At 65.7% G+C, this 43,880-nt stretch carries 47 protein-coding genes and 1 riboswitch; of the genes, 19 read left to right on the top strand and 28 right to left on the bottom strand.

Annotated features, from left to right (window positions below; all coding sequences use genetic code 11):
- Window positions 1–89 precede the first annotated feature (89 nt).
- From polA to ABWP09_RS00705, 4 genes are all read right to left on the bottom strand, one after another.
- Window positions 90–2,870 (bottom strand): DNA polymerase I, encoded by a 2,781-nt coding sequence (polA, locus tag ABWP09_RS00720; RefSeq protein ID WP_353203250.1) that lies wholly within the window; start codon window positions 2,868–2,870, stop codon window positions 90–92.
- Window positions 2,871–3,074: 204 nt separating this feature from the next.
- Window positions 3,075–4,175, bottom strand: coding sequence for a serine hydrolase (locus tag ABWP09_RS00715; RefSeq protein ID WP_353203249.1), 1,101 nt, complete (start codon window positions 4,173–4,175; stop codon window positions 3,075–3,077).
- Window positions 4,176–4,331: 156 nt separating this feature from the next.
- Window positions 4,332–5,912 (bottom strand): L-aspartate oxidase, encoded by a 1,581-nt coding sequence (gene nadB / locus ABWP09_RS00710; protein ID WP_353203248.1) that lies wholly within the window; start codon window positions 5,910–5,912, stop codon window positions 4,332–4,334.
- Between the two features lie 114 nt (window positions 5,913–6,026).
- On the bottom strand, window positions 6,027–6,950 hold the full coding sequence (locus ABWP09_RS00705) for an ABC transporter ATP-binding protein (protein ID WP_353203247.1): 924 nt from the start codon (window positions 6,948–6,950) through the stop codon (window positions 6,027–6,029).
- Window positions 6,951–7,052: 102 nt separating this feature from the next.
- Here ABWP09_RS00705 and ABWP09_RS00700 point away from each other — a divergent pair, with 102 nt between their 5' ends.
- The 7 genes from ABWP09_RS00700 (at window position 7,053) to ABWP09_RS00670 (ending at window position 12,331) form a co-directional block, all read left to right on the top strand.
- Window positions 7,053–7,286, top strand: coding sequence for a zinc-finger domain-containing protein (locus tag ABWP09_RS00700; RefSeq protein WP_353203246.1), 234 nt, complete (start codon window positions 7,053–7,055; stop codon window positions 7,284–7,286).
- Entirely contained in the window at window positions 7,283–7,774 is a 492-nt protein-coding gene (locus ABWP09_RS00695) for a DUF3224 domain-containing protein (protein ID WP_353203245.1), read from the top strand. Before ABWP09_RS00700 ends, ABWP09_RS00695 begins: the two co-directional genes overlap by 4 nt.
- A gap of 191 nt (window positions 7,775–7,965) precedes the next feature.
- Window positions 7,966–9,396, top strand: coding sequence for a metalloprotease TldD (gene tldD / locus ABWP09_RS00690; RefSeq protein ID WP_353203244.1), 1,431 nt, complete (start codon window positions 7,966–7,968; stop codon window positions 9,394–9,396).
- A gap of 238 nt (window positions 9,397–9,634) precedes the next feature.
- Window positions 9,635–10,186, top strand: coding sequence for a pyridoxamine 5'-phosphate oxidase family protein (locus tag ABWP09_RS00685; RefSeq protein ID WP_353203243.1), 552 nt, complete (start codon window positions 9,635–9,637; stop codon window positions 10,184–10,186).
- On the top strand, window positions 10,183–10,392 hold the full coding sequence (locus tag ABWP09_RS00680) for a putative signal transducing protein (protein ID WP_353203242.1): 210 nt from the start codon (window positions 10,183–10,185) through the stop codon (window positions 10,390–10,392). Before ABWP09_RS00685 ends, ABWP09_RS00680 begins: the two co-directional genes overlap by 4 nt.
- A 134-nt stretch (window positions 10,393–10,526) precedes the next feature.
- Entirely contained in the window at window positions 10,527–10,865 is a 339-nt protein-coding gene (locus tag ABWP09_RS00675) for a P-II family nitrogen regulator (RefSeq protein ID WP_353203241.1), read from the top strand.
- Window positions 10,866–10,891: 26 nt separating this feature from the next.
- Window positions 10,892–12,331: an ammonium transporter gene (locus tag ABWP09_RS00670; RefSeq protein ID WP_353203268.1), complete on the top strand. Its 1,440-nt coding sequence runs from the start codon at window positions 10,892–10,894 to the stop codon at window positions 12,329–12,331.
- Window positions 12,332–12,441: 110 nt separating this feature from the next.
- Here ABWP09_RS00670 and ABWP09_RS00665 read toward each other — a convergent pair whose 3' ends face one another.
- The 7 genes from ABWP09_RS00665 to recQ all read right to left on the bottom strand — a co-directional run bounded on the left by ABWP09_RS00665 (window position 12,442) and on the right by recQ (window position 18,643).
- On the bottom strand, window positions 12,442–12,915 hold the full coding sequence (locus ABWP09_RS00665; protein WP_353203240.1) for a protein tyrosine phosphatase family protein: 474 nt from the start codon (window positions 12,913–12,915) through the stop codon (window positions 12,442–12,444).
- Window positions 12,916–12,933: 18 nt separating this feature from the next.
- A riboswitch (ZMP/ZTP riboswitch) is annotated at window positions 12,934–13,014 on the bottom strand.
- 27 nt (window positions 13,015–13,041) lie between these two features.
- Window positions 13,042–13,218 (bottom strand): hypothetical protein, encoded by a 177-nt coding sequence (locus tag ABWP09_RS00660; RefSeq protein ID WP_353203239.1) that lies wholly within the window; start codon window positions 13,216–13,218, stop codon window positions 13,042–13,044.
- A complete protein-coding gene (locus tag ABWP09_RS00655; RefSeq protein ID WP_353203238.1) occupies window positions 13,215–14,801 on the bottom strand; it encodes a GMC family oxidoreductase in 1,587 nt (528 codons plus the stop codon). The genes ABWP09_RS00660 and ABWP09_RS00655 overlap by 4 nt, the downstream gene beginning before the upstream one ends.
- The gene (locus tag ABWP09_RS00650; protein ID WP_353203237.1) at window positions 14,735–15,721 is read right to left on the bottom strand and encodes a sterol desaturase family protein; all 987 of its coding nucleotides are present in this window, start codon (window positions 15,719–15,721) and stop codon (window positions 14,735–14,737) included. Before ABWP09_RS00650 ends, ABWP09_RS00655 begins: the two co-directional genes overlap by 67 nt.
- Before the next feature lie 50 nt (window positions 15,722–15,771).
- Window positions 15,772–16,185: a hypothetical protein gene (locus ABWP09_RS00645; protein WP_353203236.1), complete on the bottom strand. Its 414-nt coding sequence runs from the start codon at window positions 16,183–16,185 to the stop codon at window positions 15,772–15,774.
- On the bottom strand, window positions 16,182–16,616 hold the full coding sequence (locus ABWP09_RS00640; RefSeq protein ID WP_353203235.1) for a protein tyrosine phosphatase family protein: 435 nt from the start codon (window positions 16,614–16,616) through the stop codon (window positions 16,182–16,184). The genes ABWP09_RS00645 and ABWP09_RS00640 overlap by 4 nt, the downstream gene beginning before the upstream one ends.
- A 266-nt stretch (window positions 16,617–16,882) precedes the next feature.
- On the bottom strand, window positions 16,883–18,643 hold the full coding sequence (gene recQ, locus ABWP09_RS00635) for a DNA helicase RecQ (protein ID WP_353203234.1): 1,761 nt from the start codon (window positions 18,641–18,643) through the stop codon (window positions 16,883–16,885).
- A gap of 44 nt (window positions 18,644–18,687) precedes the next feature.
- Between recQ and ABWP09_RS00630 the strand changes: the two genes are divergently transcribed.
- Complete coding sequence (locus tag ABWP09_RS00630) at window positions 18,688–18,960, top strand: GNAT family N-acetyltransferase (RefSeq protein WP_353203233.1); 273 nt, start codon at window positions 18,688–18,690, stop codon at window positions 18,958–18,960.
- A gap of 26 nt (window positions 18,961–18,986) precedes the next feature.
- Here ABWP09_RS00630 and ABWP09_RS00625 read toward each other — a convergent pair whose 3' ends face one another.
- Together ABWP09_RS00625 and ABWP09_RS00620 are read right to left on the bottom strand one after the other, a co-directional pair.
- Window positions 18,987–19,817 carry an APH(3')-I family aminoglycoside O-phosphotransferase gene (locus ABWP09_RS00625; RefSeq protein ID WP_353203232.1) on the bottom strand — a complete coding sequence of 277 codons (831 nt, stop codon included), beginning with the start codon at window positions 19,815–19,817 and terminating at the stop codon, window positions 18,987–18,989.
- A 10-nt stretch (window positions 19,818–19,827) separates the two neighbouring features.
- Entirely contained in the window at window positions 19,828–21,651 is a 1,824-nt protein-coding gene (locus ABWP09_RS00620) for an ABCB family ABC transporter ATP-binding protein/permease (RefSeq protein ID WP_353203231.1), read from the bottom strand.
- Between the two features lie 91 nt (window positions 21,652–21,742).
- Between ABWP09_RS00620 and ABWP09_RS00615 the strand changes: the two genes are divergently transcribed.
- From ABWP09_RS00615 to ABWP09_RS00590, 6 genes are all read left to right on the top strand, one after another.
- Window positions 21,743–21,982 (top strand): hypothetical protein, encoded by a 240-nt coding sequence (locus ABWP09_RS00615; protein ID WP_502959735.1) that lies wholly within the window; start codon window positions 21,743–21,745, stop codon window positions 21,980–21,982.
- A 49-nt stretch (window positions 21,983–22,031) separates the two neighbouring features.
- Entirely contained in the window at window positions 22,032–22,442 is a 411-nt protein-coding gene (locus ABWP09_RS00610; protein ID WP_353203230.1) for a hypothetical protein, read from the top strand.
- 83 nt (window positions 22,443–22,525) lie between these two features.
- Window positions 22,526–23,416 carry a glutathione-dependent disulfide-bond oxidoreductase gene (gene yghU / locus ABWP09_RS00605; RefSeq protein ID WP_353203229.1) on the top strand — a complete coding sequence of 297 codons (891 nt, stop codon included), beginning with the start codon at window positions 22,526–22,528 and terminating at the stop codon, window positions 23,414–23,416.
- Window positions 23,417–23,528: 112 nt separating this feature from the next.
- Window positions 23,529–26,699, top strand: coding sequence for an intermembrane phospholipid transport YdbH family protein (locus ABWP09_RS00600; RefSeq protein WP_353203228.1), 3,171 nt, complete (start codon window positions 23,529–23,531; stop codon window positions 26,697–26,699).
- The gene (locus ABWP09_RS00595; RefSeq protein WP_353203227.1) at window positions 26,696–26,929 is read left to right on the top strand and encodes a YnbE family lipoprotein; all 234 of its coding nucleotides are present in this window, start codon (window positions 26,696–26,698) and stop codon (window positions 26,927–26,929) included. Before ABWP09_RS00600 ends, ABWP09_RS00595 begins: the two co-directional genes overlap by 4 nt.
- Window positions 26,929–27,306: a YdbL family probable chaperone protein gene (locus ABWP09_RS00590; RefSeq protein ID WP_353203226.1), complete on the top strand. Its 378-nt coding sequence runs from the start codon at window positions 26,929–26,931 to the stop codon at window positions 27,304–27,306. The genes ABWP09_RS00595 and ABWP09_RS00590 overlap by 1 nt, the downstream gene beginning before the upstream one ends.
- 133 nt (window positions 27,307–27,439) lie before the next feature.
- Here ABWP09_RS00590 and ABWP09_RS00585 read toward each other — a convergent pair whose 3' ends face one another.
- Genes ABWP09_RS00585 through ABWP09_RS00575 form a run of 3 tightly spaced genes read right to left on the bottom strand, consistent with a single transcriptional unit; the run spans window position 27,440 to window position 29,912 of the window.
- Window positions 27,440–28,456: an LLM class flavin-dependent oxidoreductase gene (locus tag ABWP09_RS00585; RefSeq protein ID WP_353203225.1), complete on the bottom strand. Its 1,017-nt coding sequence runs from the start codon at window positions 28,454–28,456 to the stop codon at window positions 27,440–27,442.
- Window positions 28,456–29,361: an ATP-grasp domain-containing protein gene (locus tag ABWP09_RS00580; RefSeq protein WP_353203224.1), complete on the bottom strand. Its 906-nt coding sequence runs from the start codon at window positions 29,359–29,361 to the stop codon at window positions 28,456–28,458. Before ABWP09_RS00580 ends, ABWP09_RS00585 begins: the two co-directional genes overlap by 1 nt.
- Window positions 29,358–29,912 (bottom strand): TlpA family protein disulfide reductase, encoded by a 555-nt coding sequence (locus tag ABWP09_RS00575; protein WP_353203223.1) that lies wholly within the window; start codon window positions 29,910–29,912, stop codon window positions 29,358–29,360. Before ABWP09_RS00575 ends, ABWP09_RS00580 begins: the two co-directional genes overlap by 4 nt.
- Before the next feature lie 19 nt (window positions 29,913–29,931).
- Between ABWP09_RS00575 and argH the strand changes: the two genes are divergently transcribed.
- From argH to ABWP09_RS00550, 5 genes are read left to right on the top strand one after another with little or no spacing between them, the layout of a single operon-like run.
- Window positions 29,932–31,299 carry an argininosuccinate lyase gene (gene argH / locus ABWP09_RS00570; protein WP_353203222.1) on the top strand — a complete coding sequence of 456 codons (1,368 nt, stop codon included), beginning with the start codon at window positions 29,932–29,934 and terminating at the stop codon, window positions 31,297–31,299.
- The gene (locus ABWP09_RS00565; protein ID WP_502959734.1) at window positions 31,296–31,538 is read left to right on the top strand and encodes a hypothetical protein; all 243 of its coding nucleotides are present in this window, start codon (window positions 31,296–31,298) and stop codon (window positions 31,536–31,538) included. The genes argH and ABWP09_RS00565 overlap by 4 nt, the downstream gene beginning before the upstream one ends.
- Window positions 31,539–31,567: 29 nt before the next feature.
- Window positions 31,568–32,830 (top strand): diaminopimelate decarboxylase, encoded by a 1,263-nt coding sequence (gene lysA, locus ABWP09_RS00560; protein WP_353203220.1) that lies wholly within the window; start codon window positions 31,568–31,570, stop codon window positions 32,828–32,830.
- Window positions 32,831–32,874: 44 nt separating this feature from the next.
- Window positions 32,875–33,609: a precorrin-2 dehydrogenase/sirohydrochlorin ferrochelatase family protein gene (locus tag ABWP09_RS00555; protein ID WP_353203266.1), complete on the top strand. Its 735-nt coding sequence runs from the start codon at window positions 32,875–32,877 to the stop codon at window positions 33,607–33,609.
- Window positions 33,606–34,556, top strand: a complete 951-nt coding sequence (locus tag ABWP09_RS00550; protein WP_353203219.1) for a zinc transporter ZntB — start codon at window positions 33,606–33,608, stop codon at window positions 34,554–34,556. Before ABWP09_RS00555 ends, ABWP09_RS00550 begins: the two co-directional genes overlap by 4 nt.
- 153 nt (window positions 34,557–34,709) lie before the next feature.
- Here ABWP09_RS00550 and ABWP09_RS00545 read toward each other — a convergent pair whose 3' ends face one another.
- The 12 genes from ABWP09_RS00545 to ABWP09_RS00490 form a co-directional block, all read right to left on the bottom strand.
- A complete protein-coding gene (locus tag ABWP09_RS00545; RefSeq protein WP_353203218.1) occupies window positions 34,710–35,294 on the bottom strand; it encodes a response regulator transcription factor in 585 nt (194 codons plus the stop codon).
- A gap of 55 nt (window positions 35,295–35,349) precedes the next feature.
- The gene (locus tag ABWP09_RS00540; protein WP_353203217.1) at window positions 35,350–35,754 is read right to left on the bottom strand and encodes a flagellar export chaperone FliS; all 405 of its coding nucleotides are present in this window, start codon (window positions 35,752–35,754) and stop codon (window positions 35,350–35,352) included.
- A complete protein-coding gene (fliD, locus tag ABWP09_RS00535) occupies window positions 35,751–37,235 on the bottom strand; it encodes a flagellar filament capping protein FliD (protein ID WP_353203216.1) in 1,485 nt (494 codons plus the stop codon). The genes ABWP09_RS00540 and fliD overlap by 4 nt, the downstream gene beginning before the upstream one ends.
- A gap of 55 nt (window positions 37,236–37,290) precedes the next feature.
- Complete coding sequence (gene flhB, locus ABWP09_RS00530) at window positions 37,291–38,430, bottom strand: flagellar type III secretion system protein FlhB (RefSeq protein ID WP_353203215.1); 1,140 nt, start codon at window positions 38,428–38,430, stop codon at window positions 37,291–37,293.
- Complete coding sequence (fliR, locus tag ABWP09_RS00525) at window positions 38,430–39,221, bottom strand: flagellar biosynthetic protein FliR (protein ID WP_353203214.1); 792 nt, start codon at window positions 39,219–39,221, stop codon at window positions 38,430–38,432. Before fliR ends, flhB begins: the two co-directional genes overlap by 1 nt.
- A gap of 1 nt (window position 39,222) precedes the next feature.
- Window positions 39,223–39,492 carry a flagellar biosynthesis protein FliQ gene (gene fliQ, locus ABWP09_RS00520; protein ID WP_353203213.1) on the bottom strand — a complete coding sequence of 90 codons (270 nt, stop codon included), beginning with the start codon at window positions 39,490–39,492 and terminating at the stop codon, window positions 39,223–39,225.
- Window positions 39,493–39,610: 118 nt separating this feature from the next.
- On the bottom strand, window positions 39,611–40,477 hold the full coding sequence (gene fliP, locus ABWP09_RS00515; RefSeq protein WP_353203212.1) for a flagellar type III secretion system pore protein FliP: 867 nt from the start codon (window positions 40,475–40,477) through the stop codon (window positions 39,611–39,613).
- Window positions 40,474–40,734 (bottom strand): flagellar biosynthetic protein FliO, encoded by a 261-nt coding sequence (locus ABWP09_RS00510; RefSeq protein ID WP_353203211.1) that lies wholly within the window; start codon window positions 40,732–40,734, stop codon window positions 40,474–40,476. The genes fliP and ABWP09_RS00510 overlap by 4 nt, the downstream gene beginning before the upstream one ends.
- A gap of 5 nt (window positions 40,735–40,739) precedes the next feature.
- Window positions 40,740–41,030: a flagellar motor switch protein FliN gene (gene fliN, locus ABWP09_RS00505; protein ID WP_353203210.1), complete on the bottom strand. Its 291-nt coding sequence runs from the start codon at window positions 41,028–41,030 to the stop codon at window positions 40,740–40,742.
- Complete coding sequence (locus ABWP09_RS00500; RefSeq protein WP_353203209.1) at window positions 41,027–42,010, bottom strand: flagellar motor switch protein FliM; 984 nt, start codon at window positions 42,008–42,010, stop codon at window positions 41,027–41,029. Before ABWP09_RS00500 ends, fliN begins: the two co-directional genes overlap by 4 nt.
- A 3-nt stretch (window positions 42,011–42,013) precedes the next feature.
- Window positions 42,014–42,619 (bottom strand): flagellar basal body-associated FliL family protein, encoded by a 606-nt coding sequence (locus tag ABWP09_RS00495; protein WP_353203208.1) that lies wholly within the window; start codon window positions 42,617–42,619, stop codon window positions 42,014–42,016.
- Window positions 42,620–42,636: 17 nt separating this feature from the next.
- On the bottom strand, window positions 42,637–43,880 hold a 1,244-nt coding region (locus ABWP09_RS00490; protein WP_353203207.1), incomplete at its 5' end, for a flagellar hook-length control protein FliK.

The raw sequence follows: 43,880 nt of genomic DNA, 5'->3' as shown, positions 1-43,880 counted from the left end.
ATTGGTCCGCCCACCCTTGGCGAGTGCGTCGATTTCCTCCGTCGTCCGTCCGTCGATGGCCCCCGCCCCCGCTTTTGTCTCAGCGCTGCTCAATGCGCCGCGCCCCAGCTTACACCCGTGCCGATCTCGATCCCCAGCGGCACGTCGAGCACGATTGCCGGTTCGGCCGCGGTCGCCATCACACGTTCGATCACCGGGCCTGCCGCCGCCACATCCCCTCCGGGCAGCTCGAACACCAATTCGTCATGCACTTGCAGCAGCATCCGCACATGGCCAAGGTCCGCCTCGGCCAGCGCCGGACCCATCCGCACCATCGCGCGCTTGATGATGTCGGCGGATGTCCCCTGGATCGGCGCGTTGATCGCGGCGCGTTCGGCACCCTGTCGCTCGTGCTGCAGCTTGGAATTGATCCGCGGGAAATGGCATTTGCGCCCGAACAATGTGGTGGTGAAACCACTCTCGCGCACTTCCTCGGTCGTCCGCGCAATGTAATTGCGGATGCCGGGGAAGCGTTCGAAATAGCGGTCGATCATCGCCTGCGCTTCATCCGCCGTCACATCGAGCCGCCCGGCCAGGCCCCAGCGGCTGATCCCATACAGGATCGCGAAGTTGATCGTCTTGGCGCGCCCGCGCGTGTCGCGATTGACCTCGCCGAACAATTCCTGCGCGGTCAGGCTGTGAATGTCCGCCCCGTCGGCAAACGCCTGTTTGAGCGCGGGCACGTCGGCCATATGCGCCGCGAGCCGGAGTTCGATCTGGCTGTAATCAGCGGCGAGCAGGACATTGCCCGGCTCCGCCACAAAGGCATCGCGGATCTGACGGCCGATCTCGGTGCGGATCGGGATGTTCTGCAGATTCGGGTCGGTCGAGGACAACCGCCCGGTCTGCGCGCCGGTCAGACTGTACGAAGTGTGCACGCGCCCCGTTGCGGGGTTGATCTGCGCTTGCAGCGCATCGGTATAGGTCGATTTCAGTTTCGACAATTGCCGCCAGTCAAGCACTTTCGCGGCGATGTCCTTGCCCGGCGAATCCTTGTCGGCGGCGATCCGTTCGAGCTCGGTCACATCGGTCGAATAGACCCCCGATTTGCCCTTGCGCCCACCCTTGATCCCCATCCGCTCGAACAGCACATCGCCCAATTGCTTGGGGCTGCCGATCGTGAAAGCACCGCCTGCCAGCGCGTGAATCTCGACCTCGAGCCCGCCCATCTGGTGCGCGAATTCGGTCGATAGCCGGGCGAGCTGCGCCGCATCGACCTTGATCCCGTGCATCTCCATTTGCGCGATGACGGCAGCCAACGGGCGATCGACCATTTCATAGACGCGCGTGGCCTGCTCGGCCGCGAGCCGTGGCTTGAAGCGCCGCCACAGCCGGAGCGTCACATCGGCATCCTCGGCGGCATAGCGCGTTGCGGCCACCAGATCGATTTCGTTGAAAGTCCGCTGCGCCTTGCCGGTGCCGACCACGTCCTTGAACGCGATGCAGCTGTGCGACAAATGCGTCGCCGCGAGTTCGTCCATGCCGTGTCCGTGGAGTCCTGCGTCGAGATCGAAGCTCATCAGGATCGTGTCGTCGATCGGCGCGATCTGCACGCCGCCGCTTGCGGCATAAGCGCGCGCGAGCACGATCATGTCATATTTCAGATTGTGCCCGATCTTGAGCACCGCCGCCTCCTCGAGCAGCGGCTTGAGCTTGGCCAGCGCCACCGCCCGGTCGAGCTGCGGCGGGGTTTCCGCAAACAAGCCCGATCCACCATGCCCGAGCGGCACATAGCAAGCGTGATTGGGATGCAGCGCCATACTCACGCCGACCAGTTCCGCGCGCGTCGCGTCGATCCCGGTCGTCTCGGTATCGATCGCGATCCAGCCCTGGTGTCGCGCGCCAGCGATCCAGCGATCGAGCGCGGCTTCGTCGATGACCGTCTCATAGCCATCATGGTCGCACGGCGGGTCCTCGACCACGGGCGTGATCTTGGTCGGCGCGTGCGGCGTGACCGGCGCATCGGCGACCGCCGACAATTTGGCGAGCAGCGACTTGAAGCCGTGATGTTCGAGGAAGGCGCGCAAGGGGGCATCGGGAATGCCCTTCAACTCGAAATCCTCGAGCGGCTCGGGCAGCGGCTCATCGCCTTTGAGCGTGACCAGCACCTTGGACAGCCGCGCATTGTCGGCTTGCGCGATCAGATTGTCGCGCAATTTGCCGGGCTTCATCGCCGGGGCGGCAGCCAGCACGCTTTCGAGATCGCCATGTTCGAGGATCAGCTTGGCCGCGGTCTTTGGGCCAACGCCGGTGACGCCCGGCACATTATCGGCCGTATCACCCATCAGCGCGAGGACATCGCCCAATTGCGTCGGCGCGATGCCGAAAAATTTCTCGGCGACATGCTCCGCGCCCAGCCGCCGGTTGTTCATCGTGTCGTACAGGTCGAGTCCGGGCTCGATCAACTGCATCAAATCCTTGTCCGCCGACACGATCGTCACCGCCCACCCCTGCGCCAACGCGGCCTTGGCATAGCACGCGATAATATCGTCGGCCTCCAGGCCCTCGGTCTCGATGCACGGCAGCGAAAAGGCGCGCGTCGCATCGCGGATCATCGGGAATTGCGGGATCAAATCTTCGGGCGCGGGCGGGCGGTGCGCCTTATACTGGTCGTAGAGATCGTTGCGGAAGGTCTTCGACGCTTTGTCGAGGATCACCGCCATATGCGTCGGCCCGTCGGCCTTGTGGAGTTCGTCGGCGAGCTTCCACAGCATCGTGGTATAGCCGTAAACGGCCCCGACCGGCTCGCCATGCACGTTGGTCAGCGGGGGGAGGCGGTGATAGGCGCGGAAGATATAACCCGAGCCATCGACAAGATAGAGATGCGGCATTGGCGGGAGATAGCAGCGCGGGGCGCATTGCCCAAGCCCGAGTTGCGCGCGTCCTAAAGCGCGCTGCGCCTGAACCTCGGCACCGTTCGGGCTGAGCCTGTCGAAGCCCCGCGTGCCACAATCGGTGCAGGACCTGTGGCACGCTGCCCTTCGACAAGCTCAGGGCGAACGGGTTAGGGTATCCGCTATCAAACGGACGATACTCTAACCGTGATTCGCCACCACGCTCGCCACCACCGCCTGCATCAGCGCCTGGCGGGCGGGAATGGATTTGGGTGTGTCGCCGATCATCACCGCGATCGCGTAAGATTTTCCGTCGGGTGCGATCAGCAGGCCGACATCGTTATAGCCCGCGGTACGCCCGCCCAGATCTTGGCCCGTGCCGGTCTTGTGCCCGAAGCTCCAGCCCGGCGGCACCGCGCCGCGCATCCGCTGCTTGCCAGTATGTGAGGATTCCATCGTCCCGATCAGATAGTCGCTCGAGACTTTCGACAACAGATCGCCTCGCTTCAACCGCGCCAGCGCATTGGCGATCGCGATCGGGGCCGCGCCGTCGGGCGGATCGGACACATAGCGTTCGAACGCCGCGATCCGATCGAGCGTCGGCAGCTTCGCGCGGGCACGGGTAAAGGCGTTGCCGAGCGCAAAATCGGGCTTCCAGATGAGGCCCGCCGTCTGCGCCTGCAACAGCCGTTCGCCCGGGCCGAAGCGGATATTGTCCAGCGCTTTACGCTGCAGGAAATCACGCACCGCGCCCGGGCCGCCGACAAAGCGCAGCAGCCGGTCATTGGCGGTATTGTCGCTCATCGTCAGCGCGCGTTGCAGCAATTCGCCGACCGTCGTCTGATAGCCATCCTCGCCCTTGACCAAAGCCGCGATCGGCTGGTGGAACAGCGTCAGATCCTCGCGTCGCACCGTCACTGGGTCATCGAGCCGCAACCGCCCGGCGTCACGCAGATCGAGCACGGTCATCGCGACCCACAATTTGCTGACGCTTTGCTGCGGCAAGCGCTGCGCGCCATTGCTGTCGACGCACCAGCCCTGATCGATGCTGCGCACCGCGACGCCGACGCGCCCGTCAAAGTCGCGCACCAGCGTCGCGACATTGGCGGCGAGCGCCGAGGGCGCGCTGACGACCCGCGGCGCGGGGGGTGGAGGCGCGCGGACCGGTAGCGGGACGCTCGGCGGCGGCGGGGCAGTCGCGACGGGCACATGCGCATCGCGAACACAGGAGGCGAGCGTAATGCTCAGCAGCAGCGCGGCGAGCCGCTTGGGAAATCGATCGGGAAAAATCTGCGCCACCATTGCTTGCCCCGTGCCTGAACCCCCGTATCTCCTGACAGGAGCATAAGAGGGTTGAGAAGTCCCGCACGTGCAAGCATGAGATGAGGCGAAGGTGACACAGGATGGGACGATCGTTCGCGCCCGATTTGCTATGGCATTGATCTCAAGTGGGCTTTTTTACGGCACCAAAATGGTATCGCGCGCCTCGGGCAGCAAATCGGGATAGTCGAGCGTGTAATGCAGCCCGCGGGATTCATGCCGCGCCAGCGCCGAGCGCACGATCAGCTCGGCGGTCTGGAGCAAATTGCGCAGCTCGATCAGATCGGGCGTCACGCGGAAATGGCCGTAATAATCGTTCACTTCCTCGGTCAGCAGGCGGATGCGGTGCTGCGCGCGTTCGAGTCGCTTGGTGGTGCGCACGATCCCGACATAATTCCACATGAAGCGGCGGATTTCGGTCCAGTTCTGCTTGATCACGACCTCTTCGTCCGAATCGCTCACGCGGCTTTCATCCCACGGGCGGATCGGCGGGGGCGCGGGCAAATCATCCCAATGCGCGGCGATATGCGCCGCGCAGGCTTCGCCGAACACGAAACATTCGAGCAGCGAATTGGACGCCAGCCGGTTCGCGCCGTGCAGCCCGCTCTCGCTGCATTCGCCCGCGGCATAGAGGCCCGGCAAATCGGTGCGGCCGTCGAGGTCGATCACCACCCCGCCGCAGGTGTAATGCTGCGCCGGCACGACCGGGATCGGGTCCTTGGTCATGTCGATCCCCAGGCCCATCAGCTTTTCGTAAATGTTGGGGAAATGCTCGCGGATGAACGCCTCGCCTTTATGGCTGATGTCGAGATGGACGTAATCGAGCCCGAGGCGCTTGATCTCATGGTCGATCGCGCGCGCCACCACGTCGCGCGGCGCGAGTTCGAGCCGGGGATCGAAATCGGGCATGAAGCGATAGCCCGTTTCGGGGATGAGCAAATGCCCGCCCTCGCCGCGCACCGCCTCGGTGATCAGGAAATTCTTGACGTCGAGATTGTAGAGGCAGGTCGGGTGGAATTGCATCATCTCCATGTTCGAGACGCGCGCGCCCGCGCGCCATGCCATCGCGATGCCGTCGCCGGTCGCACCACGCGGTGCGGTCGAGAAGAGATAGGTGCGGCCAGCGCCGCCGGTGGCGAGGATCGTCGCGCGCGCGGTGTACAGCTCGACCCGGCCGGTCGCGCGGTTGACGGCATAGACGCCCCAGACATTGCCCGCGCCCGAATAGCGTTCCTCGTGGCGGCTGGTGGCGAGGTCGATCGCGACCATGTCGGGGACGAGCGTGATGTTCGGGTGATCGGTCGCGGCGCGCTGTAGCGCCTCCTGCACCGCCCAGCCGGTCGCATCGGCGACGTGCACGATCCGGCGGTGTGAATGGCCGCCTTCGCGGGTAAGGTGGAGCGCATTCCCCTCTGTGGCGAAGGGCACGCCCAATTCTTCAAGCCGCGCGATCGCGGCGGGGGCCTGGCTCACCACGAACTCCACGGTCGCACGGTCGTTGAGGCCCGCGCCCGCGATCATCGTGTCTTCGATATGGCTCTCGAACGTATCGCCTTCCTCAAGCACGGCGGCGATCCCGCCTTGCGCCCAGGCGGTCGAGCCTTCGTTCATCGCACCCTTGGCGAGCACGGTGACCTTGAAGCGATCGGCGAGGTTGAGCGCGGCGGTCAGCCCGGCCGCGCCGGAGCCGATGATGAGGACGTCGGAGATGTGGGTCATCGTGCTCCGCTCCCTGGAAGGGCGGGGCTGGGGGTGGGTTGGTTTGGGGCGGGCGTTGGGTCACCACTCGGGCCGACCCACCCCCGGCCCCTCCCTGTCAGGGAGGGGAGAAAATCACGCATTCGAAGCCCTCGTCAAATTGAGGAACACATCCTCCAGATCGGCCTCGCGCGTCGATACGTCCACAATGCCGTAGCCATCGGCCTGCACCGCGGCGAGCACCTGGCCCGCATTCACCTTGTCCTTGGCATAAGTGATGGCGAGCGTCCGCGTGCCCTTGAGCTCGATCTTCTGGAAACACGCCGCAACCGGCGGCGCGACCACATCACGGTCGACCGTCACCTCGACCAGTTTCTCGGTCGCCATGCCGACCAGCTCGCGCGTCGGCTTGTTGGCGATCACCTTGCCGTGGTTGATGATCGCGATCCGGTCGCACAATTGCTCGGCTTCCTCGAGATAATGCGTCGTCAGCACCACCGTCACGCCCGCCGCATTGAGCGCGCGGACATAGGCCCAAAGCTGCTGGCGCAGCTCGATATCGACGCCCGCCGTCGGCTCATCGAGCACCAGCACTGGCGGCGTATGCACCATCGCTTTCGCCACCATCAACCGCCGCTTCATCCCGCCCGAGAGCGTGCGGGCATAGGCATCGGCCTTGTCCTCGAGATGCACCGCGCGCAGCAATTCCATCGTCCGGCGCTTGGCCTTGGGCACGCCGTACAGCCCGGCCTGGATCTCCAGCGTCTCGGCCGGCGAGAAGAACGGGTCGAACAGGATTTCCTGATTGACGATGCCGATCGACACTTTGGCATTGCGCGGGTGCTTGTCGATGTCGAAGCCCCAGATCGACGCCGACCCGCTCGTTTTGTTGACGAGGCCGGCCAGAATATTGATCAGCGTCGACTTGCCTGCGCCATTCGGCCCGAGCAGCCCGAAGATTTGCCCGCGCGGCACATCGAACGACACATCGTCGAGCGCACGCTTGCCACCCTGATAGGTCTTGCACAGATTGGCGATCGAAATGGCGGCGTCGGTCATGCGAATCGCCTTACGTCGATTGAACGCGCGCCGCCAACCCTAAGCGACACAAACCGCGTGGGACGATTGCTCGGACGGGGCAGCCTTGCTATCGCGGTCGCCATGATCGCCCCGCCCGAAATCCTCCGCGTCACCCATGCCCGCAACCTTTGCGACGGCGCGACCGACATTCCCGGCGGCGCAAGCCTCGGCCATCCGCGCGTCTTTCTTGAGATTGACGAGAGCGGCTATGTCGATTGCGGCTATTGCGACCGGCGCTTCGTGCTGGTCGGCGGCCCGGCCGACGGGGCCGATCAAGCGACGCTCCACGATCATGGCGACGGCGCAGGCCGGTGACCGTGCGGTGGCGGCTGCTGGCGCAGCTTGCGCTGCCCATCACGCTGATCGCCGCCGCCCAATCGCCTGAAAGGACCCCGATGCACCACGCGACCGGTACGTTCGAGGTCAAGATGACCCCTGAAGCGCAGACCGACGCGCCGACAGGCGGCTTGCCGACCAGCCGGATGGGGATCGCCAAGAGCTTCAGCGGCGGCATGACCGGCACCGCCACCGGCACAATGCTCGCGGCGGGCACGCCCAAGCCGGGGCAACCGGCGGGCTATGTCGCGATCGATCAGTTCAGCGGGAGCGTCGATGGCAAGGCGGGGGGCTTTCTGCTTTTGCATCGCGGCACGATCGACAAGGCGGGCGGCGCCGATCTTTCGGTGATGATCGCGCCCGACAGCGGCACCGGCGCGCTGGAGGGAATTGCAGGGAGCTTCGAGATCAAGATGGACGGCGGCGCGCACCATTACGATCTGGCCTATACGCTGCCGACCAAATAGCTCTCCCGTCACCCCGGCCTCGTGCCGGGGCCCACCGTGCATCCAGCGGGATTGTTCGAGCACCGAGCGCCGAATTCGCGGCGAGGTGGACCCCGGCACAAGGCCGGGGTGACGGTAAAGGGTGACGGTATCACCACGGTCACGACCTCGACACCATTTACCCGGGCGCACCGCGTCCCTATCTCTGTCGCATGACCAGCCCGACAGACCCCCGCGCCTTCCTGTATCATGACGGTCAGCTCGACCCGCACGAGGCGCAGGCGCTCACCGCCGCAGCACTCGGCAAGGCCGATGATGGCGAGCTTTACCTGCAGTATCGCAAGTCCGAAGCGTTCGGCTTTGACGATGGGCGGCTGAAGACCGCGAGTTACGACACGCATTCGGGCTTTGGCTTGCGCGCGGTATCGGGCGAGATGACCGCGTTCGCGCACGCCAATGAACTGAGCGCCGCCGCGATCCGCCGCGCGAGTGAGACGATGGCGCTGATCGATCCCTCCGCCACGCCAAAGGCCGCGCCACCGCGCGCGACCAACCGCCACCTCTATACTGATGCCGATCCGCTCGACCTGATCCCGTTCGCCGACAAGGTGAACCTCTGCCAGACGATCGACGCCGCCGCCCGCGCACGCGATCCGCGTGTCGCACAAGTCTCGGTTTCGCTGATGGGCAGCTGGAACGTGATCGAGATCGTCCGCGCCGACGGCTTCATCGCGACCGACGTGCGTCCGCTGGTGCGCTTGAACGTCAGCATCGTGGTCGAGCAAAATGGCCGCCGCGAGACGGGCAGCTTCGGGATTGGCGGGCGCTATCTCTACAATGACCTGATGGAGCCGACGACCTGGAACCGCGCGATCGATGAGGCGCTGGCGCAAGGTCTCGTCAATCTCGACGCGGTCGATGCGCCCGCAGGCGAGATGACCGTATTGCTCGGACCGGGCTGGCCCGGCATCCTGCTGCACGAGGCGATCGGCCACGGGCTCGAAGGCGATTTCAACCGCAAGGGCACCAGCGCCTTTTCGGGGCGGATCGGTGAGCGCGTCGCGGCCCCCGGCGTCACCGTGGTCGATGACGGCTCGATCGTCGACCGGCGCGGCTCACTCTCGATCGACGATGAAGGTACGCCGACACAGGAGAATGTGCTGATCGAGGACGGGATCCTCAAGGGCTATATTCAGGACCGCCTCAACGCCCGCCTGATGGGCGTCGCGCCGACCGGCAATGGCCGCCGCGAAAGCTTCGCGCACGCCCCGATGCCCCGCATGACCAACACTTTCATGCGCGGTGGCAAGGATGATCCCGCCGAATTGCTCAGCCGGATGAAGAACGGCATCTTCGCCAAATCGTTCGGCGGCGGGCAAGTCGACATCGTATCCGGAAAATTCGTGTTCAGCTGCACCGAGGCGTACCGCGTCGAAAACGGCAAGATCGGCGCGCCGATCAAGGGCGCGACGCTGATCGGCGACGGGCCGAGCTGCCTGACCCGCGTGGAGGGGATCGGCAACGATTTCGCTTTGGATGAAGGCGTCGGCATGTGCGGCAAGGGCGGGCAGAGCGTTCCGGCCGGTGTCGGGCAACCGACCTTGCTGGTGGCAGGGCTGACGGTTGGCGGGACGGCGATGTGACGTTGCGGTAAGGAGATAGCGTGATGCGGAGAGTGGATCTGGAATCCCTGATCTTGGGGCGCAACCCGGCGATTCGTGCCATCCTCGCGCGCAACCTTCGGCCATCCAATCGCAAGCGCCCGCCCGGTCCCATCAAAGACGGCGCTCCGACTGACCCGCGTCGGCCAAGCACGCTTTCAGGCGGAGCGGCCGCCGCGTTGCACTTCGAGGATTGATCGTCTGCTCGCGATAGGAGGCTATGATGGAATTCTTCAAGGCATTGAATGACGATCATCGCGCCTTCATCGCCAAGCAACCCGTCTTCTTCGTCGCCACCGCAGCGGAGGGCGCGCGGATCAACCTCAGCCCCAAGGGCATGGACAGCTTCCGGGTGCTCAGTGACACGACCGTCGGCTATCTCGACGTCGGCGGCTCGGGCAATGAGACCAACGCGCATCTCGCTGCGGATGGGCGGATCACGGTCATGTTCTGCGCCTTCGATCGGCCCGCCTTGATCCTGCGCTTGTACGGACACGGCACCGCGATCCTGCCGCAGGACGATCGCTGGGCCGAGCGCAGCGCCCACTTCACCTTGCTGCCAGGCACACGCCAGATTTTCGAAATCGCGCTCGACGAGATCCAGACGAGCTGTGGCTGGAGCGTGCCGTTCATGACACTGGAGCGCGAGCGCGATACTTTGTCGAAATTCCATGCGCAGCAAAGCGAGACCGCCCAACTCGAACGCTATGCCACGGGAAAGCGCAGCATCGATGGCTTACCCGTCCGGACGCCCGATCGCGTCGTCGCGTGAGCCTCGTCGAGATCGGGCGGTACGCGCGCAATGAAGCGCATATGGTGATCGGCCTGCTGCAATCGGCCGACATTCCCGCCGTCGCGCTCGACGGCAATGCCAGCATCGCCGACGGCAGCCAGTTCTTCATCCCCGTGCGCGTGATGGTCGATGAAGACGATGCGGCCGCCGCGCGCGACATCCTCGCCGGCGTGCCTGATTCTTAGGCATTCGTTCGCAACTGCACAAAAATTTGCACTTTTGTAACGCAATCGGTCGCGCATCGCCCCGGAATCGCGCGCTTTCGACTCTGGCACGCAGATTGCGAGGAAGGCCCCAGGACCAAACAGGGGGGTCGCGCGTGAAGCTCGTCATAGCCATCATCAAACCATTCAAGCTCGACGAGGTGCGCGAGGCGCTGACCGAGATCGGCGTCGCGGGCATGACCGTGACCGAGGTCAAGGGCTTCGGCCGCCAGAAGGGCCAGACCGAAATTTATCGCGGTGCCGAATACAGCACCAACATGGTCCCCAAGATCAAGATCGAGGTCGTGTGCGGCAACGATCTGGTCGGCAAGGTGGTCGAGTCGATCCAGGCTTCGGCCAATACCGGCGCGATCGGCGACGGGAAGATCTTCGTGCTCGATGTCGGACAGGCCGTCCGCATCCGCACCGGCGAAACCGACGAGACAGCACTGTGAGCGCGTCCGTCCTCAAGGGGGTATCGATGAAGCAATCGACCAAATTCGGGCTTGCCGCAGGTTTTGCCGGTGCGGCGCTGTTCGCAGCGCTTCCGGCCTGGGCGCAGGCCCCGGCGGCAGCGGCAGCGCCCGCCGCACCGTTCGTGCCGACGGCGGCGATGGTCAATAAGGGCGATACCGCCTGGATGCTGGTATCCTCGGCGCTGGTGCTGATGATGTCGGTGCCGGGGCTCGCCTTATTCTATGGCGGGCTGGTTCGCACCAAGAACATGCTGTCGGTGCTGATGCAGGTGTTCATGATCGTCTGCATTGCCGCATTGGTCTGGGTCAGCTGGGGCTATACGATGGCGTTCACCGGCGGCTCGGGCGCGCTCGCGCCCTATGTCGGCGGTTTCGGCAAGCTGTTCCTCAAGGGCGTCGACGCAAGCACGCTCTCGGCGACCTTCTCGAACGGGGTCTACATCCCCGAATATGCCTATGTCGTGTTCCAGATGACCTTTGCGTGCATCACCCCCGCCTTGATCGTCGGGGCCTTTGCGGAACGCGTGAAGTTCACGCCGCTGATGCTCTTCATGGTGGCGTGGATGACGATCGTCTATTTCCCGATCGCGCACATGGTCTGGTATTGGGCTGGCCCCGACTTCCTGCCCACTGCGCCGGCCGATTTCGGCTTCCTTTACGGCAAGGGCGCGCTGGATTTCGCGGGCGGCACTGTCGTCCACATCAATGCCGGGATCGCCGGCCTCGTTGGCTGCATCGTGATCGGCAAGCGCGTCGGGTATGGCAAGGAGCCGATGCCGCCGCACTCGCTGACCATGACGATGATCGGTGCCAGCCTGTTGTGGGTCGGCTGGTTCGGCTTCAACGCCGGCTCCAACCTCGAATCGAACGGCTTGGCCGCACTTGCCTTCATCAACACCTTCGTGGCAACCGCCGCGGCCGCGGTATCGTGGGCGGTGATCGATCAAGTGAAGCACGGCAAGCCGTCGCTGCTCGGCGCGGTGACCGGTGCGGTCGCCGGGTTGGTGGCGATCACGCCCGCTTCGGGCTTCGCTTCGCCAATGACCTCGATCGTGCTCGGCCTGCTGGTTTCGCCACTTTGCTTTTTCTTCGTCACCACGGTGAAGAAGCTCGGCAAATATGACGACTCGCTCGACGTGTTCGGGGTGCATTGCATCGGTGGCATCTTCGGCGCGCTCGGCACCGGCATCGTCGCCGATCCCAAGCTCGGCGGCCAGGGCTGGATCGATTACACCGCCCCCGTCGCCAAGGCGGGCGTGTACGACATGGCGACCCAGTTGTGGACTCAGGTCGAAGCGGTCGGGATTACCCTGGGCTGGTCGGGCGGGGTTTCGCTGATCCTGTTCCTCGCGCTGAAATACACCGTCGGCATCCGCCCCTCGGAAGAGGTCGAGCATGAAGGCCTCGACATTAACGAGCATGGCGAGCGCGCCTACAATTATTGACGAGATTGGGGGGCGCCGTTCGGGGGAGCGGCGTCGCCCAAACCAGGTTCCTCCTGCGGACACCCTTAGGCCGGTGCGGCGACGCACCGGCCCTTTTTGTCTGGACGAGGTCAGGCGCGCGCGAGACGGTGCGGCACGGCGATGCTGGCGGTATCCCCGATAAACGCCGCCCACACGCCGCCGGGCTGCCACAATGCCTCCATTGGTGCGCGCGCCGCTGCATCCTCCCACCCCAGCACGTCGCGGCGATAGCGGTAGAAGAATGCCGACACGCGCCAATTCATAATGCAGTGGACGTGGACCGGCGCTGCGCCGATCCCGGCCAACACCGCGCAGAAACGCGCGAAATCGGCTTGGGTCGGCGCATCGAAGGCGACCGGGATGTGGGTGTAGGTCATCCCGGCTGCGCCGACACTGGCGGCTTCATCGGGCAGAGCGCGCTCATGGCTGTGCAGCCCCAGATTGATGACGTGGCAGACGCCCAACGCCGCGATCTCGGCCAGTTCGCCCTCACTCGGCTGGCCCGAGGTCGTGATCAACGCGTCGAGACGCTGCCAGTTCTGGATATGGATTGGGTCGGACATACGGGCTCCTGCGCGGGTAGAGGATGCCCGGGCGAGCGGCGTTCCGGGATCGCGCTCCACGGTGGTACCCCACCTGCTTCGCCAGTCACGCGACTTGTGCAGGATACAAGGTCCGCGCCAGTGCTGCTAGACCTTGTCGTTCGGAGCGGCCTCCCCCGCGGGCACCTCCGCCTCCGCCCTCGCCTGCATCCGCCGCATCGCCAGTGCCGCGCCCAGCAGAAACCCGCCCGGCACCAGCGTAACCGCGGCGATCAGCCCGATCCGCCGCCAGTCGGTCGCTGGCTTTGGACCCTGCTCGCTCATCCCAGATCAGCCGTCACAAAATCGGCACAGCGCTCGCCGATCATGATTGAGGGCGCATTGGTGTTGCCCGAAACGAGCTTGGGCATGACCGAGGCGTCGGCGACATACAGCCCCTCGACCCCGCGCACGCGCAGCCGCGGATCGCACACTGCCGCCTCGTCCGATCCCATCCGCGCCGTGCCGACCGGGTGATAGACGGTATCGGCGCGCGCGCGGATCAGCCGATCGAGCGCATCGTCATCGTCGAGGTCGATCGGATAGCGATCGACGCCCTGATGGTTGCTGAGTGGCGGCTGTTCGAGGATGCGGTACATTGCGCGCACACCGCGCTTCATCACCTCCATGTCGCGCGCATCCCTGAAGAAGGCCGGATCGATCACCGGTGCCGCCCGCGCATCGCCCGAGGCGAGCCGCACGGTGCCGGTGCTTTCGGGCCGCAGCACGCAGACATGGCAGGAAAAGCCATGCCCCGGCACTTTGGTCCGGCCGTGATCCTCCAGCGCGGCGATCACGAAATGGAGCTGCACGTCGGGCGCTGGCGCATCGGGCATGACGGTGAGGAAGCCGCCGGCTTCGGCGAAGGGCGTCGTCATCATCCCCTCGCGCTTGCGCAGCCAGCTGATCAGCGCCCCGCCCATGGCGAGCGTGCCCTTCAGCGAATTGCCGACGAAATTCTTGCCCGGCGTTTCGAACGCCGCGACATAATCGATATGGTCTTGCAGATTGGACCCGACCGCAGGCCGGTCGATCCGCACGGCAATGCCCTGTTCGCGCAAATGCGCGCCGGGTCCGATGCCCGACAGCTGAAGCAATTGCGCGGTGCCGAACACCCCGCCCGCCAAAATCACGCCGCGCCGCGCGCGAATCACCTTGGATTGCCCGTCCTGCAGATACGCCACGCCCCACGCGCGGCCTTCATCGAACAGGACGCGCTCGGCGGTCACGCCGGTCAGGATGTGGAGATTGGGATTGGCCGGCTTGTCCCCCAGAAACGCCCGCGCCGACGTCCAGCGTTCGCCGTTTTTCTGCGTGACTTGATACAGGCCAATGCCGTCCTGCCGCGCGCCATTGAAATCGTCGTTGCGCGGGATTTGCAGGCTGGCGCCGGCTTCGATGAAATCCATACTGCCGGAATTGGCGAAGCGCTGTTCGCTGACCCATAACGGGCCATCGGCGCCGTGAAAGTCATCGCCGCCCCGCGTGTTATGCTCGGCGCGTTTGAACCATGGCAGGACCTCATCATACGACCAGCCGGGGCAGCCGAGCGCCGCCCAATTGTCGTAATCCCATTTGTTGCCGCGGATATAGATCATCGCGTTGATCGCGCTCGATCCACCCAGCCCCTTGCCGCGCGGCTGATGCCCGCGCCGCCCGTTCAGCCCGGCTTGTGGAACCGTCTCGTAATTCCAGTTGGTCTTGTCGGTCTGAAACGCGAGGAAAGCCGGGATGCGCGTGCGCAGCCCGGTGTTGCGACCGCCGGCTTCGAGCAAGGCGACGGACACCTTACCCCCGTCACTCAGGCGTCCGGCAGCAGCCGCTCCGCCGGATCCACCCCCGACGACAACGATATCGGCTTCTTCCATTCAATCTCTCCAGACCCGCCGGCGTTTGCCGGTCGATGTATCCACGTCGCGCGCCACTGCGCCTTGATGCTTTCGGACGTATCGCGGCTGCCGTCGTGGCTCCACCCCGGCGGCATCACCACATAGCCCAATTTGGCACGAAGCCCCGGCGCGCGCCACACATCGCGCGCAATGCCGATCCATTCGTGGAACGCCGCCCAGAACAGGTTGAAGCTGCCGAGATTCTTGACGATGCCATAGCGCGGACGATCATCGTCGCGCTCCGCCACGAAGGTGCCGAACATCCTGTCCCACACGATGAACACGCCGGCATAATTGCTGTCGAGATAGCGCGGGTTGGTCGCGTGATGCGCGCGGTGGTGCGACGGGGTGTTCATCACCGCCTCAAACCAGCGCGGCATCCGGTCGATCACTTCGGTGTGGATCCAGAATTGGTAGATCAAATTGATCCCCGCGACGAAGAACACCAGCGCCGGGGGAAAGCCGATCAGGAACAACGGCAAGCGGAACAGGAAACCGATGCTGAAGAAACCGGTCCAGGTCTGCCGCAGCGCTGTCGACAAATTATAATGCTGGCTCGAATGGTGGATGACATGGCTCGCCCAGAACCACCGCACGCGGTGCGCCGAGCGGTGGAACGCGTAATACGCCAGATCGTCGATCACGAAGGCGATGACGAACCAATACCATTGATATCCAATGTCGAACGCGCGGAATTGCCACACCCACAGCGCCAGCGCGAACACCGCTGCCCCCGACAGCGCGCCCGCCACCGTACTGCCAAGCCCCAGCATCAGCGAGGTCAGCGTATCGCGCGGCTCATAGCGGCTCCGGTCCTTCGCGCGCGCGACCACCATCTCGGCGAGCACGAGCAGGATGAAGCCGGGCACGGCATATTGGACGGGATCGGGCAAAGCCATCGTCGTTACTTACACAACTGTCAGTGCCCCAATGTCAATGGGCGCAGTGGTCAGTGGAGCGTGACAACCACGCCCGATGCGCGCCCGACCGACGCCTCAAGCGCACGCACCTCGTCCGCCACGACGCCGAATAGCAAGACCCCGCCGAACAGCCGCTCGCCGGTTTCGACTCGCACCCCCTCAATCGCCTGAGTCAGGCCGAGCGGCGCGACCAGCCGCCGCGCCGCGATCTTCGCGCCGTGACGCTTCAGGATCGCGATCGCGCCATTGCCGGCAACCAACGCGGCATTGCCATCGGTGCCGAGCAAAGCGCCGTGCGCAACAAAGCCCGCAAGCATTTGCTCGGCCGTCTCGCGCGCCTGCGCCTCGCTCGAAATCCGGCTTTCGCCGAGCCGCAGCCAGCGTGCCACCAGCGCAAGGCCGAGTACACCCGCCAGACTATAACCGAGAACGATCCAGTTCATGCCGGCGAGGATAGGGCGTCGAGCAACGGCCGCAAGCCGGTGAGATCGTATCCCGCCGCCGCGGCCTTCGCCATCGCGGCATCGGGATGCGCCCCCGCCTTGACCGCCGCCAATGCCCACAAATTGCACGAGCGCGTGCCCGAGCGGCAATAGGCGAGCACCGGCCCCTTGGCCTCGGCGAGCACGGCCGCCATCGCATCGATCTGCGGATGCGAGAAACCGGCATGCGTGATCGGGATCGCGGTGTAGTCGAGGCCAGCCGCTTGCGCAGCGGCGGCGATCTCGTCGCCGCTCGGCTGGCCGAAATCCTCGCCATCGGGGCGATTGTTGACGATCGCGGTGAAGCCCGACGCGGCGATCTCCGCCATGTCGTCGGGGTCGATCTGCGGGGCGACCGAAAGGGTCGCATCGATGGTGCGGAGAATGGTCATGGCCTGCCTTTAGCCCGAGCGCCGCGCCCGCGAAAGCGGCAGATTTGTTCACGCAGAGGCGCGGAGAAGAAAGACGCGCCAATGCGCTTGAACGAAGTAGCCGCGGGTTCGCGCGGGCCCCTCGCCCCCGGACGAAACACCTCCGCGCCTCCGCGCGAACAATAACCTCACACAAAGACACGAAGGCGCAAAGCAAGAAGGATGAAGGGCTGCGCCGCTCTTTCTTTTTCTTCGTGTCTTCGCGGCTTTGCGTGAGAAAACCCTTCTTAAAACCGCCGAACCACCGCCAGAAACGCCTCGCCATAGGCCTCGAGCTTCCGTGCCCCCACCCCTGTGATCCGCCCCAGCGCCGCGAGCGAAGACGGCCGCAGCGCCGCCATTTCGCGCAGCACCGAATCGTGGAAGATCACGTACGGCGGCACGCTCGCCTCCAGCGCCAGTTCGCGGCGCCTGGCGCGCAGCGCCTCGAACAGCGGGTCGCCGCTCGGGTTGGACACGGCTTCCCCGCGCCGCCGGCGCGCGCGCTTGGGCGGGACGATCAGGTCGACGCGCTCGTTTTCCTTAAGGATCGCGCGCGCGCCAGGGCCGAATTCCAGCCCGCCGAAATCGTTCGCCCGCAACGCATCGCGCAGCAGCAATGCGCGGCCCACCGGCTTGATCAGCGCCGCTTCTTCCGGCGACGACGCGATCCCGAACACGCCGAGCGCCTCATGCCCGTTCATCAGGCTGCGCTCGCTCGACTGGCCCATCAGGACTTGTTCGATATAGCCCGCACCAAAGCTTTGCCCCGTGCGAAACACGGCGGAGAGGAATTTCCGCGCCACCTCGGTCGCATCGACGCTGGCGGGCGGGTTGAGGCAATTGTCGCAATTCCCGCAATTTTCTGGCGAATCATCGCCAAAATGCTTGAGCAAGATCCGCCGCCGGCACCCCGCCGTCTCGGCCAGCGCCCCCAGCGCCTGAAGCCGCTGCCGCTCGCCCGGCTGCCGCGCGGGTTCGACCTCGCCGATACGTTGCCGCGCGCGCGCGAAATCCTCGGCGCCCCAGAACAGATGCGCCACCGCCGGATCGCCATCGCGTCCCGCGCGGCCGGTTTCCTGATAATAGCTCTCGATCGATTTCGGCAGCCCTGCATGCGCGACGAAACGCACGTCGGGTTTGTCGATCCCCATGCCGAACGCGACCGTCGCGCACATCACCATATCTTCGGACGCCACGAAATCGGCTTGGTTGCGCGCGCGCACCGCCGGATCGAGCCCGGCATGATAGGCGCGCGTCGGCCGTCCGGTCTTGGCGAGCGCCTCGGCCAGCTTTTCGGTGCCCATCCGGCTCTGGACATAGACGATCCCGGCACCGGGTGTCTCGGCGATCAGATCGGCGATCTGGCGCGTGGCATTATCTTTGGGGCTGATGCGATACTGGATATTGGGCCGGTCGAACCCCGCGACGATCATCCCTTCCTGCGGGATGCCGAGTTGATCGAGAATGTCCGCGCGCGTGACGGCATCGGCGGTCGCGGTCAACGCGAGCCGGGGGATGTGCGGAAACGCATCGAGCAGCGGTCGAAGCAGCCGATAATCGGGCCGGAAATCATGCCCCCATTCACTGACGCAATGCGCCTCATCGATCGCGAAGAGCGCGAGCGGGGCCTGCCGCAGCAAATCGCGAAAACTCGCGCCCGAGGCACGTTCGGGTGCCACATAAAGCAAATCGAGCTCGCCGCGCCGGAAGCGCGCAATCGTCTCGGCCTGATCGGTATCGACCGAAGTGAGCGTGGCGGCGCTGATCCCGATCGCCAGCGCCGCGCGCAGCTGATCGTGCATCAGCGCGATCAGGGGCGACACCACGACGCATGTGCCGGGCAGCAATACCGCGGGCAATTGGTAGCATAGCGACTTGCCCGCGCCGGTCGGCATCACCGCAAGCGTGTTCGCGCCGGCCAGCACGCGGTCGACGACCTGCTGCTGCACCCCGCGAAACGCCGGAAAGCCGAAGGTCGATTGCAAAATAGGAAGCGGGTCGATCACGCGCCCTCTTGCGCGAAGCCGCCTGCCCGATGCAAGCGCGGCCGATGGAACGCGTCACCCACAACAAGGCCGAGGCCGAATTCGAACTCGCCATCGGCCGCCACCGCGCCGTCGCCGCGTATCAGATGGAAGGCAACACGATCGTCTTCACCCAGACGATCGTGCCGGAGGCGATCGCCGCGCGCGGCGTTGGCGCGAAGCTGATCCGCGCCGCGCTCGATTCGGCGCGCGACCGGGGGTTGACGGTGATCCCGCAATGCCCGTCCGTCGCGGCGTTCATCGACAAACATCCGGAATATCGGGCGCTGCGGCGATAGCGACCGGGCTGCGCCGTCATTGCGCGTCAAAACAGCTCGTCGAGCAACAGATGAAAGTGCAGCTTGCCGCGATCGGGATCGGCGATGCCGTAGCGCGCGAGAAACCGCTCTTGCAGGCACGGGTCGAATTCCCCGAGACTGTGCCACAGGATCGCGAGATCCTGGTAACGATCGGCGATCCCAACGCGTCCGGCATCGATGCACCCGACGACCGCGCCATCGCGCAACAGGATATTATCGAGCGAGAAATCGCCATGCGTGACGACGGGATCGGGCGCGAGCGGCATCAGCGTCTGCAAAGCATCCCAGACCTGTTCGGCGCTCCAGCCTTCGCGCTCGGCGTCGAAATCGTCTTCCTCGACCAAACCCGCATCGATCCGCTCCCGCGCGCGCGCGCGGCGGTAGGCATGATCGCTGGTGAAGGGGCAGTCTCCGAGCGGGATGGCATGGAGCTGCCGCAGAAAGGAGGCCAGCGCATCGACGATGGCGATCTGTTCGGCAGGCTGCGCCTCCAGCAGCTGATAGGCGGTCTGGCCGGGCAAGGCCGTCATCAACAGCCATGCTTCATCCGCGGCGCCGACAAAATGCGTGACGGCGGGCACCGATATGTACCCGGCCAGCCAGCGCAGCCGGACCATTTCGCTCGTGATCTCCTCGGCAAGCGCATCCCGCCCGTGCTTCAGGAACAGATCGGGTGCGTCCGGCTTGCCGTCGAGCCGATACACGGCACCGCCGGATTGCCCGACAAGGTCGCGCGCCCACTGATATCCGGCGACAAGGGAGGACAGGCTCGCTGGCACCAAAACGGCCGGACAGGCTTTTTGCCGATCTGCGCCTATCACAGGATCGTCGCCCATCTCCCCCCGCTTATTCCGCTGCAACCGCTTCCTCCGCGCGCTCCTGCGCCTGTCGGTTCCACATCTCGGCGTACAGGCCGTTCTTGCGCAACAGCGCGGCGTGGCTGCCGCGCTCCACGACCTGGCCCGCCTCGAGCACGACAATCTCGTCGGCATGGACCACGGTCGAGAGGCGATGCGCAATCACGATCGTGGTGCGGCCGCGCTCGATCGCTTGGAGCGTGTCGAGGATTTCGCCCTCGGTGCGGCTGTCGAGCGCGCTGGTCGCCTCGTCGAGGATCAGCACCGGCGGGTTCTTGAGCAAGGTCCGCGCGATCGCGACGCGCTGCTTCTCGCCGCCCGACAGCTTCAGCCCGCGTTCTCCGACGCGCGTGTCATAGCCGTGCGGCTGCCGCTCGATGAACCCGGCGATCGCCGCCCCGCGCGCGGCATTCTCAACTTCTGCGCGGCCCGCGCCCTCACGGCCATACGCGATGTTGTAACCGATCGTATCGTTGAACAGCACGGTATCCTGCGGCACGATGCCGATCGCCGCGCGCAAGCTCGCTTGCGTCACCTGCGCGATATCCTGCCCGTCAACGGTGATCCGCCCGCCGGTCAGATCGTAGAAACGATACAGCAGCCGCGCGAGCGTCGATTTGCCCGCGCCCGACGGCCCGACCACGGCAAGCGTCTTGCCCGCCGGAATATCGAGATCGATTCCTTTCAGGATCGGCATGCCCGGATCATAGCCGAAGCGCACATTTTCGAAGCGGACATGCCCATTGGGCACGGTGAGCGCGGGAGCGCCGGGCACGTCGATCACCTCCGACGGCGTATCGATCAGGTCGAACATCGCGCCCATATCGATCACGCCCTGCCGGATCGTGCGATACACCATCCCGAGCAGATCGAGCGGGCGGAACAATTGGCTGAGCAAAGTGGACACGAACACCACGTCACCCGCCGAAAATTGCCCGCGGCCCCAGCCATAAGCAACAAACGCCATCCCGCCGCCGAGCATCAGATTGGTGATCAGCGCTTGCCCGACGTTGAGCCAGGCGAGCGAGTTTTCGGAGGTCACGGCGGCATTGGCATAGGCCGCCATCGCCGCATCGTAGCGCTTCCCCTCGCGCTCCTCCGCGCCGAAATACTTCACCGTCTCGAAATTAAGCAGCGAATCAACCGCATGGCTGACCGCGCCGGTGTCGAGATCGTTCATGCGCGTGCGCAACGCGGCGCGCCAGTCGGTCACCATCCGCGTGAACCAGATATAGATCGCAACCATCACGACGGTCGCCGCAACCAGCCCCCAGCCGAAGCTGGAGCGGAAGATGTTGAGCACCAGCCCGAGTTCCAACACCGTCGGCGCGATGTTGAACAGCATGAAATAGAGCATCGTGTCGATGCTCTTGGTGCCACGCTCGACCACTTTGGTAACGGCGCCGGTGCGACGTTCGAGATGGAAGCGCAGCGACAATTGGTGCAGGTGGCGGAACACGCTCGCCGCCAGCCGCCGCGTCGCATCCTGCCCAACGCGTTCGAACACGGCATTGCGCAGATTGTCGAACAAGGTCGTCGAGAAACGCGCACCGGCATAGCCCAGCACCAGCGCCATTACGATCCACATCGCCGATCGTTCGCCCTGCGCCATCCGGTCGACCGCCCATTTCAGCGTATAGGCGCTGGCATAGACTTGCGTGACCTTGGACAGCACGACCAGCGTCATCGCGCCGACGATCCGCAACCGCAGGATCGGGGCATCGGCCGGCCACAGATAGGGCAGGAAGCGCTTGAGCGTCGGCAACATGGGCCGTTCGGGCGCGGTCGCGGTGGTGGCGGTATCGGGTGGCATCTGGCCCCCATGTAGGCACAGTCAAGCGCCCCTGAAAGCGCTTCGTGGAACAAGCGCCCCGGCCCATCGTTTTTACAGTCGGAAGGACGAGATGATGGAACCGCTTTTCTACGTCATGGCGATCATGGGGTGCGGCGACGGGAACAGCGCGTGCCAGCAGGCGCGCGTCGAATCGGCCCAATACTCCTCGATCCGCGCATGTCAGCAAGCGATGCCCGCTGCCTTGGTGCGCAACAGCGACATCGATTATCCCGTGGTAACGGCATCATGCCGTGCGACCGGCCTGCGGCTTGTCCAGACGCGAGCGCCGGGTCGTCCCGCGCACGGTTGATGTGCCCGCGCGTTCGATTGTGCTAAATCGCCCCTGACGGGGGAATTTGATGAAAAAAGTCTTTGGCGTGATCGTGGGGATCATCGTTGCCTTCCTGCTGGTCGCGGCCAGCGACGGGATCAGCAGCGCGCTGTTCCCGCTCGGCGATGTGGATACCGCCGACCCGAGCGTGCTCGCCGCCTATATCGCCGAGATGCCAATCGCGGCCAAGCTGATCGTCGCAGCCGGCTGGCTGATCGCGCCGCTCGCCGGGGCGTGGCTCGCGTTGCGGATCGCGGATTGGCTGCCCGGCGGCTGGATCGTGGCCGTCATGTTCCTCGCGGCAGGCCTATTGAACCAAGTCGCGCTGCCGCACCCGCTCTGGATGCAAGTCTGCGCGGTTGTGCTACCGCTGCTCGGGGGCTGGGTGGCGGCGCGCATCCACCGCAAGCCCTATCCGGGCGAGCCGTTGCTCGGCTAGCCTTCGCGACGCCGCCGCGCCCCTTGTGCGTTGCGGCACAACACGCCATTTCCCCGGCAGCAGCGCCGCACCGGAGAGTCCGCATGACCGACACTAACAGCTACACGCCACCCGCAATCTGGACGTGGAACAAGGAAAGTGGCGGCCGCTTCGCCAGCATCAACCGCCCCATCGCCGGCGCAACGCACGACAAGGAGTTGCCGGTCGGCAAGCACCCGCTGCAGCTCTATTCGCTGGCGACGCCCAATGGCGTCAAGGTCACGGTAATGCTCGAGGAATTGCTCGCCGCAGGACATACCGGCGCGGAATATGACGCGTGGCTGATCAAGATCATGGACGGCGATCAGTTCGGCAGCGGCTTCGTTGCCGCCAACCCCAATTCGAAAATCCCGGCCTTGGTCGATCATAGCGGTCCAGCGCCGGTGCGGGTGTTCGAATCGGGATCGATCCTGCTTTATCTCGCCGAAAAATTCGGTGCGTTGGTGCCGACCGACCCGGCCAAGCGCGCCGAAGTGCTGTCGTGGCTGTTCTGGCAAATGGGCGCAGGCCCAATGCTCGGCGGCGGGTTCGGGCATTTCTATGCCTACGCACCGACCAAGATCGAATATGCGATCGACCGCTTCGCAATGGAGGTGAAACGCCAGCTCGATGTGCTCGACCGGCGGCTGGCCGAGAGCGAATATCTCGGCGGCGGCGACTATTCGATCGCGGATATCGCGGTGTGGCCGTGGTACGGCGCGCTGGTCAAGGGTCTGGTCTATGAAGCGGCCGAATTCCTGCAAGTGCAGGAGTATAAGAACGTCGTGCGCTGGACCGACACGATCGCCGCGCGTCCGGCGGTCCAGCGCGGGCGGATGGTCAACCGCGTGATGGGCGATCCTGCCAGCCAGCTCCACGAACGCCACGATGCGCGCGACTTCGACACACAAACGCAGGACAAGCTTGCCCCCACCCCCGCCGTCGCCGACGCCTGACGCCCGCACGATCCCTCCTCCTCCGCCCCCGCACGCAACGATCTTGCGCGTCTCTGGTTGATGCACCGAAATGCGGGCATGGTCGGCATCGACCAGGATGACGGGAGCGTGCGTGACCGAGGGCAAGGCGGCAGAAGCGGAAGCGGGCGGGATGCCGCGCCGCGCGCGCTGGCGCTGGGCTGTCGGCCTGGTCGGGTTGATCCTCGTGGCGTTGCTCGGCGGGCTGGCGCTGCTACGCAAGCCGGTGGCGGCGCATTTCATCGACGAGGCTTTGCGCGCGCGCGGTGTCGCGGCGCGCTATGAGATCGCGCAGATCGGGCTGCGCACGCAGCGGCTGACCAATGTCCGGATCGGTGATCCGGCGCGGCCTGACGTGCTCGCCGATTGGATCGAGGTCGATACCAGCCTGTGGGTTTCGGGCGCATCGGTCACTGCGATGCGCGTCGGGAAGGTACAACTTCGCGCGCGCCTGGCCGCTGGGAAAGTGTCTTTCGGCGCGATCGATCGCTTGCTCCCCGCTCCCTCGGGCAAGCCTTTCGCCTTGCCGGCGCTCCATGCCGAGATCGGCGATGCGCGCATTGCGTTGGCGACGCCGTACGGGGATGTCGCGCTGCACGTGACGGGCGCAGGGCGGCTCGATAACGGCTTTGTCGGCACGCTCAACGCGCGCGCAGCGCGAATGGAATACGCCAGATGCCGGATCGAATCCGCGGCCGCCGCCTTGGCGATTCGGATCGTGCAGGCACGCCCGAGCGTGGTTGGCCCGGTATCGGTGGCGCAGGCGGCTTGCAACGACGTGAACGCGGCCGATGCGCGCGCCGACCTTTCGGTCGCGCTAAACGGCGCGCTGGACCATTGGAAAGGCACCGCGCGGCTGGCGGTCGCGGCAGTCGATAGTGCTGCGGCGCGTGTCCGCCGTATCGCCGGACCGGTCGCCTTTGTCGGATCGACGCAGGATGTCTCGGGAACGGTCGATCTGCAATCGGGCGCGTTTGCGGCGTCGGGAACCACCGGCAGTAGCGCGGCGCTGGCCGGGAAATATCGCTTTGCGAGCGCGCTCGCGTTCGACGGGACCGCCCGCGCGCGCCGTGTCGTCTTGCCGCCGGGACTGTTTGCCGGACTCGATCGCTACCGATCGATCGGGTCGGGAACGCCGGTCGCGCCGCTGGCCGCGAAGTTCGTCGCGGCGGCGCAAGCGGCGGTCCGGTCGGTCGATGCGGATGTGCAGCTTTCGGCGATCGTCGAAGGTTCGCGCGGCCAAGTCAGCGTGTCACGCCTTGCGCTCGCCTCCCCCTCCGGCGCGCGCGCGACGATCGCGGGCGGTGGCGGGATCCGCTATCGCTGGCCCGACGGGGCGGTGTGGATCGACAGCACGGCGCAGCTCGCCGGTGGCGGGCTGCCCGATGCACGCGTCCAGCTGACGCAGGCGACACCCGGCGCGGCGCTGATCGGCCGGGCGATGGTCGCGCCCTATGCTGCGGGCACTTCGCGCCTCACGCTGTCACCGGTCGATTTCAGCGCGAGTCCCAATGGCGCGACACGGATCAAGACTCTAGCCGCGCTAACCGGGGCGCTCGGCGATGGCCGGGTCGACGCGCTGAGCGTGCCGATCGTGGCGAGCTGGGACGGCGTGTCGCGGCTGGTGGTCAATGCGGCCTGCGCGCCGCTGGCGTTCAACCGGCTGCGCACGGCAGGGCTCGATCTGCGGCGTTCGGTCGTGACCCTATGCCCGCTCGATGGCGGGTTGGTGCGGCTGGACCGCAGCACAGTACTCGGTGGCGGGATGATCGGTCCGGTGCAGCTCGGCGGCACGCTCGGCAGCGCGCCGGTGGCCCTCACCACCCGCCGCGCCGAATGGCGGCTGGGCGACCGGCAGTTCGCCGTCACCGGCCTCGGCGTGCAACTTGGTTCGGCGGAGCGGATCACCCGGCTGGACGTGGCGACGCTGCGCGGCAGCTTTGGCAGCGATGGCTTGAACGGCAGCTTTGCCGGTGCAGGCGGGCACATCGGGAATGTGCCGCTGCTGCTGTCCGGGGCTGATGGCACCTGGCGCTTTGCCGCGAGCAAGCTCACGCTCGACGGCGCGCTCGCGGTCGCCGATGCCGCACCCGACCCGCGCTTCAAGCCGCTCGCCGCGCGGAGCGTCGCGCTCACGCTGATCGACAACCGGATCGCCGCCACGGGCACGCTGTTCGAACCGACGCACACCGTGAAGGTCGCCGAGGTCAGCATCGCGCACGATCTGGGCACCGGGACCGGCCGCGCCGATCTCACTGTGCCCGGCATCACCTTTAGCGAGCGCTTCCAGCCCGATCAGCTCACGCGGCTGACGTTCGGCGTCATCGCCAATGTCGCCGGAACGGTGACGGGCGCAGGGCAGATCCGCTGGACACCGCAAGGCGTGACCAGCGACGGGGTGTTCCGCACCCCCGGAACCGATCTCGCCGCCGCTTTTGGCCCGGTGACCGGGATTGCGGGAGAAATTCGCTTCACCGATCTGCTCGCGCTCGAAACCGCACCGGGGCAGACGCTGACCGTCAAGACGATCAACCCCGGCGTGCCGGTCAATGACGGGACGGTGCGCTTTCAGCTGTTGCCGAACACGCGAATCGCGATCGAGGAGGGGCGCTGGCCCTTTGCCGGCGGCACGCTGACGCTCGCGCCGACCGTCCTCGATTTCGCCGAGGCGCAGGAACGCCGCATGACCTTCCGCGTCGCAGGCGTGGCGGCAGCACAGTTCCTCCAGCAATTCGACTTCAAGAACCTCGACGCGACCGGCGTGTTCGACGGGACCTTGCCGATGGTATTCGATGCGACCGGCGGGCGAGTCGAGCGCGGGCATCTGGTCGCGCGCGCGGGTGGCGGGACGATCGCCTATATCGGCGAAGTGACCCAGAAAGATGTTGGTTTCTGGGGTAATTTCGCGTTTCAGGCACTGAAATCGCTGCGCTATCGCGATCTCGACGTGGTGATGAACGGGCCGCTGGCGGGCGAGATCATCACCGAAGTGCGTTTTGCCGGAATCGCGCAAGGCGCAGGGGCAAAGCGCAACTTCCTGTTCGACCGGCTGCAGAAATTGCCGATCGTGTTCAATTTGCGGATCAAGGCGCCGTTTCGCCAGCTGATCGATTCGGCGCAGAGCTTCTACGACCCGAAACGGCTGATCGAGCGCAACCTGCCCGCCTTGCTTGAGGAGCAGAACAAGCGGGTGCCGCCTCCGCCGCCGCCGCCGCTTACCCCGCCCATTCTTATTCAGCCCTCCGAAAGCAGGAAGATGCCATGACGCAAACAGCATTGACGAAGGCGACGGATCGACCGACCAAGACCGCGATGAAGAGACTGATGCTGCTGGCCGTATTGGCACCGCTGGGCATAACGACCGCGTGCGTCACCGTGACCGCGCCCGACAAGCCGATCGTCATCAACCTCAACATCAGCGTTACACAGGAGGTCGTCTACCGTCTCGACGGTCAGGCCAAGAGTTTGATCCAAGCGCAACCGGGGATTTTCTGATGACACGTCTGTTCAAGATTTCGATCGCCGCGCTCGCCATGATCGGCACATCGACCGCCGCCTTCGCGCAGCGCGATCCGGCCTATCAGGCGGCGCGCACCGCAGGGCAGATCGGCGAGCAGCCCGATGGCTATCTCGGTATCGTGGGCGCGGGCAGCGCGGAATTGCGCGCGCTGGTCAACAACATCAACATCCAGCGCAAGGCCGCTTATACCCAGCAAAGCGCGCAATCGGGATCGACGGTCGACCAGTTCGCGGTCACCAGCGGCTGCAATCTGATCGCGCGCACGGTGCCGGGCGAGAAGTACAAGGCGCCCGACGGCATCTGGAAGACGCGGACCAGCGCCCCGCCCGAGCGGATCGCCAGCTGCATCTGAGCGCGGTAGCGTGTCGTGGCTTCCTCACTGCGTTCGGGCTGAGCCTGTCGAAGCCTTGCGTTCCACAAAAGGTCCCGGACGCGTGGCACGCAACCCTTCGACAGGCTCAGCAACCATTATCGCGCGTTAATCCTCACGCCGTCCCCATCACCTGCGCGGCAAAGCGTTCCATTTCCTCTTCCTGCGGGCTCATCTGGAGGAGGAGCAAGTCCAGCCCCGCCGCCTCATATTCGGCGATGCGCTCGCGCAATTGTTCGGGCGTGCCGACCAGATTGGGGCGGAGACCACGGTTCGAGACCGAATATTCGGCGATCTTCATTTCGCGCTCCAACTGCGTGCCTGACAGCCATTGGTCGAAATTGTCATAACCGGCGGGTAGCTCGGTCACGGACGTGATGCGCTCGAGTTCGCGCTTCGCCTCGGCCTCGCTGTCGCGGACGATGGCATAGGCGGCCATGCCGTAGTGCATCGGCGTGCCCCCCGCCGCTTCGCGCCGCGCCGCCATATCGGCGATTTTGGGCGCGACCGCCGCGACCGGGTCGCCGTGCATGACATAGGCATCGCAGCGCGCGGCGATCATCGCCTTGGCCTTTTCGCTTTCCCCACCGGCATAGACCACGGGTTTACGCGCCGGTTTGGGCGAGCAGATCGCGCCCTCGGTGCGATAAAAGTCGCCTGCGAAATCGAACCGCTCTTCGCTCCACAGGCCATCCACCACCTGCAGCCATTCGTCGGTGCGGGCATAGCGATCGTCATGCTGATCGAATTGCAGGCCATATTGCTTCGCTTCGTCGGCCCACCAGGACGAAACGACGTTGAGCGCGAGGCGGCCGCCCGCGATCCGGTCGATATTCGCCGCCGCTTTGGCGAACAGCGCCGGATGGTGAAAATTCGGACGGACCGCGACCATCAGCTCGATGCTCTCGGTCACCGCGGCAAGCGCAGCGGCGGTCGACCAGGCGTCGAGCGTCGGTTGCTCGATCCCTTTGATATCGTTGAGGTTCAATTCGGCGATCAGCGTCAGGTCATAGCCGATCTTCTCGGCGCGCTGCGTCAGACGTTTCGAATAGGCCCAGCTCGCGTCCATCGCCTCGTCGGGCACGTTGCGCAGCCAGCCCCCAAACACCGGCATCCAGAAACCGTAGCGCATCAGCGTGCTTCCCCGATCCGAGCGATGAGATAGTCGACCAGCGCGTCGTGCGGGTCATAGCCGAGCACATCGACCGGCTTGGCGACGAAATTGGAGAGCGCGTTGATGTCGTAGAAGCGCGGGGTCCCGTTGCGATCATCGATCAGCACTTCGATCCCGCCGACGTCGAGATTGGCCGCGCGCGCGATCGCTTCGGCGGCATCGCGCAGCGCGGGGCCGGGGTCGGTCGCGACCATTTCGATCGGCGCGCTTGCATCGACGCACGCATCGGCGGGGCACAGATCGAACGCACCGCCCCCCTGGATATCGAGCGCATAGAGGAATGTGCGGTCGAGCGTCTCGATCCGGGTGACCGTGCCGCCGCGCGCCGGGACATAGTCCTGCACCAGCAAAACGCCATCGACACTGCTCGGCAATTCGCCTTCGCGCACCGCATAAGCCAGTTCGGAGAGATTATCGAAGCGGGTGATGCCCGCGCCCGATCCGCCAATATTGGCCTTCAGCACCAGCGGAAAGCCGATCGCCCGCGCCGCCGCGATGATATCCTCTGCACGGTGCACCACGCGCGTCGCCGGGATGGCGAGGCCGAGCGCGGCGATCAGCGAGAGTTGCCGCGCCTTGGACGAATCGATCGCCAGCACTTCGGGTCCGTTGATGATCGTCGCGCCGCCGCGCCGCCAATGATCGAGCAAGGCGGTGGCATAGAAGATCGGATGCTCGGCCGACCGCAAGAAGCTCGACATGGCGATGCGGTTGAACACCACGCGCGCCGGGGGCATCGGATCGGCGGGATCGAAATCGCCGCCGGGCGTCAGCGCGACATAGTCCACACCGCGCCGGTCGAGCGCTGCGAACAGCGGGACGAACCAGGCGGGATGTTCGTACAGGATCGCGAGATCGGTCACTTTGCCTCGGCCAGCGCCGCCTTTGCCGCCGCACTCGTCCAGTCCATCCCACCCGTCGTGCGCCAGACCTCCTTGCCGCTCGAATCGAACAGGATGCTCATCGGCAGACTGGCTTCATAGGCGATGCTGAAGCCAATTTTCTGATCGAGATAGGGCTGCAACCGCGCGAATTTCTGCTTGGCGAAGAACGCCGCAACGGTCGCGCGGTCCTTGTCCTGACTGATCGGCACGACGGCGATGGTCGCTGCAGCGGCATCGAGCGTCGGCATTTCCTTGACGCACGGGCCGCACCACGTTGCCCACAGATTGACCAGCAGCGGCTTGCCCTTGAACGCCGTAAGCGTCGTCGGCTTGCCGTCGGGCGCTTCGAACGACAGCGTCGGCGCGGCCTCGCCCTTATGGCTGCGGTCGATCTTGCTTTCCTCGGTCGAAGCCGACGGCGCAGGCGGCGCGGCGGGGGCTGCGGCTTGCTCGTTCGACGAGACTTGCCTATCGCACCCGGCAACCAAGCCGAGCAACAGGACCGAAGCGATTACCGAACGGAAAGACATCACGGGCGCATCCAATGCGATGTGGGGTGGCCGCTTCGCCGAAGGGCCGGCGGCGGTGATGCGTGCGATAAATGCCTCGATCCCGTTCGACAAGCGTCTCTGGCGGCAGGACATCGCCGGATCGAAGGCGCATGTCGCGATGCTCGGCGCGACCGGGATCGTCTCTCCGCAGGACGCCGCGACGATTTCGGCCGGGCTCGACACCGTTGCCGCGCACTATGCAGCGCATGGCGTGGCCGAGGACATGGCGCTCGAAGACATTCATATGCAGTCCGAAGCGCGGCTGGCCGAGGCGATCGGCCCGGTCGCCGGGCGGCTGCACACCGCGCGCTCGCGTAATGATCAGGTCGCAACCGATTTCAAGCTGTGGGTGCGCGATGCAATCGACGAGGTCGATGCGGCGCTTGCAGCTTTCCAGGCGGCGCTGCTGAACCGCGCCGAGGAACATGCCGACAGTGTGATGCCCGGCTTTACGCATTTGCAAAGCGCGCAGCCGGTCACGCTCGGCCATCATTTGATGGCGTATCACGAAATGATAGCGCGGGATCGCAGCCGCTTCGCCGATGCGCGGGCGCGGATGAACCTGTGCCCGCTCGGTTCCGCCGCGCTCGCTGGCACGGGCTTCCCGATCAATCGGGACATGACCGCCACGGCCCTCGGCTTTGACGGGCCGACGCGCAATTCGCTCGACGGCGTGTCCGACCGCGATTTCGCGATCGAGTATCTGACCGCCGCGACGCAATGTTCGCTGCATCTCAGCCGCCTGGCCGAGGAATTCGTGCTGTGGGCATCGCAGCCGTTCGGCTTCGTGGCGCTCTCCGACCAATGGTCGACCGGCAGCTCGATCATGCCGCAGAAGCGCAATCCCGATGCCGCCGAGCTGGTGCGCGGCCATGCCGGCCGCATCCTCGGCTGCATGACCGCGTTGATGGTGACGATGAAGGGCCTGCCGCTCGCGTATTCCAAGGACATGCAGGACGACAAGCCGCCGGTGTTCGAAGCGCACGATCTGCTTGGCCTGAGCATCGCAGCGATGACCGGGATGGTCGAAAGCGCGACCTTCCGCACCGATCGGATGCGCGGCCTCGCCGAGGCCGGGTTCGCCACCGCGACCGATCTTGCCGACTGGCTGGTGCGCGAAGCGGGCGTGCCGTTCCGCGAGGCGCATCATATGACCGGGCGCGCGGTTGCCTGCGCCGAGGCGCTGGGCGTACCGCTCGATGCGGTGCCGCTCGCCGATTTGCAGGCGATCGATCCGCGAATCGACGCGCGGGTTTACGGCGTGCTGTCGGTCGATGCCTCGGTCGCCAGCCGCACGAGCTTCGGCGGCACGGCACCGGTGCGGGTGCGCGCGGCCATCGCCGCTGCACGCGGAGGAGAAGAATGATGCGGCCTGTGCTCCTGGTGGGATCGTTCCTGCTGCTCGCCAGCTGTGGCGCCGCGAAAAATTTGAAACCGGCCAAGGGCGAATCGTTGCCGGTCGCACCCTATGGCGCGAAGGCCACGCCGACCCCGGCGGACCTGCTCAAACCGAGCGGTCAGGCCCGCCCCGCCCGCAGCGACGAATTGCTTCAATCGTCGCAAGAGCGGCGCGGTGACGAGTTCAACCTGCCGCCGCCCAATTGACCTTCCCATCCGATTTTTAGGCTGACATCATGGACCACTTCTCGCTGATCGACGGCGTGATGCACTGCGAAGGCGTGCCGCTGTCGGTGATTGCCGAGCAAGTCGGGACTCCGGTCTATATCTATTCGACCGCGATGTTCGAACGCCATGCCCGCGCCTTTCGCGACGGGCTGGCCGCGGCGGGCGACGTGCATCTCGCTTATGCAATCAAGGCCAACCCCAATCTCGCGGTGCTCCGCCTCCTTGCCAAGGCCGGCTATGGCGCGGACGTCGTATCGGGGGGTGAGCTCGCGCGCGCGCTGGCGGCGGGGATCCCGGCGGCGGATGTGGTGTTTTCGGGCGTCGGCAAGACCGACATCGAATTGACGACCGCGCTCGATGTCGGACTCGGGCAGTTCAACCTTGAGCTTGAGGAAGAAGGCGTCGTGCTGGCGGGACTCGCCGCCGCGAAGGGCATGGTTGCCAATGCCGTGCTGCGCGTGAACCCTGATGTCGATGCCGGCACGCACGCCAAAATCTCGACCGGCAAGCGTGAGAACAAATTCGGTGTTCCGATCGATCATGCCCCGGCAATTTTCGCACGGCTCGCCGCGCTCCCCGGCCTGGCGATGCGCGGCGTCGCGATCCATATCGGTAGCCAGCTGAGCGACCTCGCCCCGCTCGAAGCGGCCTATACGCGCGTGGGCGAACTGGTCGCGGAGATTCGCGGCCTGGGGCTGCCGGTCGATCGCGTCGATCTCGGCGGTGGCCTCGGCGTGCCGTACCGCGCGGGCGAGGTCTTCCCCAGTCCGGCCGAACTCGGCGCGATGGTCGCGCGTGTCACGCGCGAATGGGGCGTGCGCTTGATGTTCGAACCCGGCCGCGTGATTGCGGGCAATGCCGGGGTGCTGCTGACCAAGGTGATCTGGGTCAAGCCCGGGGTTACCAACCCCTATGTCATCGTCGATGCTGCGATGAACGATCTCGCGCGCCCCGCGCTCTACGATGCGTGGCACGATTTCGCGGCGGTGCGCCCGACGGGCGCGCGGATGACCGCCAACATCGCCGGACCCGTGTGCGAAAGCGGCGACACCTTTGCGATGGGCCGCGACATGGATGCCGTGGCGCGCGGCGACCTTGCCGTTTTCCGCACCGCCGGCGCTTACGGCGCGACGATGGCCTCGACCTATAACAGCCGCGCTTTGGTGCCCGAAGTCCTGGTCGATGGCGACCGTTTCGCCGTGGTCGCCGACCGCATTCTGCCCGAGACAATCCTTGCCGCTGAACGCATCCCCGAGTGGCTCAAGGCGTGAGCCTGCCCCACGCTGCGCTCCACAGCCTGCCACTGTTCGTGCGCATGGCGGGGCGCGCGGTGATCCTGCTCGGCGAGGGCGAACCGGCGGCGGCCAAACGGCGCTTGCTCGAACGCGCCGGGGCGTCGATCGTCGGCGAGGAGGCAGCGGCGGCGCTCGCCATCGTCGCGATCGAGGATGACGCCGAAGCGCTGGCGGCGATCGCGCGGCTCAAGGCGCGCGGCGTGCTGGTCAATGCGGTCGACCGGCCTGAACAGTGCGATTTCACGCTGCCCGCGATTATCGACCGCAGCCCGGTGATCGTCGCGATCGGAACGGGTGGCGCATCGGCGGGACTCGCAGCGGCGCTGCGACAACGGCTGGAGGCGCTGCTGCCCGCCACGCTCGGGCCGCTGGCCGAGCGGTTGCACGCGCTGCGCGCTGCGATCCGACTCGCCTATCCCGCGCTCGACGACCGTCGCCGCGCGTTGGGCGCTGCCTTTGCCGAGGGCGGTGCGCTCGATCCGCTTCGCGCGACGCCAGAGGCGGTCGGGGGGTGGCTGGCAACCCCCGATCGACCCTCCGACCGGTTCGTCACGCTGCGGCTGCGTTCGGCCGATCCTGACGATCTGACGCTCGGCGAGGCGCGCGCGCTCGCGCTCGCCGACCGCATCTATCACCTCGCCAGCATCCCCGCGGCGATCCTCGACCGCGCGCGCGCCGATGCGGTACGGATTGCTGCGGATGCACCGCCGGCGGTCCGCGAAGCGGGGCTGACGGTCTGGATGGAGTGGGCATGAACGGCTTTGCGTATCGGGTGGCGGACGGCAAAGCCGAACGGCGCGACATCGCGCACGCGCTTGACGCGCCGGGCGATTTGATTTGGGTCCATCTGACATCGAATAATGAGCATGCGCAGCAATGGCTCACGCAAACCGCCAAGGCGCCTGACTATGTCGTCGATGCGCTGACCACGACCGAATCACGCCCGCGCTGCGATGCGCTGGGCGACGGCGCGTTCCTCAATTTGCGCGGACGCTCCAATGAAGAAATGACGATGTCCGACCCGCTCGCCTCGCTGCGGATCTGGGCGACGGCGGGGCGCGTCATTTCGGTCGCCCGGCGCTCGGTCACCGCGATCGACGATGTCGTGAAACTGGTCGAGGGTGGGATGGTGCGTGACCCCGGCGATCTGATCGCCGAATTCGCCAGCGCCATCACCGAAGAACTCGACCCCGAGGTCGCCAACCTTGGTGACAGCCTCGACGATTGCGAGGCCGAACTCGCCGCCGACAAGGTATTCGAACTGCGCCGCGGCGTAACCAAGGTGCGCGTTGCCGCGATCGGCTATCGCCGCTTCCTCCAGCCACAGCGCGCCGCCCTCGAAAAGCTGGCGTCGCTGCCATGTGCCTGGCTGCATGACGACGACCGGCTCCACCTCAATTCCGCCGCCGACCGCGCCGCGCGCATGGCCGAGGAGCTGGAAGCAATCCGCGAACGTTCGGCGCTGATGCATGAAGCGCTGACCGATTTGCGCGCCGAACAGATCGATTCGCGCTCGCTGCTGATCTCGATCGTCGCGCTGATCTTCCTGCCGCTCACCTTCCTGACCGGGCTGTACGGCATGAACGTCGAAGGCCTGCCCTTCGCGAAGGAACCCTGGGCGTTCGACGTGATCGGCGGTATCTGCATCGCGGTATCGGTGGGAATCATCGGCTATTTCAGCGCGCGGCGCTGGTTCGGTTGACGCTCGCGCAGCGTGCCTTGGATCTGGCCTAACCCCGTTCGGGCTGGGCCTGTCGAAGCCCGGTTCGCCACAAGCGGTGTCGAACAGGCGGCAGGCCCATCGACAAACTCAGGGCGAACGGGATGGGGCGCGCGAAATCCGTCGGATGCGATACTATCGGCTCAGCCGCTCGACCTGATCGTTGAGCGCCTGGATCGACGCGACGAGCCGCTGCCGGTCGGCCCGCGTGGCGGCCAATTGCGTCTTGGTCTCCCCCAGTTCGACCGCGCGCGCGGCGATCCGCGCATCGAGATTGGCATTGGAGCGTTTGAGCTCGGCGATACGGCGCGCGCGCGCCAAGGTCCGCGCGATGCGCGCGGCGAGGACATCGAAATCGAACGGCTTGGCAACGTGATCGTCCGCGCCCGCCTCCAAAGCCTCGACCGCGGCCGCGGGGTCGCTGCGTCCAGTCAGCATGATGACGGGCAGGTCGGCCGTATCGCGGCTGCCACGGATTTCGCGCAGCACTTGCATCCCCGACAGGCGCGGCATCACCATGTCGAGCAAGACCAGATCGAATCCGCGCGCCGCAATCAGGTCTAGCGCCTCCGCACCGGTGTCGCTGAGGACGGTGAGATAGCCGAGATGACCAAGCCGCCGTCCGAGGACGGTAAGATTGGAGCGACTGTCATCGATCACGAGGATCGTGCCGATCGCGCGGCGGGTTGTGGTCGGATCGGGAGGAGGGAGATCGATCATGGAGGAAAGCCTAGCCACGCTGGGTCACGATTTGGTTAACGATGCGGCAACCGCATTACCCCGCGCGGACGGTGCGCCACGCCTGGCCGATCTCATCGAGCGTCTCGGCCACGTCGCGAAACGGGCGCGGGTCGCTCCCGATGCTCGCGCGGACCACCGTCTGGCGCGCCCCGGCATAAAGGGAGGCGAGCGCGGGCGCGACGCTGCCGCCCGCGTCGAAATCGAGCCCCGCCTCGAGCGCGAAAAGGATCGCGGTCGCGCGGGTGACCTTGTCGCTCTTCATCGCATAATTGCCGTTTTCGGCGGCCCAAGCGGCACCGCGCAACGCGCGGATTGCCTCGTCATACAGCAATTGTACCAAAGCCGGGCCATCGGCCTCAGCGGTCTGACCCGCGAGTTCGATCTGGCGATAGGTCGCTTCGGGGTTGCGGCCGAACGCCGTGGCATAAGCGGCGCTCAATTGCCGCTCTTGTTCCACTGAGCGATCTGGTTCGTCAGCGCGGTCTGGGTCGCTTTATAGGCCGCGACGCGCGCATCGGAGGCGGCATATTGCTTGGTCAGGCGCTCCTGATACGCCGTCGTATCGGTCGCGACCTTGGCCTCGGCATCGGTCACGCGCGTCTTGGCCGCCGTATAGAGCGCAGCACTGCCGACCAGGCCGATACGTTCGATCTTGCCATTGACCGTCACCGCCTTGTCGACCGCCGCGGTCGAGATCGCATCGAGCGCCGCCGCGATCCCCCCGCCGCTCGCACCGGTGCCATCGGCGAACAGCGCCTCGACGCCATCGGGATTGCTCGCGATCACTGCCGCGAGTTTCGCCGAATCGACGCTCAGCGTGCCGTCGCGATTGGTCGATACGCCGATCGCCGACAGCGTGGTGGGCGCGCCCGCCGCCGCACCGGTTGTCAGCGTGGTCAGCGTCAGCCCGCGCAGCGCGCGCGACAGGCTGGTCGCGTTGTAATCGTTGCGCAACGGGCCGGTGGCCGAATCGGTTTCGCTCTTCAGCACCGCTTGCAGCTGGTTATAGGTATCGACGAAATCGGTGACCGCCTGCGAAAGTCCGGCGGTGGGCGTACTGCTGCCAAGCGTCACCGGCTTGCCGACTGCGGTACTCGCCAGGTTGAGCTTCACGCCGTCGATCAGGTCGGTCAAGGTATTGGTGGTGCGCTCGACGGCGACACCGTCGAGCTTCAATTGCGCATTGAGCGCGGCGCTGCCGATTGTCGTACTGCTCTGCCCGACGCCGACGTTCAATTGCGCGAGGCCGGGGCTGTCGCCGCTCAGCGTGAAGGCTTGCGCGCTGCCGGTCGCGCCCTTCAGCGTGAGGCGCGCCGTGCCGTCGGCATCGGTGACGATGCTCGCGGTCACGCCCGCCGCCTTGGCGTTGATTGCCTTGGCGACGCCTTCCAGCGTCTGATGATCGCTGTCGATCGGAATTTGGATGGCGGACGCGGTTCCGGCAGTGAAACCGGTGAGCGCGCCATTGCTGACCGTGCCGGTGCCGAAGGTCAGCGTCAGCGTGCCGGTACCGACGGTCGCCGTCCGGCTGGCAAAGGGCGTCGCGCTGGTCGCGATTTGTGGGCTCGCCAGGCGCGTAACCTCGACCGAGGCGGACAGGCCCGTCAGCTTTGCACCGGGCAAGGCGCTCGCGGTCAGCACAGCGGCGTCCGAACTGGTCGGCTGCGTCACCAGGCTGCCGCCCTTGACGAGGCTCTTCAAGCCCGAAGCAAAACCGGTAATCCCGCTCTGTACCTTGGCGACCGAGGAAATCTGCGCGGTGAGCGCATTTTCCTGTTTGGTCAGCGCGGCATTTTTGGCGGCGAACTGCGCCTGGACCAGCGATGAGACGAGCGACGCGGTGTCCACGCCCGATCCGGCATTCTGCGCGGTCAGGATCGATTGGCCCAAAGTGGTCGACGTCGCGCTGGTCGTCACCATGACTGTGATCCCGTTACAAAACTCAACGGATAGAACGACCGAAACCCGTGCATGTTTAGGATTCCTTCACGCCATTTTCGTCGAAGCGCGCGGTCGTCGGCACCAGCACGGCGGGCGGCGTGGTGGCAGGCGTACCGCCTGCTTCGGCGTTGAGCCCGAAGACGAAGGCGAGGATCGTCGCGAGCGCGACGTAAAGGTCGTCGCGCACCTCCTGCCCCTCGCGGCTGGTGTAATAGACCGCGCGCGCCAGCGAAGGGTATTCAAGCACGGGGACGCGGTTTTCGGCACCCAGTTCGCGGATCGCCAGCGCGATCACGCCGCGCCCCTTGGCGACCACCACCGGCACCTGATCGGTTGCGCGGTCATAGCGCAAGGCGACCGCGAAATGCGTCGGGTTGGTGAGGATGACATGCGCTTCGCTGACCGCCTTGCGCATGTTGCGCGTCGCCATCTCGCGCTGGCGCTGCCGCATCGCGCCCTTGGCCTCGGGCGATCCCTCGGTTTCCTTATTCTCGTCCTTGGTCGCCTGTTTCGACATGCGCAATTTGCGCAGCAATTGCAGGATCTGGATCGGCACATCGATCCCGGCGATGATCACCAGCCCGAACGCCATCGTGAACAGCACATTCATGAAGGTGCCGCCCAGCGCGCCGACCGCCGTGCCGATATTGGTCGAGGCAAGGCCGATCGTGGTGTGCGCGACTTGCCCCAGCATATACCAGCCGATGCTGCCGAGCAGGACGACCATGAGCAGCGACTTGCCGAGTTCGATCCAGCCGTGCGGCCCGAAAATGCGTTTCAGCCCAGATCCCGGATTGATCCGCGAGGCCTTGGGCGCGAGCAAAGAGCCGTTGAAGCCGAGATGGCCAAGCCCGGCCTGGCTGAGGATCGCCGCGACAAACGTGACGACGAGCAACGATCCCAAGGCCGGCGCCAGCTTCCACCCGCTTTGCGCCAGCGCGCGGAACGGCGCGAAATCCTCAACGTCGCGGTGATCGAAGGCGAAGCTGGACGCCATCACTTCCTTGCACGCACCGACCAGCGAGGGCCCCATCACAGCGAGCCAGCCGCAGCCGGCGAGGATCACCAAGGCAGTCGCGAATTCGCGCGATTTGAGAATGTCGCCTTGTTCGGCCGCGTCGCGTTTGCGCTTGGCGGTTGGGCTTTCTGTTTTTTCGCCGAAATCCTCCGCCATCAGCCGAGCACCAGGCTCTGCGTGGCGGCGAGCGCCTCATCGATGATGACGAGCAGATAATCGCCCATCGCCGGAAAGCCGAGCGCCAACGCGACGACGCCGACCGCGAGGCTGGCGGGCAAGCCCACCGCGAACAGATTGAGCGACGGCGCCGAGCGCGAGATCATCCCCACGATCAGATTGAGGCACAGCAGCAGGAATCCGACCGGCAGCGCAAGCAGCAGCCCGGCGAGGAAGGTGTAGCCGCCGAAGAACGCGATGTTTTCGAGCTGTTGTGGCCGCAGCCAGGCGGCACCCGGCGGCAGCGCGTCATAGCTTTTCACGATCATCTCGACGAGGATCAGATGGCCGTTGACGCTCAAAAAAAGGAGCGTGAGCATCATCGAGAAGAATTGTCCGAGCGCCGGGGTCGAGCGCCCGTTTTGCGGATCGATCGCCGAGGCAAAGCCGATCCCCATCGACGTGCCGATCACTTCGCTCGCGATCATCGGTGCGGCAAAGGCGATTTGCAGGATGAAGCCCATCGCGAAACCGACCAGTGCCTCGGCCGCGACCGCGAGGAAGGTGTTGAAGGCGAAGACATGTTCGGGCGGCGTCACCGGATGGACGGCGAGCACCAGCACGCCGATCGCGCCCGACAACGTCACGCGCACCGTCAGCGGGATCGACACCGCGCTGAACACCGGCGCGGCGATAAAGGCCGCACCGACGCGGACCATCACGAAAATCAGCGCCCATAATTGGGGCTCGACCGACAGGCCGAAGCCGAGAGGGCCAGCCGCACTGCCCATCTTAGCGAACCAGATCCGGGATCCGCTCGAAAATGCTCAGCGTGAAATCGCTGATCAGCCCAATGATCAGCCCACCGAAAATCAGCAGCGAAACCGCGACAACGATCAGCTTGGGCACGAACGACAAGGTCTGTTCGTTGATCGACGTCGCCGCCTGGATCATGCCGGTGATGAGCCCGGCGAGCAACGCCGGGATCAGGATCGGGGCCGAGGCGAGCGCCAGCACCCACATCGTCTGATTGGCGATGGTGAGGAAATAGTCGGCGTCCATCAGAATTTCCCCGTGTCATCCCCGCACAAGCGGGGACCCATCTCGGGCGGCTGGTGCTGGGCCCCCGCTTGCGCGGGGATGACCCAAAGAAGGGTGATCCGGGACACGTCCATCGCCGCTAACTCACAAAACTGTTGGCAAGCGAACCCATCGTCAGCGCCCAGCCGTCGACCAGCACGAACAGCAACAGCTTGAACGGCATCGAAATGATCGTCGGCGACAGCATCATCATGCCGAGCGACATCAACACCGTCGCGACGACCAGATCGATCACGATGAAGGGCAGGAACACCAGAAAACCGATCTGGAAGGCGGTCTTGAGCTCGCTCGTCACAAAGGCGGGGAGCAGCACCGAGAAGGGGATATCGTCGGCCTTTTGATACGGCCCGCTCTTGGCGATCCCGGCGAACATCGTGATGTCCTTCTTGCGCGTCTGCTTCGCCATAAACGCGTGAAGCGGCACCGCGCCCAGCTTGATCATGTCGGTCGCGCCGATCTTGCTCTCGGCATAAGGCTGGATCGCCGTCGTGTTGATCTGGGTGATCGTCGGCGCCATCACGAAGAAGGACAGGAACAGCGACAGACCGATCAGCACCTGGTTGGGCGGCGTCTGTTGCAGCCCCATCGCTTGCCGCACGATCGCCAGCACGATGATGATCCGCGTGAAGCTGGTCATCATCAGCAGGATGCCGGGCAGGATCGTCAGCAGCCCCATGACGATGAGGATCTGCAGCGACAAGGCCATCGGCGCATTGCCGCCGCCAAGTTCCTTGAGCGCCTTGTCCGCCGCATCGCCCACGCCCGGAGTCATGGGCGGCGTTGGGGCAGGCGTCGGCAATGCTTGCGCGAAGGCCGGGTGCGCCACGATCAGCGCGAAGCCGATGCCGAGCAGCACCAAGGCGAGCTTGGCCCAGAACGGCGTGCGCTTCCCCGGCTGGCGGATCAGCGCTGGGCCACGGCCCTTGCGGACGATCTTCATGCTCACGCGCCGTCGCGTCCGCGATCGATCAGCGCGACGCCGGTGCGGCTGACCGAGACGAGCAGCTTGCGCCCTTCGAAATCGATCACCGCGAGGCGCACGCTGGGCGAAATCATCATCGTCTCGCTGACCTTGAGCATGCGGTTGGCGGGTTGCCCCGGCAACCGCGATTCAAGCTTGCGCCAGGCATAGAGGCAGCCGATCATCAGGCCGCAGACAAGCGGCAGCAGCACGACGAGCTTGAGGACATAGGACCACATCATCGGCGTCAGGCCCGCTTTTCAGGCGAAACCAGCTCGGTCATCCGCACGCCGAAGCGCTCGCCGACCATCACCACTTCGCCGCGCCCGATCAGGGTGCCGTTGACCAGCACGTCGAGCAATTCATTGGACTGCCGGTCGAGCTCGATCACGCTCGTCTCCCCGAGCGCGAGCAATTCGCGAAGCGTCAGAGACGTCGAGCCGATCTCGACCGTCAATTTGACGTCGACATCCTGCAGCAGCCGGAAATTGGCCGCGAGGCTCGCATCGACCGGAAACCCACCCGTCATATCGTTCATTGGAAATTGCCCCCGAGGTCGGTCGTCGTTTGGTAAGAAATACTGGTCAGTTTGATCGCGGCGCGGCCGTTCGACGTGCCGACCGTGCCCGCACCGAGCCGATCACCGCCGACCATCACCGGCACATCGCCGCCGACGCTGATCGGGATCACGTCGCCCGCCTTCAGCGCCATCAGCATGCTGAGCGAGACCATCGGTTCGGCGAGGACCGAACGCACGCCGAACCGCACGTCCATCACCGCGCGGGTAAGGCCATTGCGCCATGCCGGATCGGGTTCGGCGGTCTTGCCCTGGACCTTACCGGTCAGCGACGGGCCGTGCGGTTTGAGTGCAGCGACCGGATAGAGCAAATCGACGAACACCGGCTTGGCGGTGCCCGCCGCAATCCCGAAGCGCGTGACCACAACCGCATCCTCGATATCAAGATCGGCGATCAGCGACGGGTTCCCCTCGACATGGCCGGGGACGAAGCTGATCTTGGCGAGCGGCTCCCACGCGGCACGCATCGGTTCGGCCAGCATCGTGCCGAGCTGTGCGACCATCGCCTCGGCAGCCGGGGTGAACTCACTGGGCAGATCGTGCGGCGTATGGCCGGTCCCGCCGAAGAACAGATCGAGCAATTCCATCACGAAACGCCCGTCAAACACCGCCAGCGTTTGCCCGGTCGGCAAGCTGCCCGCCGCCGTCATCGCGAGCGGCAGCCACGCGGTCAGCCCGGCGGGGCGTTCGGCGCGATAATCGGCCAGGCGCTGGACGACCAGCGGTTCGGCCCAGCAGCGCAGTTCCTTGCGCAGCAGCGGCTCGAACACGCCGCGCACGCCGCGTGCCAGGCGTGCGGAAAGATGCTGCACGGTGTGCAGATCGCCGAACGGGTTGAGATTGGCGACCCCCAGCGCGACATGCTCGGCCGGCCGCCGGGGGCGTTCCCGCCGCTCGTCCGCTGTTTGGCCGCTTGCGCGCTGAAGGTCTTCGTTAACCATGCCTCACTGAACAACGAAAGTGGTAAAGTAAACGTTACCAACGCCCCCGAAACCTTCCTTTTCCTTCAGCGTATCGTTGATCGCCTTGGCGATCCGGCGCTGCAGCATCTGCTTGCCATTGCTCGTGAAAACCTGCTCCTCGGTGGTATCGCCCAGCGCCATCAGGATCGCCGATCGCACCGCGATCTCATTGGTTTTGATGTTTTCGACGACCGTGTCGTCATACGGCGTCGAGACGGCGATGCCGATCTGGACGAAATGAACGCTGTCCTGCAGGTTCGACGTGAACTCCTTGTCCATCGCATAATAATTGGAGGCATATTTATCGCCGCCGACGCCGGTCGGCGGCTTGTGCCCGGTGGTGCTGGCGCCGTGGCCCTCGCCTTCGCCCGATCCGACGCGCTTCTGCTCGACCTTGGGGACGAGCCGCGGGCCTTCGGCGACGGCAGCGCCGACATGCCCGCCGAGCAACCCGGCATTCATCGCATAGAGCGCGCCGCCAACGCCGCCGCCGATCACGACCAACAGGCCGACGACGATCAGCAGGATTTTTTTCATGCCGCCCTTTTTCTTCTTGGGCGCTTCCTCGATCAGGTCTTTGTCACTCACGGTATTACTCCTTCAGCTCAGGCGAGGCGGTGGTCGGTGGTGGAAACGATTGCGGCGTCGGGCCGCGCGGACGCCGGCGCGCGCGACGGGACGGGCCGCGGTTGCGGCGCGGTGCCGCCGCCCCCGGTCCCGGTCGAGACGCTGGTATCGCCGATCCGTACCCCACGGGCAGCCGCGAGTTCGGTGAGGCGCGGTTGCGCCTCGGCGATCAGCGCACGCGTCGCTTCGTGTTCGGCGGTGAAGCGGACATGCACGCGCTCGCCCTCCTGCCGGACCGCAACGTCGATACTGCCGAGCGCATCGGGGATGAGCCGCACGCGCGTGTCGCCGGCATCGGCGGCGTCGCGCAGCGTTTCGATGCGGTCGATCATCCGCTGCAAGCCACTATCGGCGGTCAGATCGAGCGCGGTGTGCGCGGTATCGGCGGCGGCCTGAACAATCGCGCGTTCGCGCAGGTCGATCGGGGCGGCGCTCGCAAAGCTGGTCGGAACGTCCGGCTGATCGCGGCCGTCGCCGCGCTGCGCATGCTCGCGCCACGATCCGGCGATCGCGCGGGCGCTTGCAAAGACCTGGCCGGCGGGTTGGGGCAGCGCACTGACGACGATCGCTGGCGCAGCCGTGTCGAGTGGCAGGGCGGTCTGCGCAGGCCTGGCCTCCGGCGCGGGGCGGGGCACCTCGATCATCGCCCTTGCCGTCATCAGCGCGATTGACCGGAGCAGGTCGGGACCGCCATCGGGGGCCGGTGACGACGCCGCTTGCAGCGTGGCTGGGATGTCTGCGGTCACTGGCGGCGTCGGTATTGTCTGCTCGTCTGGGGCGGTTGTCGGCGCAGGATCGCGCGGCAGCACGGCGGCGGGGAGCTGATCACCAGATGCCGGAGGCGCGGTCGGTGCGATTGGCGCAGTCGGCGCGGTCGGCGTGGCGCTAACCGCGCGATCCGATATCGGCGGCGGCGCGATTGCCGCAGCGGGAAGGGGGAGGGCCGCGAACCACCCGGCCGCAGCCGATGGATCGGGAGTTTGGGCAGCATCGGCCGTGTCCGGCGGCAAATCCTTGCCGGGGTCGGCGGTGGCTTGCCGTGCCGGCACGAGCGGCAGCGGCATCTGCGGCGCGAGCGCAGCGTCCGCGGCATCAAGAAACGCGCCGAGCGTCCGCGCGAAGCTGCCGGGCAACGCCACAGCACCGTCGGCGACCAGGACCGGCGCTGGCGGGGGCGGCGAAACCGAGAGCAAAGCGGACGAAAGGTCGATCATGCAAACTC

Origin of the sequence: Sphingomonas sp. (assembly GCF_040398505.1) — a bacterium.
Taxonomy (GTDB): Bacteria; Pseudomonadota; Alphaproteobacteria; order Sphingomonadales; family Sphingomonadaceae; genus Sphingomonas.
This window is presented reverse-complemented; position numbering and strand designations above follow the sequence as displayed.

Bases quoted from the DNA above. Each gene is read 5' to 3' on its own strand.
- polA (WP_353203250.1), bottom strand. From the start codon at position 2,870: ATGCCGCATCTCTATCTTGTCGATGGCTCGGGTTATATCTTCCGCGCC.
- ABWP09_RS00715 (WP_353203249.1), bottom strand. From the start codon at position 4,175: ATGGTGGCGCAGATTTTTCCCGATCGATTTCCCAAGCGGCTCGCCGCG.
- nadB (WP_353203248.1), bottom strand. From the start codon at position 5,912: ATGACCCACATCTCCGACGTCCTCATCATCGGCTCCGGCGCGGCCGGG.
- ABWP09_RS00705 (WP_353203247.1), bottom strand. From the start codon at position 6,950: ATGACCGACGCCGCCATTTCGATCGCCAATCTGTGCAAGACCTATCAG.
- ABWP09_RS00700 (WP_353203246.1), top strand. From the start codon at position 7,053: ATGATCGCCCCGCCCGAAATCCTCCGCGTCACCCATGCCCGCAACCTT.
- tldD (WP_353203244.1), top strand. From the start codon at position 7,966: ATGACCAGCCCGACAGACCCCCGCGCCTTCCTGTATCATGACGGTCAG.
- ABWP09_RS00685 (WP_353203243.1), top strand. From the start codon at position 9,635: ATGATGGAATTCTTCAAGGCATTGAATGACGATCATCGCGCCTTCATC.
- ABWP09_RS00670 (WP_353203268.1), top strand. From the start codon at position 10,892: ATGAAGCAATCGACCAAATTCGGGCTTGCCGCAGGTTTTGCCGGTGCG.
- ABWP09_RS00665 (WP_353203240.1), bottom strand. From the start codon at position 12,915: ATGTCCGACCCAATCCATATCCAGAACTGGCAGCGTCTCGACGCGTTG.
- ABWP09_RS00660 (WP_353203239.1), bottom strand. From the start codon at position 13,218: ATGAGCGAGCAGGGTCCAAAGCCAGCGACCGACTGGCGGCGGATCGGG.
- ABWP09_RS00655 (WP_353203238.1), bottom strand. From the start codon at position 14,801: ATGGAAGAAGCCGATATCGTTGTCGTCGGGGGTGGATCCGGCGGAGCG.
- ABWP09_RS00650 (WP_353203237.1), bottom strand. From the start codon at position 15,721: ATGGCTTTGCCCGATCCCGTCCAATATGCCGTGCCCGGCTTCATCCTG.
- ABWP09_RS00645 (WP_353203236.1), bottom strand. From the start codon at position 16,185: ATGAACTGGATCGTTCTCGGTTATAGTCTGGCGGGTGTACTCGGCCTT.
- ABWP09_RS00640 (WP_353203235.1), bottom strand. From the start codon at position 16,616: ATGACCATTCTCCGCACCATCGATGCGACCCTTTCGGTCGCCCCGCAG.
- ABWP09_RS00630 (WP_353203233.1), top strand. From the start codon at position 18,688: ATGGAACGCGTCACCCACAACAAGGCCGAGGCCGAATTCGAACTCGCC.
- ABWP09_RS00625 (WP_353203232.1), bottom strand. From the start codon at position 19,817: ATGGGCGACGATCCTGTGATAGGCGCAGATCGGCAAAAAGCCTGTCCG.
- ABWP09_RS00620 (WP_353203231.1), bottom strand. From the start codon at position 21,651: ATGCCACCCGATACCGCCACCACCGCGACCGCGCCCGAACGGCCCATG.
- ABWP09_RS00615 (WP_502959735.1), top strand. From the start codon at position 21,743: ATGATGGAACCGCTTTTCTACGTCATGGCGATCATGGGGTGCGGCGAC.
- ABWP09_RS00610 (WP_353203230.1), top strand. From the start codon at position 22,032: ATGAAAAAAGTCTTTGGCGTGATCGTGGGGATCATCGTTGCCTTCCTG.
- yghU (WP_353203229.1), top strand. From the start codon at position 22,526: ATGACCGACACTAACAGCTACACGCCACCCGCAATCTGGACGTGGAAC.
- ABWP09_RS00595 (WP_353203227.1), top strand. From the start codon at position 26,696: ATGACGCAAACAGCATTGACGAAGGCGACGGATCGACCGACCAAGACC.
- ABWP09_RS00590 (WP_353203226.1), top strand. From the start codon at position 26,929: ATGACACGTCTGTTCAAGATTTCGATCGCCGCGCTCGCCATGATCGGC.
- ABWP09_RS00585 (WP_353203225.1), bottom strand. From the start codon at position 28,456: ATGCGCTACGGTTTCTGGATGCCGGTGTTTGGGGGCTGGCTGCGCAAC.
- ABWP09_RS00575 (WP_353203223.1), bottom strand. From the start codon at position 29,912: ATGTCTTTCCGTTCGGTAATCGCTTCGGTCCTGTTGCTCGGCTTGGTT.
- argH (WP_353203222.1), top strand. From the start codon at position 29,932: ATGTGGGGTGGCCGCTTCGCCGAAGGGCCGGCGGCGGTGATGCGTGCG.
- ABWP09_RS00565 (WP_502959734.1), top strand. From the start codon at position 31,296: ATGATGCGGCCTGTGCTCCTGGTGGGATCGTTCCTGCTGCTCGCCAGC.
- lysA (WP_353203220.1), top strand. From the start codon at position 31,568: ATGGACCACTTCTCGCTGATCGACGGCGTGATGCACTGCGAAGGCGTG.
- ABWP09_RS00555 (WP_353203266.1), top strand. From the start codon at position 32,875: ATGGCGGGGCGCGCGGTGATCCTGCTCGGCGAGGGCGAACCGGCGGCG.
- ABWP09_RS00550 (WP_353203219.1), top strand. From the start codon at position 33,606: ATGAACGGCTTTGCGTATCGGGTGGCGGACGGCAAAGCCGAACGGCGC.
- ABWP09_RS00545 (WP_353203218.1), bottom strand. From the start codon at position 35,294: ATGATCGATCTCCCTCCTCCCGATCCGACCACAACCCGCCGCGCGATC.
- fliD (WP_353203216.1), bottom strand. From the start codon at position 37,235: ATGGTGACGACCAGCGCGACGTCGACCACTTTGGGCCAATCGATCCTG.
- flhB (WP_353203215.1), bottom strand. From the start codon at position 38,430: ATGGCGGAGGATTTCGGCGAAAAAACAGAAAGCCCAACCGCCAAGCGC.
- fliR (WP_353203214.1), bottom strand. From the start codon at position 39,221: ATGGGCAGTGCGGCTGGCCCTCTCGGCTTCGGCCTGTCGGTCGAGCCC.
- fliQ (WP_353203213.1), bottom strand. From the start codon at position 39,492: ATGGACGCCGACTATTTCCTCACCATCGCCAATCAGACGATGTGGGTG.
- ABWP09_RS00510 (WP_353203211.1), bottom strand. From the start codon at position 40,734: ATGATGTGGTCCTATGTCCTCAAGCTCGTCGTGCTGCTGCCGCTTGTC.
- fliN (WP_353203210.1), bottom strand. From the start codon at position 41,030: ATGAACGATATGACGGGTGGGTTTCCGGTCGATGCGAGCCTCGCGGCC.
- ABWP09_RS00500 (WP_353203209.1), bottom strand. From the start codon at position 42,010: ATGGTTAACGAAGACCTTCAGCGCGCAAGCGGCCAAACAGCGGACGAG.